Below are 42,370 nucleotides of genomic sequence, written 5' to 3' on the forward strand. Positions count from 1 at the left end.
ACTTCCGCGGCATCGTCCAGCAGTGGGACGCGGCCACGCACCGACCGCACGGCCGGCCCATGGGCCGCGCCGACGACCGCCCCGGACGCCCGGCCCTCATCCACGCGGTGGCCTTCAGCCGGGACGGCACGACCCTGGCCACCGCCGGCAACGACAGAACGGCACGGTTGTGGGACACCGCCACCTCCCGCCCGCTCGGCGCCGCGTTCACCGGGCACGCCGAGGCCGTCATCGACGTCGCCATCAGCCCGGACGGCGCCACCCTGGCGACCGTGAGCTGGGACAACACCGCCCGGCTGTGGAATGTGGCCACCCGCAGGCAGACGGGCGTGCTGCGGCAGGGTCCCGCCGGATTCAACGCGATCGCCTTCAGCCCGGACGGCACCCGGGTGGCCACCGCCGGAAGCGCCGGCCGGACCATCCTGTGGGACACGGCCGGCCTGCAGCAGGTGCTCGTCCTGGCCGACAACGTCAGCGGCGTCGAGCGCGTCGCCTTCAGCCCGGACGGCGGGCTGCTGGCCGCCGCCGGCGGCGACGGCGTGGTACGGCTGGCCGACCCGCGGATCCACCTGCAGGTCGGGACCCCGATGCCCGCACGGGCCGCCGCCGCGCTGAGCCCCGACGGGCGCACCCTGGCCGCCGGCGCGCCCGGCAAGGACGACCCCGCGATCCAGTTGTGGGACGTGGCCACCCAGCGGCCCATCGGCCCCCCGCTGACACCCCGGGCCGTGACCTCCCGCAGCGCCCGGCGCTCCGTGGCCACGATCGCCTTCACCCCCGACGGGCGGACCCTGCTGACGGCCGGCTCGGGCGGCCTGCGGTTGTGGGACGTCGCGGGCCGCCGCGAGATCGCCCACGACGCGACGCTGCACGGCGTGACCGGGCTCAGCCCCGACGGCGCCTTCGCCGCCGTCCAGCAGGATGAGGCCATCGCGTTCTGGGACGTCGCGCGCCGCAGGGAGAGCGGGCCGCGCATCCACGTCCCCGGCCACACCGACGTCATCACGGCGATCGCGATCAGCCCCGACGGCGCGACCCTGGCGAGCGCGGGGTTCGACAACCGGGTGCGCCTGTTCGACGTGGCCGCCCGCCGCGAGATCACCGGCTCGCCGCCCGCCGCCGACGGCGGGCTCGTCAACGCCCTGGCCTTCAGCCCCGACGGCCGGACCCTGGCCTTCACCGCCGCCGACCACGCCGTGCGGTTGTGGGACGTGGCGCGCCGCCGCACGGCCGGCATCGCCCTGATCGTCGAGGACAGCGCGACCAACGCCCTGGCCTTCAGCCCGGACGGCCTGCTCCTCGCCACCGGCGACACCGCCGGCGACCTGCGGCTGTGGGACCTGCGGGTGCACCGGCAGCTCGGCGCCCCGATGAGCGGCCACACCGGCGGCGTCACCGCCGTCGCCTACGGCAAGGACGGGACGGCCGTCGCCACGGTGGGCGGCGACGGGACCGCGCGGTTGTGGAACGCCGGCACGCCCGCCGACGTGGTGGCCGCCGCGTGCGCCAACGCGGGCCGCTCCCTGACCCGCGAGGAATGGCAGAACCATGTGCCGCCGCAAGAAGAGTACCGCCGGACGTGTCCGTGACCCCGGCTCCGGACGCGAGCCCAGCCCCGACCACGAAGAGAGAAGCATGTTCCTGCGAGGGTTACGGCGGCGGACGGGCAGGCCCGTTCCCGAGCTGGTCGTGTTGTTCCGTTCGATCGTCGACGGTGGCCGCGAGTTCCACCCGATCGCCTCCGATTTCCTGGAGCACTTCATGGACGGCACGGGAGTGCCCCGGACGATGTCGCCGCGGTGGCTGCGCTCGTTCCACGTGATCAGGAAAGCCGAGCGCAGGAACCAGCGCCGTTTCGAACGGCAGCTCACCCGGGAGGCGGGGCTGCTGCGCGACGGCGCGTCGAGCTGGGTGCACGACCACTGGGACGCGCGGATCAGCGCCTTCATCGGCACGGAGCTGTTCTACGTCAGCAGGATGAGCCTGCTGCGCTCACAGGGCTCGTTCGTCCTGACCAGGGACGGGCCGCAGGTGCGCGTGTCCGGCACGGTCCGTCACCGCTGGTTCGACCCCTATGACTGGGACCGCGGCCGATGGGTGTACATCCCCCGGCACGGGTTCGTGCCCATCGCGGTCGGCCGTGAGCTGGTCGAGGCCGACGAGGCGCGCAACTTCCTGATGGAGGCGCGTCACGTGCACACCCTGGAGGGCCGCTGGCGGCAGGGCCGGTGGCCGCGGCGGGGCAGCGCCACCTTCGCGTGGTCGCCGGTGGGGGCGGGGCAGCGATGAACGCCGGCCGTACCCCTCCGCCCGATCCCACCGAGGCCGGCGGCGCGCCGGACTTCGTCGGGGCGCTGATCCGGCTCAGGCAGTGGGCCGGCCAGCCGTCCTTGAGCAGGCTGCGCTCCCTCGGCGGCCAGACGGTGGCCTCCGACGGCGCCACGGTCGACGCGCTGCCGAAGAGCACGACCTCGCACGTCCTGCGGCAGGCCGACCGGCTGCCACGCTGGGACTTCGTCCGGGCCTTCGTCACCGCCTGCTTCCACTACTGCGACTATCCGGGCGAACTGCTGCCCGCGGAGCTCGAACGCTGGCGGGCGGCCAGAACGGCCCTCGCCGCGTCCGCCGCCCCCGCACCGGAGCCGCCGGCAGCGGCCCCAGGGGTCCCGGCAGTCGCGGCGGCGGTTCCCGTGGAGGGCATCGAGGGGCCGGATCACGCGGCCGAGCTGCTGGCGCGGCGCGTGCTCCGGGAGGAGGACCGGGCACGCAAAGGGCTGCTCGGCGGCTACACCATCGCGCCGGTCTCCTTCAGCCCGCAGACCGGCTCCACCGGCTCCGGCGAGGTCACGGAGGACCTGCACACGATCGGCCGCTTCTTCGGCGGCCTGCGCACGCGGCGCCTGCTGGTCGTGGGGGAGTCGGGGGCGGGCAAGACGGTGCTCGCCATCGAGCTGGTGCTGCGCCTGCTGGAGCCCCTGCTGGCCGCCGGTGGACGGCCCGATCACACCCGGCCGGTGCCGGTACGCCTGAACGCGGCCCGCTGGACGCTGGGCAGGCCGTTCGAAGGCTGGCTGGCCGAGCAACTGGCGCAAAACTTCGGCCTCGCGGCCCAGGACGCGCTGCGCCTGGTGCGCGACCGCCGGGTGCTGCCGGTGGTGGACGGACTGGACGAGCTGGACCCCGAGCCGTCGACGGCCCCGCCGCGCCGGGCGATCGCCCTGCTGGCCGAGCTCAACCGCTACAGCGACCTGTCCGGACGACGGCCGGGCGCGGTCGTCGTGACCTGCCGCGCCGATCGGCACGCCGAGCTGCGTGCGGCCGGGGCCGTGCTCGACGACGCCGCCCGGATCCACCTGCACAACCTGACCGCCGAGCAGATCGGCACCTACCTGCTGGCCCGCTGGCCGGACGGCCATCCCTGCCGCAGGCACCGCGACGTCATCCACGAGATCCTGTCCGGACCGGCGGGCAAGGCCGTGCACGCCGCCCTCGCCACACCATGGCGGTTGCTGCTGAGCGTGACCGCCGTGGAGTCCGGCGCCGACCCGGCCGGGCTGCTGCACGCCGACCCGGACGCCGACCCCGGTGAGGGAGCGGCGCTCATCGCCGGGAGGCTGCTGCAGGCGTACGTCCCGGCGGCGACCGAGCTCACGCCCCGCACCGCCGGCGGCACGCCGTACCAGCCCCGCCAGGTGCGATCGTGGCTCGTGCACCTGGCGGCGCACCTGCGCTGGCAGGCCGCCCGCGGCGCCGAGACCGATCGGCCGCCGCCCGGCCTGACGGCGATCGACATCGTCCCCCACCTGCTGTGGCCGATCGGCGGCCGGCGGCGCGTCCGGGCGCTGCACTGCCTGTGCTGTGTGATCCTCGCGGTCATCGCCATGCTGGCGTTCTGGACGGGGTCGGCGGCCGACGGGGCCGGCGCCCCGCGCGGAGGGCCCGACCCTGAGCAACTGCTCACCGTGGCGCTCATGGCGGGCTGGGTGGCCATCGCCACCCGCCTGTCGTTGTCGCCCTGGCCGGCCGCCGCCGGCGGGCGGATCGACGTCCCGCACCGGCGGCGGGTGACCGGGGGGCTGCTGGGCGCCGTGGCGGGCGTGCCCGTCGGCGTGCTCGGCGGCCTGGCCGGGCTCGTCCTGACCGCGGGAACGGTCTTCGGTCCCGTCTTCGCCGTCACCGCGGGCGGAACCGGGGGCCTGGTGCTGGGCGCGGTCATCGGGCTGACCGCGGCCGGCCGGCGGGGAGCCGAGCGCATGACGGTGTCCGAGGCGATCCGCGCCGAACCCCTCACCCTGCTGGGGTTCGGGTTATGCGGCGCGCTCACCGGGCTGGCGCCGCTGCGGCTGGCCCACGCGGGCCCGTTGCCGCTGGCCGCAGGGGCCGGCGGCGCCTTCGTGCTGGCCTTCGCGCTCGGAGTCGTCTTCAAGATCGCCACGGGCGGCTGGAGCAGGGACGCGGAGCTGGCCCACCCGCGCGAGGCCCTGCACCGCAACCCGGCCATCGGACTGGCTTTCGGCCTCACCGGCGCCCTCGCCGCCTTCCTGGTGTTCGTCATGAACGGGGACGTGGTGCGGTCGCTGGTGTGCGCGCTCATCGGCGGCGTGACCTTCGGGCTGGCCTTCGGCGCGATCGCCTGGGCCCGGACCATGATCGGCCTCCTGGTCGCGGCCACGCGCGGGCTGCTCCCGCTGCGGTTGTGGACCTTTCTCGACTGGGCCTGTGAGGCGCGGCTGCTGCGGGTCAGCGGCGCCACCTACCAGTTCCGGCACCGCGAGCTGCAGGACTTCCTGACTCCGCCGGAGAACGCCGGCGAGCGGTGATGCCGCCGCCGTCGGTGAGGATCTGCAGGTGCAGCGCCTGCAGCTCGTGGCCCGGGGCGATGCCGAGCTCCTCGGCCAGCGTCCGATGAGCCGAGCGATAGCTCTCCAGCGCCTCCGCCCGGCGGCCGGCGGCGTGCAGCGCGGTCATCAGGTAGCCCCGGAACCTCTCATCGAAGGGGTGCCGGGCGGTCAGCGCCCGCAGTTCGGCGATCAGCTCGGCGTGCCGGCGCTGGCGCAGGTCTCCCTGGATACGCCGGTTCAGCGCCTTCAGGCGCTGTTCGCGCAGCCGGGGGACGTCCCTGTGGTGCAGGGCGTCCGAGGGCACGTCCGCCAGCGGCTCCCCCCGCCACTGAGCCAGGGCCAGTCTCAGCAGGGCCGTCTCCGCGTCGAGGTCTCCCCGCAGCGCCGCCTGCCTGGCCCGCTCCTGCCAGTACTCGAACCGGCCGAGGTCGACGTGATCGCCCGTCGTCTCCATCGCGTAGCCGCCGCGCCGGGTGGCGATCACCTGGCCGGGCTCGTCCTCGGCCAGCGCCGCCCGGATCCGGGTCACGTAGAGCTGGACCGCGCGGCGCGGATGGCGGGGAGGCGCGCCACCCCAGATCGTGTACACCAGCTCCTCCACGGCCACCTCCCGCCCCGCGTTGAGCAGCAGGGCCGCCACGACGATCCGCTGCTTCGGCGAGCCGAACTCCACCGCCCGCCCGCCGACCCGGGCCACCAGCGGGCCGAGCAGCCCGAACTCGGCGGATGATCCGTGCCTGCGCACGGGAGGCCGAAGACCTGTGAGTCCCATGTCCTCCACTGTCGATCGGCCGCGGGTTCGCGGCCAGGGCATCCACCGGACACCGGGCGGACATCGGCCGGACATCGGTGCGGGTCCGTCCTGATGGCCCGGCTGCCGCGGCTCCTCAACGCCTACCGAGACGGCTCGGCGACGGGCGCGATCCCGCCGGCCTGCCGCCCTCCTTCGACCTGCCCTATGTCACCAGGGTCTACCGAGCCCACCGCCGCTGAGCGGCCCGCCGTGAGACGATCCCCTGGTTGCCATGTCCTGATTTATGGTCAAGGAGGATGATGTTCGCGATATCCCTGGGCGACGACGGCGCCGAGCTGCGCCCGCTCGAACCGTGGCGGGCCGAGGAGTTCCTGGCTCACATCGAGCGCGGGCGTGCGTTCATCGGGCAGTACATCGGGCTGCCCGACCTCGTCACCGACCTCGCCTCCAGCCGCGCGCACCTGCAGCGCTACGCCGACAAGGCGGCGGCCGACACCGGGCGGATGTACGGCATCTGGGCCGGCGGCGGCCTGGTCGGCGGCGTCCTGTTCCGCACGATGGACGTCGAGGCCGGCACCGCCGAGGTGGGTTGCTGGCTGGAGCCGTCCGCCGCCGGCAAGGGCCTGGTGACCAGGGCGATCCGCGTGCTCATCGACTGGGCGGTCGAGGAGCGGGGCATCCACCGCGTGGAGTGGCTGGCCGCGGCGGAGAACACGCCCAGCATCGCCGCGGCCAAGCGCCTCGGGCTGACGAAGGACGGCGTGTTGCGGGAGAGCTTCCCCTACCGCGGCAAGCGCCACGACGTCGAGGTCTGGTCGGTGCTCGCGCCCGAGTGGCGGGCGGGCAGGCGGGCGAGCGCGGACGGCGCCCGGCCCGCCGGCCGCTGACGCCGGCCTGCCCGGGTCGGCCGGGGGTCACGGTGCGGCGTACTGGTCGTGCTTGGCGTACAGCTCGGTCCACTCCTCGTCGCTGAGCAGGCGGCCGGCGGCGACGATCGCGGCGAGTTCCTCGAAGTAGGCCTCCCGGGGCGCCCCCGGCGTGAACAGCACCAGCATGGACGCGGGCGCGCCGGAGTCGTTGCTGAAGGCGTGGACCCCGCCGGGTGGCACGTACAGGAAGTCGCCCGGCGTCGCCTTCAGCCATTGCTCGCCGTCGTACAGCGAGACGGTGCCCTCCAGGACGAAGAACGACTCGGAGAAGGTCCGGTGGAAGTGGGCGCCGGGGCCGTTCGGGATCGCGGCCATGTCCCAGCGGTAGAGGCCGAACTGGCCGTCGGTGCTCGCACCGGTCGCCAGATAGCCGACCCGGGACTTGACTCCGATCGTCAGGTCCGGCGGTGCGCCGGCCGGGCGGTAGGCGGCACTGGCGATCCCGTCGTCCTGCACGTAACGCGGCGGCGGATAGGACATCGCTACTCCAAGCGGTGGGGGACATGACTTGTGCGGCTATTGTGCCGTTGCCGGGAGGGCCGCGGCGATGCAGCCGAGGACGCGCTGGAGCCCGTGCCGGAACTGGTCGTCGCGGCTCAGGTGCGGCTGGCGCGCCTCCATCACGATCTTGGTGAAGATCGGGTACTCCCCGCTCTTCACCAGCCGGTCGACGTAGGGGTAGCTGCGCGCCATCCACTCCGTCTCGCTGAGCCCGCTGCGGCGGACTTCCTCGGCCGAGCTGATCTCCTCGCGGACGGTGCCTTCGACGTAGCCGGTCAGGATGGCCATGAGGCCGAGGTTCTCGTCGATGGAGACGAAGGCGTCGAGCACGGCCATCAGCCGTTCGATCAGGAGCAGCTGGCTGGGGCCCAGGCCGGGCAGTGAGCGCTGCACGGTGGCGATCCACGGGTGCCTGCGCCACATGGCCCGCAACTCGTCGGCGTAGCGGGTCAGGTCGGCGCGCCAGTCGCCCGAGGGCATGCCCGTGAGGTCGATCTCGCCCATCAGCCGGTCGGCCATGAGCTCGACCAGGTTGTCGCGGCTCGGGACGTACCGGTAGAGGGACATCGCGCCGGCGCCGATCTCGGCGGCGATCCGCCGCATGGTGGCGGCCTCCAGCCCTTCGGCGTCGGCGATCCGGATCGCCGCCTCGGTGATCTGCGCGCGGCTGTAGACCGGTTTCGGCCCGCGGGCGGGGCGCTCGGGGCGCATCCAGATGTTGACGTACTCGGCGTCGGCCACCGTCTCCTCCTCTCCAGTTGCGTACATCGTACCCAGTAATCTAGCCTGACCCGAAACCGCGTACACCGTACCCAGTGGAGGGGTCATGCTGGATCCGATCGTGGTCGCCGAGGGGCTGCACAAGTCCTTCGGCGACACCCAGGCGCTGCGGGGGCTGGACCTGAGCGTTCCGAGAGGAACGGTCTGCGGCGTGCTGGGGCCCAACGGCGCGGGGAAGACGACCGCGGTGCGCATCCTGTCGACCTTGTCCGATCCCGACGCCGGGCACGCCCGCATCGCCGGATACGACGTCGTCCGCGAGGCCGGCAAGGTGCGCGAGCGGATCGGGCTGGCCGGCCAGCACGCCGCGGTGGACGACAAGCTCACCGGCCGCGGCAACCTGCGCATGTTCGGGCGTCTCTCCCACCTGCCCCGCCGCCAGGCGCACCGGCGGGCCGACGAGCTGCTGGAGCGCTTCGGCCTGATGGACGCGGCCGACCGCCCGGTCGCCGGCTACTCCGGCGGCATGCGCCGCCGGCTCGACCTGATCACCTGCCTCATCCTGCGCCCCGACGTGCTCTTCCTGGACGAGCCGACCACCGGCCTGGACCCGCGCGGCCGCGGCGAGATCTGGGACGGCATCCGCGCGCTGGTGGCCGACGGCACCACGGTGCTGCTCACCACGCAGTACCTGGACGAGGCCGACCAGCTGGCCGACGACATCGCCGTCGTCGACCACGGGCGGGTGATCGCCACGGGCACGCCCGACGAGCTGAAGGCCACGATCGGGGACCGCCTCGACGTCACCCTCGAAGACCCCGCCGCGCTGCCTGAGGCGGCGGCCGTCCTGAACGCCCTGGCCGGCGCCGCACCCACGACGGCCGGCGCCGACCGGCTCAGCGTCGCCCTGCCGGGCGGCGGCCTCCGGCTCGCCGGCATCGTGCGCGAGCTCGACCGCGCCGGAGTCGCCGCCGCCGACGTGAGCCTGCGCCGCCCCACCCTCGACGAGGTGTTCCTGCGCCTCACCGACCGTCAGGAGCCCGTCCGATGACCGCCCTCACCTCGCCGCTGGGCCGCCTGCGCTGGACGCTCACCGACGGACTGACCCTGGTCGGCCGCGAGCTGGGACGGCTGCGGCAAGAACCCGGGCAGCTCATCGCCGCGCTGGTCTTCCCGGCCGTCATGGTGGTGCTGTTCGGGTACGTCTTCGGCAGCGCGATCCAGGTGCCGGGCGGCGGCGACTACCGCGAGTACCTCATGCCCGGCCTGTTCGCGATGGTGACCTTCTCCGCGTGGCTGGGGGTCATGACGCGGATGGCCGGCGACGCCTCCCAGGGGGTGATGGACCGGTTCCGCTCCATGCCGATGGCGCGCCTGGCGGTGCCGTTCGGGCAGACCGGCGCCGACCTGCTGACCGGCCTGCTGATGCTGGCCATCATGGTGGGCACGGGCCTGCTGGTGGGCTGGCAGCCGCACCGCGGCCTGATCCCCACGGCCCAGGCGTTCCTGCTGATGATCGTGCTGCGGTACGCGCTGAGCTGGGTGGGCGTCTATGTGGGCCTGGCGGTGAAGAACGACCGGGTCGCCGACGCGTTGGTGCCGCTGGGCCTGCCGGTCACGATGTTGTCGAACGCGTTCGTGCCGACCGCCGGCATGCCGGGCTGGCTGCGCTTCCTGGCCGACTGGAACCCGGTCAGCGCGCTCACCGCCGCCTCACGGGAGCTGTTCGGCAACCCCGGCGCCCTGTCCGGAAACGTGGCCTGGCCACTCGCGCATCCGGTGACCGCCGTCCTGCTCTGGTCGGCCGCGCTACTGGTGATCTTCATCCCGCTGTCGCTCCGCGCCTACATGCGCAGAGGACGCTGAACCCCTCCCGGCATCTGCCGACCAACTCGTTCTCCTCCAGAAAGGCATCACCATGGCACGAAACATCCACCAAGAGGTGCAGCAGATCCTGGACTGGGCTGCCGCGGACGGCATTCCCGGCATCGTCGCCGAAGTTCACGACACCGACGGAACATGGTTCGGCACCGCGGGAGTGGCCGACCTCGCCACCGGGCGTCGTCGTCAGCCCGGGGAGTACCTCCACATCGGCAGCTCCGGCAAGGCCTTCACCGCCGCCACCGTGCTGGCCCTGGCGGCCGAAGGCAGGCTGAGCCTCGAGGACCCGGTGAACACCTGGCTGCCCGGCGTCCTGGAGGCGGGCGGCTACGACGGCGACAAGATCACCATCCGGCATCTGCTCAACCACACCGGCGGCCTGTTCCTCACCGGCCTCGCACCAGAACTGCAGCAGAGCATCCTCACGCAACCGGCCCGCGTCTGGACCACCTCCGAGCTGGTGAGGCTCGCGGTGTCCCAGCCGCCGGCCGGCGAGCCGGGCGAGGGGTTCATCTACGCCAACGGCGGCTACTACCTGGCCGGTGCGATCATCGAGAAGGTCACCGGCGACACCTACGCCGCCGAAGTCGAACGCACGGTCATCCGGCCGCTCGGCCTGACCCGCACCTACGTACGGCCCGCCGGCGACACGAGCTATCTCCACCCGCATCCCACGGCCTACGTCACCGGCGCCTTCAAGGACGGCGTCGACCCGGCGACGCTCACCGCGGAGAACTGGGCGTCGATGATCGACCCTGACAAGCCGCCCGTCGACGTCACCGCGCTCAACACCTCATGGGGCTGGGCGGCCGGCGGCATCGTCTCCACCACCGAAGACCTGACCCGCTTTCTCCAGGCGATCGCGACCGGCGGCCTGCTGCCACCGGCTCAGCACCACGAGATGTGGACCATGGTCGCCGGCGACGGCGCCGTCTGGTTGCCGCACGCCCGCTACGGCCTCGGCGTGATCGAGTTCGACAGCGCGGGGATGGGCGGCCTGACCGTCCGTGGCGTCAGCGGCACCCTCCCCGGATCCTTCACCCTCGCGCTGTGCGCCGACGACGGCCGGCGGAGCGTCGTCGTCCACGCCACCCTCGAGCCGACGACCCTGGACATCCCCATCAAGATCATCAAGGCGATGTACGGCGTCGCCCTCGGCTGACCGGCCGCCCCGCTCCCGCCGGGCGGTCGTCCGGCCGGGCCCAGGGCGCCGGACGGATGCCGGGAGCCGGCAGGATCGGGGCGAGGACGAAGCGGGTGGTGGCCCAGACGGCGTACAGCAGCGGCGAGCACACCACCAGCAGCCCGGCCACCGGCTTGACCAGGATGACGCCGGCGGCCAGGCCCAGCACGACCAGGTTGGCCGCGGCGAGGTACCAGCGCCGCGCCACCAGGTACAGACACGGCCGCAGCAGCGCGCGCACCCGGCCGGCCGCCGGTTCGGCGATGAGCACCACCAGCGCGAGCATCACGGCCACCACCAGCGCCGCCGCCGTGCAGAAGAACGGGACCAGCACCGGCCCCCACGCCGTGCCCGCGACCGCCACCGCGTCCACGGCCAGCACGCTCACCACCGCCGTCCCGGCCGCCCACACGGCGAGCGCACGCGGCGCCGCCCGCCGGTAGGCGGCCCAGAACGTGCGCGTCACCCCGGCCGAGCCCTGCCCGAGCGCGGCGAAACATCCGAAGGCGCCCGCCAGCGCCGGCCCGCACACCAGGGACAACACCGCGAAGAACGGCCACGACGCCGGCGGGTCCCGCACGATCGCCAGCGCCGCCAGCAGCGGCGCGCACGAGACGGCGAGCAGCACGTTCGTCATCAGGGCGGTGTGCACGGCGGCGAAGAGGCGCTCGTAGACCTCCTGGCGCGCGGGCCGCAGGATCTTCATCCTTTGAGCCCGCTGGTCGCGATGCCCTGGATGAAGTAGCGCTGCCCGAACAGGAAGACCACCAGGATCGGCAGCACCGACAACACCGCGCCCGTCATGATCATCGCGTACTCGGCGTCGTACTGGCCGACGAACGAGCGCAGGCCGAGCTGCACGGTCCACAACTCGTTGCTCGTCAGGTAGATGAAGGGCCCCATGTAGTCGTTCCAGGTGTTGACGAACGTCAGCAGGGCCAGGCTCGCCAGCGCGGGCTTCGACAGCGGCAGGATGATGCGCCGGTAGATGCCGTACTCGCTGAGCCCGTCGATGCGCGCCGCCTCGCACAGGTCGTCCGGGATCGACAGGTAGTACTGCCGCATCAGGAACACCCCGAACGCGCCGAACGCCTGGAGCAGGATGATCGACCAGTAGGTGTCCGTCAGCTCCGCCCGCTGCATCATGATGTACTGCGGCACCATGTACGCCTGCCACGGCACCGCGATCGTCGCGACGTAGGCCATGAACAGCGCGTCCCGCCCGGGAAAGCGCACCTTGGCGAACCCGTAGGCGGCGAAGCTGCCGGTCAGCACCTGCAGGCAGGTGATCGTGACCGACAGCAGCGCCGAGTTGCCCAGATAGGTGAGCAGCGGGATCCGGTCCCAGATGTCGATGAAGTTCGACCAGCGCAGCTCGTCCGGGATCCACTGGATCGGCACGGCGAAGACCTCGTTGTCCCGCTTCAGCGAGGACGACAACATCCACGCGAAGGGCACCAGCACCAGCGCCGTCACCACGCTCAGCGAGAGGTAGGCCAGCACCAGCCGGACCCGCCCGCGCGCCCGGCCCGCGCCGGCGGGCGGGCGCGCGGGAGCGGCCGAGGCGGCGACCGGAGCAGCGGCCGGGGCGGCCGGGGGAGCGTCGTGCGGCGCGGTCATGAGGCGCTCCTGCGCTCGTTGAGCCGGAATTGGACGACGGTCACCGTGAGCACGATGACGAAGAGCACCAGGGCGATCGCCGAGGAGTAACCGAACCGGCCCTGGGTGATGCCCTCCCGGTAGACGAGCTGGGCCAGCACGAGCGTGCTGCGCCCCGGTCCGCCGTCGGTCATGACGACGATCAGGTCGAGCACCTTGAAGCTCTGGATCGTCAGCATCACCAGCACGAAGAACGTCGTCGGCCGCAGGCACGGCAGCGTGATGTTCCAGAAGCGCTGCCAGGCGCCGGCCCCGTCCACGGTCGCGGCCTCGTGGTACTCCTGCGGGATCGTCTGCAGGCCCGCCAGGAAGAGCACCATGTAGTAGCCCATGTCCCGCCACACGCTCGTGACGATCACGGCGGGCATCGCCCAGTCGGTGCTCGCCACCCACCGGGGCGGGTCGGCCACGCCCAGCGCCTCCAGCACCTGGTTGATCGGCCCGGACGTCGGGTTGAACAGCATGTTCCACACCACGGCGACGGCGACCAGCGAGGTGATGTACGGGAAGAACGCCGCCGTGCGGAAGAACCGCACGCCGCCGATCCGCCGGTTCAGCACCATCGCCAGCCCGAGCGCGGCCATCAGCGTCAGCGGGATGTGACCGGCCGCGTAGGTGAGGGTGTTGAGCAGCGCGACATGGAAGTTCTCGTCGCCGAGCAGCCGCTGGAAGTTCGCCAGGCCCACCCACTCCGGCGTGCCGAAGGAGTCCCAGTCCAGGAACGCCAGCGTGAACGCCGCCAGCATCGGCGCCAGCGTGAACAGCGCGAAGCCGGCGAAGTTCGGCAGGATGAAGCTCCAGCCGATCAGGATGCCGCGCCAGGCGGGCCGCCGCCCGGCGCGGGGTCGCGTCGATGCCTGAGTCATGGCCTAGTCGAGCACTTCGTTCTTCACCCGGTCGCCCATGGAGCGGATGCCGTCGGCGACCGGCTTGTCACCGACCATGATCAGCTCGTGCTCCTCTTTGAGTATGGTGTCGATGTCCGCGCTGTGCTCGCTGACCGGCATCTCCAGCGCCACCTTGCCCGGCTCGAACGCCTTCTTCGACAGCGCGTCCGCCGGCATGCCCGGCAGCCCGAAGTAGGCCTCGGTGATCTCCGGGCTCTGCAGCGCGGGCACCACGCCCACCTTGGTGATCGCGTCCGCGCCCGCCTTGCTCGCCGCGAACTCCACGAACTTCTTGGCCGCGTCGGCGTGCCCGGCCCGCTTGTTGACGGCGAACGCGGTCGGCGAGCCGAACGTCGTCACCTCCGTCGCGCCCGGCCGCTGCGGCATCGGCGCCAGCGCCCACTCCACGTCCGAGGAGCCCTTCGTCTTGGCCTCCAGGATGCCGGAGATGTACCAGGTGCCCATCGGCATCATGGCCGTCGTGCCGGACTCGAACAGGGTGCGGTAGTCGGCCTGCTGCGCCTTGGCCGTGCCGAAGTCCAGCACGGCGCCCGCGTCCTGCAGGCCCTTGGCCAGGGTGTACTGGTCGGTGAAGAAGGTGTAGTCGCCGCTGAGCTGGTCGCCGCCGGTCTGCGCCGCCGCGACGGCCTGCACCACCGAGCGCCAGGTGTGGTGGTAGGCGCCGAAGACCTTCTTGCCGCCCTCGCCCTGGGTGAGCTGCTTGGCCAGCTTGGCGTAGTCGTCCCAGGTGAGCGTCTCGGGGAGCTGGACGCCCGCCTTGTCGAAGATCGTCTTGTTGTAGTACAGCAGCCAGAAGTCCTGCCGGTACGGCAGCGCGAAGAAGGAGCCGCCGACGTTGAAGGCGTCCAGACCGGCCAGCTTGGTCGTGTCGGTCGCCTTGACCAGGGCGGTGAGGTCGAGGAGCTGGCTGCGGGTGGAGTAGCGCGCGTAGTCGGTGACGTTCTTCATGGTGATCACGTCGGTCTTGTCACCGCCCGCGAGCATCGTGGTGACCTTGTCGGAGTAGTCGTCGGCGAGGATGTCGACCGGCTTGATGGTGATGTCCGGGTTGGCCTTCTCGAACGCGTCGAACAGGGCCTTGAACTCGGGTGTCTTGGCCATGTTCCAGACGGTGACGCCGAGGGTGATCTTCCCGCCGGCCTCGGCGGACTCCTCCGGGCCCGAGCCGCAGGCCGCGATGGTGAGCGAGAGTGCGGCCACGAGGGCCAGGGCTCTCGCCGCCCGCCGCCGTCCGCCGGTCCTCCTGAAGGTGGTCATTGCTCCGGTCTCCTCTCCTCACAAGGGGGGTTCTCACGCGCTGACGCTGAACGCGCCCGGGGTGACGGCCGCGTGCGGCGGCCGGCCCGACAGGTGGCGTTCGAGCTCGTCGAGCGCGCACTCGCTCATCCGCCGGGTCTCGTTTCCGAGGGATCCGGCGACGTGGGGAGTGATCATGACGTTGGGCAGGTCGTACAGCACCGAATCGGCCGGCAGCGGCTCGGGGTCGGTGACGTCGAGGATCGCGTCGAGCCGGCCCGAGGCGCACTCGCGCTCCAGCGCGGCGGTGTCCAGCACGGCGCCGCGCGCGGTGTTGATCACCGTCGCGCCGTCGCGCAGCAGGGCCAGCTCGGCGGCGCCGATCAGGTGGCGGGTGGAGGCCAGCGACGGCACGTGCAGGGTCAGCACGTCGCAGCTCGCCAGCAGCTCGGCCGGGGCGACCAGGCGGCCGCCCGCCTGCGCCACCTCGCCGGCGTCGGCGTACGGGTCGGCGACCAGGACGTCCATCTCCAGGCTGCGCAGCCGCTCCACGACCCGGCGGCCCACCCGGGAGAAGCCGATGACGCCGACCGTGCGACCGCGGTTGGACAGCTCGCCGCGGCGGGCCGCGTACGACCAGTCGTCGCGGTGCTCGCGCGCGTCCTGAGCCAGGAACGGGGCCTTCTTGCCGGCGAAGATGATCGCGGCCAGGGTGAACTCGGCGACCGGGATGGCGTTGGCGTCGGCGGCGTTGGTGACCAGCAGGCCGCGCCGCCAGACCTCGTCGGTGACGAACGAGCGCACCGTGCCCGCGCAGTGGAAGATCGCCCGCAGCCGGGGCGCGTCGGCCAGCCGGTCGGCGGTCAGCGGCGGGCAGCCCCACGACGTCACCAGCACCTCGGCCTCGCGCAGCCGGCGCCGCACCTCGGGCGCGTCCAGGTCGTCGGTCCAGACGGGGTCGCCGAGCTCGGCCAGGGCGCGCAGACGGCGCAGTTGCGGCTCCTGGAACTGCAGGCCGTACGTCGCCGGATCCATGACCAGCAGGGCCTGCGGTCGCTGTCGCGTCGTCAACGTCACCGATCCTCGGGGGGTAAGCGCTTACCGGTGCGTCAGATCATGTCCGGTCATTTCAATCAGGTCAATACCTTGTTAATCATTGTGATCGGCACATTTGATCACAATTGATCACGCAAGGAAAGGGGTGGGCGGCGGTCGCCGAACCGGATCGAAAGTGATCGAAGATGAGCGGCCCCGGCGCTGGTCGGGGACGCCACGATGCCGGGGATCGGCCTCAGTCGGATCCGGACTCGGCGGGTGGCTGTTCGACCGGGAAGAGGATCGGGCTGAGCAGGTAGCGGGCGCGGTCCTCCGACGGCTGGTTGGCCAGCCGCGGCAGGATGACGCGGCGCAGCTCGCCGATCATCTCCTCCAGCTCCTCGCGATCGAGCCAGACGGCGTGCTGCCGGTAGCCGACGAGATCGGCCAGCGGGTCGGCGTCCTCGCGGCCGAGGTAGGCGTTGTACTCGGCGACGAGGACGGCCATCGCGGTGGCGAAGACGCGTTTGTGGTCCTCGGGCGACAACGTCCCGAGCGCCTCGGTGCCGACGGCGGCCCGGTCGTGGCGGAGCCGGTAGCGGCGCTCCACCGCGCCGCGCACGCGTCTCTCGCCGGCCACTTCGAGGATCCCGCTGCCGGCGAGCAGCTCGACGTGCCGGTAGAGCATGGCCTTCGAGGCGTCGGGGATCCGGGCGCACAGCTGGGCGGTGGTGAGCTCGCGCCCGCCGCGCATCGCGTGCACGATCCGCAACCGCACGGGATGCGCCAGCAGTTCCAAGGGGTCCACTCCTGAACGATCTCATACTGTGCTACCGTTCGCAAAAATAGAGAAAGGTGGGGTGCCGGATGGCGAGGGCAACGGACCCGGCGGCGGTCGCCACGGCGGTCGTCGAGATGGCGCGTGACGGGCGCTTCGCGGAGGTCGAGGAGACGTTCGCGCCGGCACTGCGCGCGGCGGTCTCCGCTGAGACGCTGCGCGTCGGCTGGGACAGTCAGATCACCAAGATCGGGGCGATCTCCGTGATCGGGACACCCAGCGCCGAACCGGGCGAGGCGGGGCCGGTCCGGGTGAGCGTCCCGGTGACGTGCGAGCGGGGCGCGATGACGCTGATCGTGTCGGTCGACGACAGCGGCCTGCTGCACGGCCTGCGGCTCGCGCCCGCGGCCGCCGAGCCGTGGACGCCGCCGCCGTACGCCCGCCGCGAGACGTTCGGCGAGCAGGAGGTCACCGTCGGCGCCGGCGAGCTGGCCGTGCCCGGGACGCTCAGCCTGCCGCGCGGGCACGGACCGTGGCCCGGCGTGGTGCTGCTCGGCGGCGGCGGGCCGTTCGACCGCGACGGCACCGCCGGGCCGAACAAGCCGCTCAAGGACCTGGCCTGGGGGCTGGCCGCCCGGGGCGTGGCGGTGCTGCGCTTCGACAAGGTGACCTACGCCCACGCCGACCGGCTCCCGGCCGGCCTCACGATGACCGACGAGTACGTCCCGCACGCCGTCGCCGCCCTCCACCTGCTGCGAGGTCACCCGTCCGTCGACCCCGCGCGCGTCTACGTCGCGGGCCACAGCATGGGGGGCAAGGTGGCCCCGCGGGTGGCCGCCGCCGAGCCGTCGGTGGCCGGGCTGGTGCTCCTGGCCGGTGACGCCCAGCCGATGCAGCAGGCCGCCGTGCGCGTCGTCCGTCACCTCGCCTCGCTGGACCCCGGCATGCGGGCCGCGGTCGAGGTGATCACCCGGCAGGCCGCGCTCGTCGACAGCCCCGATCTGTCGCCCGCCACGCCGGCCGCGGAGTTGCCGTTCGGCTATTCGGCGGCGTACTGGCTGGACCTGCGCGGCTACGACCCGGTGGCGGCCGCGGCCGCGCTGGGCAAGCCGATGCTCATCCTGCAGGGCGGCCGCGACTACCAGGTGACCGTCGCCGACGATCTCGCCCGCTGGCAGGCGGGGCTCGCCCACCGGCCGGACGTCACCTTCCGCGTCCACGACGCCGGCGACCACCTGTTCTTCCCCGGCTCGGGCCCCTCCACGCCCGCGGACTACGAGGCGCCCCAGCACGTCGACGCGGCCGTGGTCGCCGACATCGCCGGCTGGCTGGCCCCCACCGGCATCGAACGCTGAGCCGGAAGGCGGGTCAGGCCAGGCCGGCGTCGTGGGCCAGCAGCGCGATCTGGGTGCGGTTGTCCAGGCCGAGCTTGGTGAGGATGCTGCTGACGTGCGCCTTCACCGTCGTGACGCCCATGGCGAGCTCCGCGGCGATGTCGGCGTTCGTCCGGCCGCGCGCGATCGCCAGCGCCACCTCGTGCTCGCGCGGGGTGAGGGCGGCCAGCGCGGCGCGGGCCCGCTCGTAGGCCCCGGCCTGGGCGACGGTGCGCTCCATCAGCCGCCGGGTGACGCGCGGGGACAGGATCGCCTCCCCCGCCGCGACCCGGGTGACCGCCTCGACGATCTGCGGCGGCGGGGTGTCCTTGAGCAGGAAGCCGCCGGCGCCGGCGCGCAGCGCGTGCAGGATGTCCTCGTCGGTGTCGAACGTGGTCAGCACGATCACCTCCGGCGGGCGGGCCCGGGCGCGCAGCCGGCGGGTGGCGGTGATGCCGTCCACGCGCGGCATCCGCAGGTCCATGAGGACGACGTCGGGGGCGTGGGCGTCGGCGGCGGCGATGGCCTCCTGGCCGTCGGCCGCCTCGGCGACGACGGTGATGCCGGCGGCGCCGTCCAGCATCATGGACAGCCCGGCGCGGACCAGGGCGTCGTCGTCTACCAGCAGCACGCGGATCACGCGGGCCATGGTAGCCATGCCTGGAGCCTGAACTGCCCGCCGGTGCTCTGGTGATCCAGCTGCCCACCGGCCAGGCGGACCCGCTCGGTCAGCCCGACCAGGCCGACGCCGCTGCCGGGCGCGGCCGGCACCGAGCCGGGCGCGGGCAGCGGGTTGCGGATGTCGATCAGCAGGCGTGCGCCGGGAGCGCCGCGCAGCAGCACCTCCACCGGCTGGCCGGGGGAGTGCTTGCGGGCGTTGGTCAGCCCTTCCTGCACGACGCGGTAGCCGGCCCGGCCCGCGACGGGAGGCAGGACGACGCCGGTGGCCTCGTCGCTGATCCGCACGCTCTGCCCCGCCTGGCGCGCCTCGGCCACCAGGCGCGGCAGGTCGGCCAGCGTGGGCTGAGGCTCGCGCTCGTCCAGGAGGTCGCCGTCCTCACGCAGCAGGCCGATCACCTGGCGCAACTCCTCCAGCGCCTGGTGCACCCCCGAGCGGACCACCCCGGCGGCCCGGGCGAGCTGCTCGGGGGAGGAGTCCGGGCGGTACTCCAGCGCCCCGGCGTGCGTGGCCACCAGCGACAGCCGGTGGGCCAGCACGTCGTGCATCTCCCGGGCGAGCGTGCGGCGCTCGGCCATCCGCGCCTCGGCGACCCGCCTGCCCTGCTCGGCCTCGGCGCGGCGGGCCCGCTCGTGCAGCGAGGACAGCAGGGCGCGGCGGGAGCGGGCCAGCGCGCCCCAGCCGAGCAGCGCGCCGTACGCGAGACAGATCAGCAGCAACCACCAGTCGAGGGAGATGCCGGAGTTGGGCCGCCACGACCCCTGGACCAGGTGACCCGTGACGCCCGCCGCCGCCACCGCCGCCGCGACGGGAAAGCGCCTGCGCTGAGCCACCTGCAGCGCCCCCAGCGACGCCGCGGGCGTGGCCACCGGGGACAGCGCCGCGAGAACGGCGGCGGCCAGCGCCCCGGAGACCGGCCACCACAACTGGGCCACCCCCGCGACCACGCTCGCCACCGCGACCGCCACATCCAGCCACCACACCGGCCGGCCGGCCGGTCCCCACAGCGACACGGCGGTCAGCGCGCTCACCGCGAGGATCACGATGGCCACGGCCACGGGTCGCGGGGGTCGCATCTCGCTCATCGGCCCAGGCTAGCCACCGGCACGGCGTGCCATCACCTACCAAAGGAGGACCCGGACCCTACCGGGGCAGGACGAAGCCCGGCCACGGGCCCGATGCGGCGCCCCACCCCGCTGGGCGAGGCTGACCGGCATGAACTCCTCCATCAAAAGACGTCTCCTCACCGTGTTCGGCGCACCCGTGGCCGCCCTGGCCGGATGGGCCGCGGCGGTGCCGCTGGCCGGCATCACGCTGACCGCCGAGATGAGCGGCGCCCCGCAGACGGTCGGCCCGGTCATGGTCGTGGTGGCGAGCCTGCTGGCCGGGCTCGCGGGCTGGGCGCTGCTGGCGGTCCTGGAGCGGGTGGCGTCCCGGCCCGGCCGCCTCTGGACGATCATCGCCCTGATCGTGCTCACCCTGTCCCTGTTCGGCCCGCTCGGCGCCGGCGCCGGAGCCGCCGCCACGCTGGTGCTGATCGGGCTGCACCTCATCGTCGGCGCCGTGCTGGTCCCGGGCCTGGGACGCCGATGAGCGCACCCTACGGCTATCTGATCACCTTGGTCCCCATCGCGATCTGCACCCTGTTCGCCCTGGCGGCGCCGCGCCGGCCCGCGTCACTGGCCCGGCTCGGCTTCGGCCTGGGCCTGGCCGTCAACGAGCTGCCCTTCGCCGCCCGCGTCCTGCCGCCCGGCGCGGGCTTCAGGACAGGGCGCCGCTCCGGCGCAGAGCGGCGATGAGCTCCAACTGGCCGAGCTGGTCGTCCAGGGACGGCGCCGCGATACGGAGGACGACGTGTTCGGCGCCCGCCGCCGCATAGCGGGCCAGCGTGGCGGCCACCTGCTCGGCCGGGCCGGCGACCATCGCCTGGATCGTCCGCATCGTCGTATACGGGTGGCCGTAGGTGGCCCGGCAGTAGGCGTCGAGCCGCCGTTCACCGTCTTCCGCGTCGTCGGAGACCAGCACCGTGAGGAACATCGCCGGGGTGAGCGCGGAGCGCCCCGCCGCGGCGCTTCGCACCGCCGCCAGGCCCGTCCGGTAGTCGGCGGGATCGGGCGGGTAGGGCAGCCACCCGTCGTAGAGCCGCCCGGCGCGCTCCAGCGCCGACGGGCTCGCCCCGCCCAGCCAGATCGGCGGCCCGCCGGCCCGGAAGGAGGGCGTGGACTCGGGCAGTTCGTCGAAGCGCAGCACCTTGCCGTGGAAGGCCCGCTCGCCCGCCCACAGCGCCCGCCACAGGGCCACCGTGTCGTCCAGCCGCCCGAAGCGGCGCTCCCACGGCACCTCCGACAGCGTGTACTCGATCTCCGAGCGGCCGGGGAAGCCCGCGCCCACGGTGACGACCAGCCGCCCGGCGGACAGATGGTCGATGGAGGCGAGCTCCTGCGCGGCCATGATCGGGCGGCGGAAGGCGGGCAGCAGCGTCGCCGTGCCGAGCGTGACGCGCGTCGTCGCCGGCGCGAGGGCGGCGAGCAGGGCCAGCGGCTCGATGCGCGGGCCCAGCAGGGTGTCGTTGGCCCAGACCGAGTCGTAGCCGAGCCGTTCGGCCTGGACGCCGAAGCCGACCAGCCGCCGGGCGTCGTCCCACTGGTGGCGATTGGCGGGGAGCAGGACCCCCAGTCGTGTGTTCATGGGACGGATCGTGCTCGGTCCCGGGAATGACAGCAATTCCCTCGAAGGTATGAAAAAGTCGGGCACACTGGGCGGGTGGACTTCTCCCATGCCCTCCGCTCGGTCCGGCAGGGCCGCCACCTCAGCCAGCTCGACCTCGCGCTGCGCGCGGGCACGACGCAACGCCACCTCAGCTTCATGGAGAGCGGCCGCTCCCGGCCCGGCCGCTCCATGGTGATACGGCTCAGCGAGTCGATGGAGCTGCCGCTGAGAGAGCGCAACGAGCTGCTGCGCTCGGCCGGCTACGCCCCCGTCTACCCGCAGACCCCGCTGGAGGACCCCGCTCTGGAGCACGTGCGCACCGCGCTGCGGCACATCCTGACCGGGCACCTGCCCTACCCCGCGATGGTCGTGAACGCCCGGCACGAGCTGGTGCTCGCCAACGACGCGATCGACCTGCTCACCGAAGGGGTCGCGGAGCACCTGCTGCGCCCGCCGGTCAACGTGCTGCGCCTGTCCCTGCACCCGCAGGGCCTGGCGGCGCGCATCGTCAACCTGGAGCAGTGGGCGCAGCACATCCTCGACCGCATCCCTCGCGACGAGCTGTACGAGGAGTTGTCCGGCTACGTGCCGCACGTCGCGCCGGGGCCCGACCACGTGGGGTTCGCCGTCCCGATCCGGCTGCGCTCGGCGCGCGGCGAGTTGCGGCTGACGACCACGATCACGACGTTCGCGACCGCGCTCGACGTGACCGTGGCGGAGCTGAAACTGGAGGCGTTCCTGCCCGCCGACGCGGCCACGGCGGCGCTGCTCGCCAGGTGAGCTCCGGCGGCCGGTCAGGTCAGAGCCCCGGGAACATGTAGTCGGCGGTGATCCGGCCGTCCTCGCCGAGCATGAGCACCTCCAGGCCGCCGCCCACCGCCTCCGCACCTCCGGCGGGCACCATCTCCCAGGTGAACTTGACGACGTCGTGCAGCCGGAGGGCGTCGCCGCGGGACCGGAAGAAGAACTCCCCGGAGGCGACGAACTTCTCGTAGGAGCGCAGCACCCGGACCTCGATCTCGTCATGCCCGCTGGCCCGCAGGGTGGTGGAGCCGAAGCCCAGCCCCGCGGCGAGCTCCCGGATCTGCTGCGGCGGCTGCAGGACGTGGATCCCGTCCCCGGCCCACACCTCCTCGATCGCCTTGCGGCGCAGCCCGGGGTCCGGCTCGTTCCAGAGCGCGATGTAGCGCCCGGCCAGTTCCTGTGCGTGGGTATCGGCCACCGTTCCTCCTCGGTCGACGGGTTCGTGTGCCCGCTCACCCTGCGCGAAAGGGCCGCCACCAGGCAATTCCCTGGAGGGAATGGCCGCTCACGCCGGCGCGGCGCCCGATCCGCCTGCCGGCCTGGCGGTGAGGTAGGCGTCCAGCGCGGCGGCGCCGGCGAGCATGGCGCGGCCCCTGGCCGAGAGCCGGGCGTGCCAGTCGCGCAGCGTCGACTCCAGCGGAGCGACGCCGCCCGCGGAGCGGACCTGGGCGATCAGCGGGGCGATGTGCTCCAGCAGGTAGCCGCCCCTCCGGAGCTGATGGACCAGCAGGGCGTCACGTACGTCGGCCGCGCTGTAGACCCGGTAGTCCGTCTTCGGGTCGCGGCGTGGCTGCACCAGGCCGGCGCGCTGCCATTTGCGCAGAGTGGCCGGGCGCAGGCCGAGCCGGCGCGCCAGGGGGCCGATGAAGGTGTCGCCGCGCTCCTGCGGCAGGGGCGCGAGGTCGCGGAGCGCGGCTTCGACGGCCCGCAGGGTGTGGCGGTCGTCGAGGAGCTGGGCGTGGCTCTCGTCGATGAGCCGCAGCGCCTCCTCGATCGCGTCCCGGTTGGCCGCCCGCATGATCGAGGTGGCCCGCTGGTGGCCGTGTCCGGGCACCAGGGCGAGGAACGCGCGCAGGGCCTGCGCGTGCAGCGGCGTGTAGAGGCGGTAGCCATGGGGGCTGCGGTCGGCCGCGGGCAGGATGCCGGCGTCCTCGTAGTTTCTGATCGCCTGGGTGGACAGGTTGTGCGCGCGCGCCAGGTCCACGGGCCTCATGTTGAAGGTGTCACCTGGTCACAGCGGAGGTTCATCGGCCAAAGTTTATACGGGCGGTTCAACGATACCGTTGATGGAATGGACTCCATGGACACAGCGTGGCCGCTGGACGGCGCGGTCGTCTCGGCGTTCCTCCGGTCGCTGCCCGCCGAGCCCCTGCTGCTCGGGCTGGGCGAGGCCAGGCACGGCGTGGCGGCGCTGCTCGACCTGCGCAACGAGATCTTCCGGCATCTGGTCGAGCACGAGGGCTACCGGTCCTTCGCCATCGAGAGCGACTGCCTCATGGGCCTGGCGGTGGACGCGTACGTCACGACGGGCGCGGGCACGCTCGACGACGTCATGGCAACCGGCTTCAGCCCCGGTTTCGGCGCGATGGCGGGCAACCGCGAGCTCGTACGCTGGATGCGCGCGTACAACGAGGAGCACGCGGACCGGCTGCGGTTCTTCGGCTTCGACGGCCCGCTGGAGATGAGCGGCCCCGCGAGCCCGCGCGAGGCGGTCACCGCGCTGCACGGCCACCTCGCCGCGCGGGTGGACCCCGGCCTGCTCCCCTGCACCGCCGGCACCCTGGACACGCTGCTCGGCCCCGACGAGCGGTGGACGAACCCCGCCGCCATCATGGACCCGTCCCAATCGATCGGCCAGTCCGCCGACGCCACCCGGCTGCGGCTGATCGCCGACGACCTGGTGGCGCTCCACGACGCGCAGTCGCCGCAGCTGATCGGGCCGGACATGGAGCGGGCGGCACTGTACGGGCGCACCGCCACCGGCCTGCTCCGCTACCACCACTGGATGGCCGACACGTCCCCGTCCCGGCTCAACCGGCTCATGGTCCTGCGCGACGGGATGATGGCCGCCAACCTGCGGGCCGTCGCCGAGCACGGCCCGGCCCTGGTCTTCGCCCACAACCGCCACCTGCAGCGCGACAAGAGCACCTGGCAACTGGGCGGCGCGCCGCTGGAGTGGTGGAGCGCGGGGGCGATCGTGGAGGCGAGCATGGGCGATCGGTACGCCTTCCTGGCCACGGCCCTCGGCACGGTCGGCGCCGACGTCCCGCCCCCGGACACCGTCGAGGGCCTGCTGTCGCGGCTCCCGTGGGATCGTGCCCTCGTCGACGCCCACCGCCTGGCCGAAACCGTCGAGACGCCGAGCCCGCGCGTCTCCCAGGATCACGCCTATTTCCCGCTGGACCCGGCCCGGCTCGACACGATCGACGGCATCGTCTTCCTGAAGGAGGCAGCCGGCCTGGCCTGACCCGCGCCCCTGGGCCTGGCCGACCCGCTCCCCGGCCTCAGGCGCTCGCGAGCATCGCCTCGCTGCGCTCCCACAGCAGCCGGGCGACGCCGGGGTCGCCGGCGAGCCGGTGGGTGGCCGCCGGGCGGCGTTTCTCGTAGTGCTCGCCGGGCACCCAGTCGGCGCCGGGCGCCGAGGTGGCCAGCCACACCAGGGTGTCGGCGCCCTGCTCGGGCGTGAGCATCAGCCGCTTCAGCGGTGTGTGGTAAAGCAGGCGCGCCAGGCTGCCGCCCCCGCTGGCGAAGTTGGTGGCGACGGCGCCGGGATGGAAGGAGACCGCGTTCACCCCCGCGTCGCCGTGGCGGCGCCGCAACTCCCGGGTGAACAAGATGTTGGCCAGCTTGGCGTTGGCGTAGGCCCGCATGCCCGAGTAGCGCCGCTCCAGGTCGAGATCGTCGAGGTCGAGGCGGGCCCGCAGGTTGAGCACGCTCGACGTCATGACGACCGAGGCGCCGCCGGCCACCAGCCGGTCCATCAGCAGCGTGGTGAGCAGGAACGGCGCGAGATGGCCGACCTGGAACGTCGTCTCGTGCCCGTCGGCGGTGGTGGTCCGCGACCCCATGATGACGCCGGCGTTGTTGACCAGGACGTCGATGACCGGATGGCGGTCGAGCAGCGTCGCGGCGAGCGCCCGCACCTCGTCCAGGCGCGCGAAGTCGGTCACGTGGTGCTCGGCGCCGATCTCGCGGGCCAGCGTCTCGGTCTTGCCGGGGGAGCGGCCCACCACGACGACGTGGTCGCCGCGTTGCCGCAGAGCGCGCGCGGCCGCCCGGCCGATGCCATCGCTGGCGCCCGTGATGACCATGGTCTTCGCCGCCATCGGCCGGCCCCTTCCCGCAGTCGTTCTCCACTGTAGAGGATCACGGCTTCCGCCCACCGGCGGCCGCGTGCGGCCGCTCAGGGGGTGAGCACCTCCAGGTCGCCGGAGTCGCTGGACAGCGTGATCGAGCGCTGCGCCGAGGGGTCGTCGGCCACCTTGACGTTCCTGCCGCCGGAGTCCGTCTTGGTGACGACGTGGTACGGCCCTTCGGGCACGTGGATCGCCGTACTGCCGGAATCGGTGGTGGTCGAGACCTTGTCGGGCTGCCCGGTGAACGTCAGCGTCATGTCGCCGGAATCGGTGTGCGTGACGACCTGCTTGCCCGTCAGCCCGCTCGCCTCGATCGTCCCGGAGTCGGTGGTGGCGTCCAGCGCGCCCGACAGATTCTTCAGCGTCAGGGTCCCCGAGTCGGAGCGTACGTTGACGCGCAGCCCCTTGGGCACCTCGACCTGGTAGCTCACGTCGCAGGACATCCCGATCGCGCCCGGACCCCACGTGGCCGGGCACTCGAACGCCAGGGCCAGCGTGCCGCCCTGCACCGCATGACGGGTCTTCGGCTTGTCCTTGCTCCAGGTCAGGCGCTCGCTCACGTGAACGCCCCGGCGGTCCGACTCCACCACCTCGATGGTGCCGGAGTCCGCTTCGACCCGCAGCGCCGTCACCTCGTCGGTGACGTCGTAGGAGACGGTGTCCGTCTGCGTAGGACCGATACCGCATCCCGCGGAGACGGCCGCGAGGCCCAGAAGTCCCGCGATCACGGCCGTTCGCTTCATTCTCATGACGCCCAAGTCTGGTGCAACGCACCCGGACCGGGCCTCGGGGAGCTCCCTGAGAACACCCCTGAGAACCGTCTCAAGGACAACCAGGGTGCTGCCGGCCGGCCTTCGTGGAGGAGCGTTCCACCAGTTGCGGCTGGAAGATCACGTGGCGGTGCTCGTGCCCGCCCGGCTGCTCGGCCTCCTCGAACAACATCCGCGCGGCGGTGCGGCCGAGTTGCTCGCGCGGCTGCCGGATCGACGACAGCGGCACGGCCGCGGCGGCCGCGAAGTCGATGTCGTCGTAGCCGAGGATCGCCACGTCATCGGGGACGCGCAGGCCACGCAGCGTCAGCTCCTGCAGCACGCCGAGGGCGACCAGGTCGTTCGCGCAGAAGACCGCGGTGGGCCGGTCGGCGGGCGGAAGGGCGGCGATCTGCCTGGCGGCCGTGCGGCCGGTGTCGACGGTGAGGTTGGGCAGGGGGATGACGGTCAGGGTGTCGTCCGGGGTGAGCACACCGGCCAGGCCGGCGTGCCGGTCCTCCACCTGGCGCACGCTGAACGGCCCGCCGGCGAAGGCGATGTGGCGATGCCCGCGCTCGCGCAGGTGCCGCCCGGCCAGCCGCCCGCCCAGAACGTCGTCGACCGCGACCGCGCACCCCCGGTTGTTGCGGCTGGAGCTGTCGAACAGCACCACGGGAATGCCCCGGGACAGGAGCCGGCCCAGCCGTTCCTCCTGGCCTTCGGCGTTCACCGGGGTGATCAGCACGCCCAGCGGGCGCTGCTCCTCGAACGTCTCCATCAGCCTGGCCTCGCGGGCGGCGTCCTTGTCGCTGTTGAACACCATCACGATGAGTCCCGCGTCCTGGGCGGCCGCCTCGACGCCGCGCAGGACGTCGATGAAGAACGGGTTGCCGAGGTCGAGCGCGACGACGCCGATGGTCCTGCTGCGGCCGGCGCGCAACTGGCGGGCCGAGCCGTTGCGTACGTACCCGAGCTGCGTGATCGCCGCCTGCACCCGCGTCCGGGTGTCCGGCGCCACCATGTCGGGCCGGTTGAGCACGTTGCTCACGGTGCCGACGGAGACCCCGGCCAGGCGGGCGACCTCTTTGATGCTCGACATCCGTTCCTCTGGTGAGCTGCGGAGCGCGCGCCGAAGATCGGCATGACCGGTGCTGTTGAATCGTGTCAAGGTCTCATGTCGTGCATCGTCAGAGGTCGACACGGTGTTCCCATCATGATCGTAACGTATCGAGCGCTAGGTGTTGTGAAACGATTTACCAACTGTGGCCGCTATGTGCAGCGGACACAAATGAACCCGTGAACCACAGGGGCGATCATTCCGCTTGCCGAAGTCTCGGATATGTCGGAAAGATGGCCCGGATGACGAGGGAACGGCCGCGCTTCACCCGTTTGCGGACCGCCGTTCTGCTGGCAGTCACCGCCTGCGGCACGCCTCCGCCGTCATCATCATCACCGGCGCGGCCCGCCGCGGGCGACTGCGGCCGGGCGAGCGCGCGCGACTTCGACGGCGACGGGCGTGACGACATCGCCATCGGCTACGTGGGTGCCGTCGGCCGGGTCCATGTTCTGTCGGCGGACCAGGTCATCACCATCCCCACCCCGCCCGGCAACAGGACCAAGGGCTTCGGCTGGTCGGTGACCATGGCCAAGGCCAACGACGACGCCTGCATCGACGTGATCGTCGGCGCCCCGGGCCACACGGTCGCGGGGAAGACCGGAGCCGGTGCGGTCTACATCCTGTACGGCGGCGGCGTCGCCCCGCCGTACAGGAAACTCGTCTCCCTCAGACCGCAGAAGGACGCGGGCTTCGGCGAGTCCATCACCGCCTACGGCGACCTGATCGCGATCGGCGCACCGAACGAGCGGCCCGGCGGAGCCGTCTACCTGGCCACGAAGGGCTCGGTCACCCGTGCCGGATCACGCAGGAGACCAGCGGCGTGCCCGGCACGTCGGAACGCGACGACGCCTTCGGCGCACATCTGGCCCTCGGCCCCCTCGCACGCGGCGGCGTGGGCCTCATGGTCGGCGCCACCAACGACCACCAGGACGGACCCGGCGGTCAACACCGTGACGACAAGCCGTTCGGCGCGGTCACCGTCCTGCGCGGCGTGACCACCGCGAATCTCACCGGTGTACGACTGCCGCAGCCCAAGGCCAGGGACGGCAAGCGCTGCCGCGGCTTCGGCGAAAGCCTGGCCTACGTCCCTCATACCGGACTGGCCGCCCTCGCGGCGGGTTGTGGCCTGGTCCGGTTCTACGACCTCGGCGCCTCACCCCCACCCGCACCGTCGTGACCCCGGCCATGTCGGGGGAGAGTACTCTGGCGGCCGCGGCCGACGGGTAGGTCGCCGCACTGGGGCCCGACGACGATGACCCGGCCCTGCTCCTCCTGTCTGCCAAGAACCCGGCGGATCACGTTCAGCGGAACCCGGCTCGTGGTCGGCCTCGACTGGACCGCGGACGTGGCCATCATCGACCCGGCCACGGAAAGAGCCGAGCTCGTCAAGGCCGCCACCGGCCGGCTCCTCGTCAAGTCCATCGCCGGCTGAGCTTGTCGTTTAACCTCTGAGCTGCATATTTGCCGCGATCGGCGATGTGGGTGACTAATCCCGCATAGCGGACTGTGTCCCTAGAGACACGGCGTGTCGCCGTGAGTTGGGCCAGCCACCGTCTCCATCTTCGAGTTGTCAGTCAGAAGGAAGAGGAGGCGGTGGCTGTGTCCTTCATGCTGGCACGCGCAGCGCGGGGCGTCCCGGATTCGGGTGAGGACGGCCAGAAACGGGGCGCGTGGACGGAACTGGCCGATTTCCGGCAGGAGGTCTTCACCTGCCTGACCGCCCGGCGAGATGAGCTGTTCGACCTGGTCGAGGCGGTGTTATGCGCCGAGGGTCCGGTCCGCACGATGGTCGGGCTGACGTTGGCGCCCGAGCACCGCCGTGGCCACGGCGCCCTGTACGACGCGATCAACCACGGCCGCATCGAGATCGCCCGGCTGCGGCGAGCTCTGGCCACGGTACCGCTGCCGCGCGCGGCGGGCGGCGGGCGGCGGGCGGCCGGATCGTGCTGGCCGCCGATGTGACGCCCTGGCTGCGCCCGGACGCGCCGACCAGCCCCGAGCGGCTGTTCTGCCACGTCTATGGCCGCCGCAAGGGTGACCATCAGATGATCCCCGGCTGGCCGTACTCGATCATCGCCGCGCTGGAGACCGGCCGCACCTCCTGGACCACGGTGCTGGATGCCCAGCGGCTACGCCCCGACGACGACGAAGCCGCCGTCACCGCCACGCAGGTCCGTGACCTGGTCGCCCGCCTGATCGAAGCGGACCAGTGGCGGCAGGGTGACCCGGACATCCTCATCGTGCTCGACGCCGGCTACGACACCGCCCGCCTGGCCTTCCTGCTGGACGGCCTGCCGGTGCAGGTGCTGGGCCGCCTGCGCTCCGATCGGGTGCTGGGCCGCCCGGCTCCCTCCCGCCGCGAGCACGCGCTGGCTCACCCCGGCGGTGGCCGCCCGCCCCTGCACGGGGCCGGGTTCCGGATGAAGGACGAGACCACCTGGGGTGAACCGGCCCACACCACGGCCACCGCCACGAGCCGGTACGGCAAGGCCGTCGCGTCCTGCTGGGACCGATTGCACCATCGGCTCACCCGCCGCGCCGCCTGGCTGGACCACGACGGCGCGCTGCCCATCATCGACGGCACCCTGATCCGGCTGCAGGTCGAGCAGTTGCCCGGCGAACGCGACCCCAAGCCGGTGTGGCTGTGGACCTCGGCGGTTGCCATCACCCCGGCCCACCTGGACCGGCTCTGGCAGGCATTCCTCCGCAGATTCGATCTTGAGCACACGTTCCGGATGTGGAAACAGACCCTGGGCTGGACCGCCCCGAAGATCCGCGACCCGCAGTCCGCCGACCGCTGGACCTGGCTGATCATCATCGCCTACGCCCAGCTCCAACTCGCCCGGACGCTCGCACCTGACCTGCGCCGCCCGTGGGAACGCCCCGCTCCACTCGAACGGCTGACCCCCGCTCGCGTCCGGCGAGGGTTTCGGCACCTCCGCCCGCGCCTGCCTCTACCTGCCGGCGCACCGAAACCCAGCCGGCCCGGTCCCGGCAGACCTCCGGGCTCGAAGAACCGGGCTCCCGCCCGTCACCACGACGTGGGCAAGACCACCAAACGCGCCGAAACGCTCACCGAGCACCAGAACGGGAAGGGTTAAACGTCAAGCTGAGGCGGTTCGCTCGATCCGCTCGTCTCCAGCGGAGGGGGACTGTCCGGACTCGGGCGGCGGCCTCGACGTCTCCGGCGAATGGAGGAGACATGATGATGGCATCACGAACCGGGCGGCTGCTGGCGTGCGGGCTGCTCGCCGGCCCGGTGTTCCTGACCGTCTGGCTGGTCCAGGCGCTCACGCGGGCGGGCTTCGATCCCGCCTACCACCCGCTCAGCCTGCTGAGCCTCGGCGAGGCGGGGTGGATCCAGATCGGCAACTTCGTGGTGACGGGACTGCTGGTGATCGGGTTCGCGGCGGGGTTGCGGCGCACGCCGGCCGGAGGCGTGGCCGCGGCCTTGATGGCACTGAGCGGCGCGGGACTGATGATGGCCGGGGTCTTCACGACGGACCCGGGCGCCGGATTCCCGCCAGGTGCGCCTGCGGGGGCGCCGCCGCAGGTGAGCTGGCACGGCCTGCTGCACGAGGTGGGCTTCGCCGTGGCGACGCTGACCTGGATCGCGGCCTGCGTGGTGCTGGCGCGCCGCTTCACCGGGCGGGCGCGGTGGTGGTGCGTCGCGGCCCCGGTCCTGGCGGTGGCCGTGAGCGCCTGGCCCGATCTGAGCAGTCTCAGCCTGCGCCTGGTGGCGGGCAGCGCGGTCCAGTTCGCGCTGACCGCTTACTTGGCGGCTTACCTGGCGGCGCGGGCCGACACCCCGGCCAGGGCGTCACTCAAGGTCGTATCCCATGAATGAGTGAATCATGATGAGCGGCGGCTCCGGTTGACCGAGGCGCCGCCGCTCATCGCCGGCATGCGTCGGTCACGGCAGGATCTCGACGTACCCGTCGCTTCCGTGCACGCGGATCCGCTGCCCATCGGCGATCAGCCGGGTGGCGTCCACCACACCGACGACAGCCGGCAGGCCGTACTCCCGTGCGATCACCGCGCCGTGTGTCATCAATCCTCCGACCTCCGTCACCAGGCCGGTGATGGCGACGAAGAGAGGCGTCCAGCTCGGGTCCGTGTGGGCCGTGACGAGGATGTCACCCGGTTCGAGATCGGCCTGGGCCATGTCCAGGATGACACGGGCGCGCCCTTCGATGGTCCCGGCGGAGACCGGCAGGCCGATCAGGGTGCCGGCCGGCACGTCGTCGCGCCGGTACGCCCCGGCGACGGCCTCGCCGTCCGATGTCAGCACCCGGGGCGGTGTGAGCGCGTGGTACGACCGGAACGCGTCCTTGCGCTGCCGGACCAGGCCGTCATCCACCTGGTTCGAGCGCACGACGTCGTGGAACTCCTGGAACGTGAGGTAGAAGACGTCCTCCTTCTCAGGGAGCACGTGGGCCCGCACGAGGCGCTCGGCCTCTTCCAGCAGGGCCTGCTTGTAGACGAAGTAGCGGCTGACAATGCCGTACTTCGGGTACTCCCGGTAGCCGATGAAGGTCCGTACCCGGTCGATCATCTGCTCGGTCTCGTCGGCCTTGTGCTCCCCGTCCGGCAGGGCCCGCAGGCGTTCGAGCACCTCCTGCGCCTTCTGCTGCGCCCTCTGCCGTCCTTGCTCGAAGCGCCGCCCGGCGGCGCCCGGCTCGAAGTTCCTGACGTTGTCGAGGATGACGGGCACGAGCGTGGTGGGGCGTTCGCGCCAGCGCGGCCTGGTGATGTCGATCTCGCCGACGCAGCGCATGCCGTACCGGTCGAGGTACGCCTCGATGGCCTGGCGCGCTTCGCTCCCGCCCGCGAACTTCGGCAGCTCGTCCAGGAAACCGTCGTCCTCGACACCCTGCAGGAACGCCACCACCTCCGGATGCGGGCGGATCACGTCGGCGACATCGAGCAGCGCCAGTCCCATCTCCGACGTGACGTTGCCGGGGGCGGACAGCGTGAGGGTGTCGGCCGCGTTCTTCTCACCCAGCCATTCCCGCAGCCGGTCGTTGAGCCACCAGGTGGCCTCCATCCCCGCCATGATCGCCTGCACGCTCAACGGATCACTGAGGACCCGCTTGTGCTCCTGGAAGGTCTCCAGCAGGAAGTCGAACAGCGCCGGTCCGGTCTTCGCCTGAATGTCGCGGCGCAGGGCGGCGATGGACGCCTGGCTGCGCTCGATCAGCTCGGCGACGATGGCCGGATCGGTCTCGATCGCGGCGGGCGGGCCGCCGGCGGGCGGCCCGCCGGGACCGCCGTCCGGGAGCGCCGGGACGAAGCCGTGGCGGTCGAGGACGGTCTCCAGCGCGTCCCTGATCAGCGGATCGGACCGTCCCGCCATCTCCAGGAGGCCGGCGCGGCTCGCGGGCGAGGCCAGGTGCCGGGTGACGTCGACGAACAGCCTCCCGCCGGCCTCGTGCATCGGCGCCATGGCCGTCAACTGCCACATGGAGAGCCCCAGCGGCCTCATGGGGTCGGTCATCATCTGCTGATGACCGACGGAGAGGTAGACGTGGTTCTCCCGGTCGTCGGCCGCGGGGATGGGGAACAGCGTGGTGATCGGCCGGCTCTGCACGATCTGGAAGTCGTCGTCGGCCAGGCACCATTCGATGTCCTGCGGGCGGCCGAAATGCGCCTCGATTCGCCGTCCGAGCCGCACGAGCCGTACGACCTGCGCATCCGTCAGCGCCGGCTGCTCCTGCCGCTGCGGGTCGATCGCCACTTCCCGCGTCCCGCCGGCCGGCGAGGCGTGCACGGCACGCTGTTGGGCGGCGACCGTCCTGGCGACGACCTCGCCGTCGCGCACCTTGAAGACGTCCGGGTTCACCAGGCCGGAGACCAGGGCCTCGCCGAGGCCGAAGCCGGCGTCCACGGTGGCGACCTTCCGGTCGCCCGTGACGGGGTCGGCCGTGAACAAGATGCCGGCCGCATCCGGGAAGACCATCCGCTGCACGACCACGGCCATGTGGACCGTACGGTGGCCGATGCCGTTCCGCAGGCGGTAGGTCACGGCCCGCTCGGTGAACAGCGACGCCCAGCACCGGCTGACGTGCTGGAGGATCGCCGCCGGCCCCACGACGTTCAGGTAGGTGTCCTGCTGGCCGGCGAAGGATGCCGTCGGCAGGTCCTCTGCCGTCGCGCTGGATCGTACGGCGCAGGCGGCGTGCTCGCCGAGCGCGCGGGTGATCGCCGCCGCCAGATCGCCCGGGATGGCGATGCCTTCGATGGTCCGGCGGATCTCCGCGCTGAGCGTGCGGATCGCCTCCCGGTCATCCGGGTTCAGGCGCGACAGCTGGTCGAGGCGATCGTCGATCGACGGGGCTTCCGCCATGATCCGCCGGAAGGCGGCCGTCGTCACGCAGAACCCGGCCGGCACGCGGATGCCTTCGATCCGCGACAGCCCGCCCAGGTGCGCGGCCTTGCCGCCGACGACCGCGATCTGCGTCTCGTCCACCTCTTGAAGATCCAACACGTACTGCTCGATCACGGCGACACCTCCCCGTCGAACGCCCGCAACCGCACCGCCGGTCTCATCGGCGGCTGGCGGTCGCCGCGTCCCCCGTACATCGACAACACACCCACGTCATGCCCCCACTTCCTGTGTCCGGCCGCCGATTCTGCGGCATGACCCGGGCCTTGCCGCAAGCCCCCCTGTGCGCTATACGTTGGAAGTGGCAAGGAGTGACATCTTCTTGCCTTTGCTTTCGCCGTCCGCTGCGGGCTGGATCCTTCGACCGCCTGGAGCGTGCCGGGTGCAGCGCCCTGGCGCATATCGGCTTATAGCGGCCCGCAGGAAGGCCTCACCCCACTGATCCAGGTCGGCCAGGTCGCCCGAGCGCGACCGTTCGATTTGAGTCTCACGTAGCGTGAGGCTCTAGCGTCGCCGGCATGGAGTTCATCATTCACGACACCCTGACGGCGATGGCGGACCTGCTTGAGCGGCCCCTGGAGCAGCGGCCCGCCGCGCTGCGCGAGATGCTCGCGCCGCTGCGCGAGGCCATCCCGGGGCCCGGCGACATCGTCGACCTGCACCACCAGGGCGGTGGGTTCCGGGTCGACGCCGAGGACCCGCGCTACCTGCCCGCCGTCCACCGCATGATCGAGCAGGACGTGCTGGGCCAGGTGCGCCACGAACTGGAGCGCGCCTCGAAGCGGCTGGCGGGCGCCAAGCAGGCCGACTCGTTGCCGGTCATGTTCGTGATGGGCAACCCGGACCACGCGCACCTGATGGATGTCTCGGACGGGTACTACGGGATGGGCGGCGGGCCGGGCGGGCTGTATCTGCTGGCCTGGCCCTCAGACGAGGTGATCGGCAGGATCGCGCACCTCGCGGTGCACGAGTTCCACCACAATGTGCGCTTCACCAACGTGGAGTGGAACCCGATGACCGTGACCGTGGGCGAGCACGTGGTCGCCGAAGGGCTGGCGGAGGCGTTCGTACGCGAGCAGTCGGGCCCCGAGGCCATGGGTCCGTGGTCGGCGAAGGTGACAGGGACGGCTCGTGACCGGGCTCACGAGCGGATCATGGCGGACTTCGACCTGGCCGGGATGCAGCACACCCCGGCGTACGTACTGGGGGACAGCGCCGTGCGCTTCTTCGGGGGCGAGCCTCGCGGCATCCCCGACATGGCCGGGTACGCCGTGGGGCTGGGCCTGGTCGATCAGGCGCTGGCCGCCACCGGGCTGAGCGCGGCCGAGGCCACGGTGCTGCCCGCCGCCGAGCTGCTGCGGCGGGGCGGCGTACGTCCCTGACCCGCCGCCTCGCTGATGCCAGCGTCCGCTCGTGCACGGCCGGTCATTGCCCGCGTCCGCCCTGCTTGGCCTGCTTGCCACCCCAACCGGCCAGCAGCGCTCCGGCGACGGCGGCCACCGCATGACACGCGAGCCACATCGCGAACCCGCCGGGCAGCCAGCCGAGCAGCCCGCCGTTGGAGTGGTCGGCCAGCAGCCGGATGGCGCCCTGTACTCCCAGGACCAGCAGCAGCATGCCGACGATCAGCACGATGACGTGTTTCATGCGCGCTCTGTCTCCCATCGCTTTCGGAGGGCGTGACGCCCCACCGCTTTGTGGTGCGATCGAACCATAACATTTGTCTTGGTACGATCGCACCACAAACAAGGGATGAGGGACGGATGGCATGCCGCGACAGGTGGACCACGACCAGCGCCGCCGTCAGATCGCGGAAGCCGTCTGGCGCCTGGCCACCCGGGGCGGCCTGGAAGACGTCACCTTGAGGCAGGTCGCCGCCGAGGCCGAGGTCTCCGCCCGGCTGCTGCAGTACTACTTCGGCACCCGCGACCAGTTGCTGCTCGGCGCGCTGGAGATCCTCAACGACGATGCCGAGCGGCGGGCCGGCGAACGCCTCGCGATGCTCGGCGAAGCACCCGGCATGCACGCGATCGTGCGGGGAGTGCTGCTCGAGCTGCTCCCGCTGGACGCGGAACGGCGTACCTGGCACCTGGTGTACGCCGCCTACTTCGTCCGCTTCCTGACCGACCCCGCCCTGGCCGAGGTCGCCCGCGACGCGCCGCGGGCGCTGGAGAACCTGGTCGCCGGCCTGATCGCGCAAGGCCAGGAAACCGGCCAGGTGCCCCGGAACATCGACGCCGCGGCCGAGGCCGCGTTCCTGGTGGCAGGAGCCGAGGGGATGCAGGCCGGCGTCCTGCTGCGGCAGCAGTCCGCTGTAGACGCCGTAGCCATGATCGACCACCAGCTTGCCCGCGTCTTCGCCACGACGAACAGCGAGTGACCGCGCCCCCCTCGAACCCGTCCGGGTCCCTCACCCGCCAGGCCGCAGCACCCGGGTGAGGAAGCGACGGTGCGCGAATAATCCGGGTGACCTCAAGCCGAGCGCATCTCCGCGGCAACCGCGCGTTCCCGCAACTGCGCCGCCTCCGCCCGGACCGCCTCCAGTTCGGCCCGCATGTCCGCCAGCCGTACCCGCTCCAGCCGCAGCTCACCTTGCGACCGATCCCGCTCCAGCCGCAGCTCGGCCTGCAAGCGATCACGTTCCAGCCGCAGCTCGCCCTGGAGCCGATCACGCTCTTTGACCGCCGCGTCGGCCCGTGACCGCTCCCGCGACACCAGCTTCCGCTCCCCGGACAGCGCCGCCGCGGCCTCCTGCTCGACCGCCGCCACCTTCTCCGTCATCCGCGCCACCTCGGCCGCCGCCTGCGCGGTGTCCTTGAGCGCCACAGCCCGATCGCGCTCGGCATCGGCGGCGGCCCGATCCGCCTTGACGGCCCGCTCCACGGCCCGCTCCCGCTCCTGCGCCGCCGCCTCCTCCCGGGCCTTCGCGCCGGCCACGTCCCGCTCGGCCCCCTCCCGCGCCCGAACCGCCGCCGCGGTCTCCTCCCGGGCGCGATCCCTCTCCTCCCGTGCCCGCTCGGCACCCTGCTCAGCCTGTACGGCCTGCGCCCGCGCCTCCTCGGCACGCCTGTCCGACGACTCCGCCCGCTCGGTCAGCTCCTGAACCGCCTGATCCTTGGCCCGCTCCGTCACCTCGACCTGCCGGGCCGCCTCCTTGGCCCGCCGTTCGGCCACGCCCGCCCGCCGCTGGGCCTCCTCCGCCGTCTGCAACGCCTGCCGCTCGGTGCTCGCCGCCTCCCGCAACGCCGCCAGCGCCTGCTCCCGCGCCTGTTCGGCGTCGCCCAGCGCGGTTTCCCTCTCGTGCTCCGCCTCCTCAAGCCGGGCCCGCATCTCAGCCGTCTGCCTGCGGGCATGCTCGGTGGCCTCGCGCGCCAGCCGTACCTGCTCGAACGCCTGCTCCCGCTCGGTACGCGCGATCGCCACCCGCGTGTGCGCCTCAGCCTGCACGGCGCTCAGCTTCGCCTCGACCCCCGCCGGACTCAGCTCCTCGGTCAGCGCCTGCGCCAGCGGCTCGATGACCGCGGCGAGCCCGCTCTCCATCCGGTCGTACAACTGCTCGGCCCTGGCCAGCGCACCCTCCAGCCCCGGGGTGGCCCGCCGCATCTCCCGCTCCCGCTTGGCCGCCGCCTGACAGTCCTTATCAGGGCAGTACGCCTTCGGCCGCCCCCTGCCCGCCCGCTGCTCGATCGGCGCTCCACAGTGCTTACAAGGTGCCACCGGCGTGTCTTCTCTCTTGATCTGTCGAGTCCTGTCCTCGTTGGCAGTCACTGATCTTGCTCTTCCAAGTGAAGGGGCGATGTCGGGGGACCGGAACGCCGTGCGCGGCCGTAGCCGTGCCGGTTGCGTACGAAGGCGAACCGCGAGCGGAGCCCGGCTGCTCCTCTCCGCGGACACCCACTCGGCTGAGACGCCGGGCAACGCCGCCGTCTCCCGGACCGTCTCCTGGATCATGACGCACCACCGGAACGCCTCAGTCCATCTGGCGCAAGCGCTCGCACCAGGGATGTGCGGCGTGCTCGGTCCGCAGCGCCTCGTCGAGCCAGCGCCGCTGCCCGCCGCTCAGCAGGGGGAGGACCGCCTCGAAGTCGGTCTTGTCCTTCGGCCGCGGACCTTTGGCCTTGTAGAGCAGTTGCACCTCTGGGACAAGCCGGTGGAAACCACCCTGCTCAACGGTCAGCTCGGCCAGCGGGCGGCGGATCCGGGGGTCGCGCCGGTAGATCCACTCCTCTTCGTCGGCTTCGTCCAGCATGAGCTGGAACCGCCAGGGCCCGTCCGGATGCTCACGTACCCAGATGTCGTGGGCCCGCTCGGGCAGCACTTCGTCCAGCGCCCACGGCCGCAGCACCGAGGGCGCGCCCGGCACTGAGACATGAACATCCCAGCCGTCCAGCAACCGCCGCACCACAAGCTGATCACGACGTAGCAGCCCGATGTCCACATCGCCATGCTCACGGTACGCACGCCCCACAGCCAGCTCGATCGCGTACCCGCCGGCCACCCACCAGGGCACCGGCAGCCCGCGCAACAGCTCGACGACCTCGCCGAGCGGCGCAGCTTCCCAGGGCCCCCAAGGCGTCTCCACCCTCACCACGTCGGTACTCGCCTTCAGCTTCGTTGTCGCGCCCGGCGGCCACCTGGGCGCACTCGAATCGCCTGTGCTTCTCGCGCCCGGCGAACAGGTAGCCCACAGTCACGATCCCACTCTGTTCGGTCACTCAACAGCCTACCATTTTTGATTTTCTAGAAAATCAAAATCAAAAAACAAGATCTGTTGCGTGACCCATGATCGCTCGTAACTTGCGGGAAGGGAGAATTCCCGCAAGTTATGTGACGCCAAAGAGCACGGGTCCCTGAACCGTTTCTTGGACGGTGCGACAACACACCGCTGGAGTGGCCAGGGCAGGGCTGTCCTGCGGATTGCCACGAAGCTGTCCTGGCGTTATGCCACTTGGTGTCAGTGGGAATGCCACGAGGTGTCAGCAAGATCCTTTGCGTAGGGCACTTTTGAGAGGTGCTCTCGCGGTGCCCAGAGGCTATTTTTTGCAGGTGAGTGCCATGTTCGGGGCGGAAGCCACGTCGTAGCTTGCCTCCGTGTCATCCGTCGGCCGCTGCGCCTGTAAGTGACGACCTCGCAGTCCTGCGGCGTTTCGACAGCGAGATCTGTGCGGAAGAAACTCGTGCTCCACTGACGCGTGTGGCAATAATGCCATCTGCTGACATCACCGATCGAGCCGATGACCTGGCGTTTGCCAGGAGATGTCAGTAAGAAGTGCCGGCCAAGCACGCTCCACCGCCCTGTTCCAGCTCGCCACCGAACTGCCCGCCGCCCTGCTCGCCCGCATGCTCGGCATCCACATCAACGTCGCAGTGCAATGGCAACGCGCCTCCTCCGGCGACTGGATGACCTACGCCGCCGACATCAGCCGTCGTTCCCGCACTGAAACGCAGACGAAGACGGGGCCAGCCCCCGGTTTCCCGGACGAAGGAGAGATCACCAATGCCTGATCAACCAAGGCTTGTGCCGGGTCCAGCCGAGATGCGGGCAAAACCGGCCATGAGTCGATCTTGAGAACGTAGGGCATGCCCGCTGCGGGTCCGGGTTGATGGGGTATCCGATGCCGAATCAGGCTCGCTGCGGGGTTGGCGCGTAATCTCGGAAGTCGTCCGCCCGTAGACCGCGAGGGAGTCGGCCCTGGTTTCTGCGTTTCCGTCTCACGGACTGTATTCGGTCGGCTACAGTATCTCCCGTTCTGTGGTGATCGGGGCCGCTGGGAAGGCAATGCCTGATGGCCTCGATCGACAAGACCGCTTACCCGCGGTTCAAGCGGACGATCTCCGAGCGTGAACTGCGCGAGGCGTACTCGCCGAGCCTGGCGGAGATGGACTGGGCGCGGGAGATGACCGACAGCGATGAGAACCGGCTGTCGCTGATGGTGTGGTTGTAGTGCTGTCAGCGGGTGGGCCGGTTTCCGCGGCTGGCCGAAATCCCGGCCCAGGTGATCGAGCACGTACGGAACGAGCTGGGCCTGCCGGAGCGGATCGGCATGACGGACGTGGCCGAGCGGACCGGACGCAACCACAAGGCGCTGGTGCGGGCCCGGCTGGGGCTGGACGGCGATCAGGCCGCCGCGCGCAAGCTGGCCGAGCAGGCGATCCGGCAGGCAGCCAAGACCAAAGACCACCCGGCCGATCTGATCAACGTGGCGCTGGAGGAGCTGGCCAAGAACAGCTGCGAATTCCCGGCGTTCTCCACCCTGGATGACCTGGCCGCTCAGGTGCGCACGGAGGTCAACGGCGCCATCTTCACCCTGGCCTACGGCCGGATGGGCTTCGACGACCACGCGCGCATGCTGGCGATGCTGGAGGTGGATCCGGCCACCGGCCGCAGCGGTCATGACCGGGCCAAGAAGAGCGCACCGCGGGCCACGGTGACCAAGCTGCGCCAGCAGTTGGACCATCTGGCCTGGCTGGACGGCATGGCCGGGGGCAGCGACGCCTGGCTCAAAGGAGTGCCCGCTTCCAAGATCGCTCATTTCGCGGCCGAGGCGCGGGCGCTGGACGCCGCTGAGATACGCGACTACGGCGAGGTCAAGCGGATCGTGATGGAAGCATGCCTGCTACACCAGGCCCGGATACGCGCCCGCGATGACCTGGTGACCATGCTGTGCAAGCGGATGAACACCATGCACAACAAGGCCCGCGAGCTGCTGGAGACCATTCGCGCCGAGCAGCGTCAGCGCAACGAGCGGATGCTGGCGGTGCTGGGGGATCTGCTGAGCGCGGCCAAGGAGGTCGACCTGGCGGCTCGGAACGCGCCGAACCCGTGGACGGCGGTGCGGCGTCGGCACGAGACCGGACGGGCGGTCTGGAGACGATCGAGAGCAATGGCGGCCTGGCCGACCTGGTGGCCGAGCACGAAGCGCTGGCCGCCTTCCACGGCGACAACTATCTGCCGCTGCTGGACCGCTTCTATCTCTCCCATCGTGGGCTGCTGCTGCGCCTGGCCGGCGTGCTGGTGCTGGAGCCGGCCAGCGCGGACCGCAGGCTTCTGGAGGCGCTGGAGTTCGTGCGCGCCAATGCCACCCGCACCAGCGAGCTCATCGGCGATGAGTACACGGTCGAGGAAGACGTCGTCGATGAGACGACCGGCGAGGTGTCCACGTTGATGGTGCGCAAGCACGTGGATGTGTCTTTTCGCGTCGGAGGCCTGGCAGAAGGTGATCGCCGATAAGCGCCGCCCCGGCAAGGTGGTGCGCCGGCATTTTGAGATCTGCGTGTTCTCCTGCCTGGCGGACGAGCTGGTGCGCGGCGATGTGGCGGCGGTCGGCTCGGAGGCCTACGCCAACTGGCAGTCCCAGTTGCTCAGCTGGGAGGACTGCCAGCCGCACCTGGCCACCTACTGCGCCGAGGTGGGCCTGCCCACGACGGCCTCGGAGTTCGTGGCGCAGTTGAAGATGCGGATGAAGGACGTGGCCGCGGCCGTGGACGCGGGCTACCCGGACAACGCCGACCTGGTCATCGACGAGCAGGGCAGGCCCTCGCTCAAGGCGCGCAAGTCCGCCGGGCACAGCGCCGAGGCGCTCAAGCTGGCCACGGCCGTCAAGGGCCGACTGCCGGAACGCTCCCTGCTGGAGATTCTGACCCGGACCACGCGGCATCTGCGCTGGTTCCGGCATTTCGGGCCGCTGTCGGGGTCGCAGGCCAAGCTGGCCGACCCGCTGGAGCGCTACCTGCTGGTGGCCTTCGCCTACGGCTGCAACCTGGGCGCCGCCCAGGCCGCCCGGCATCTGGGCGGCCGCATCAGCGCCCACGAGTTGTCCTACACGGTGCGCAAGCACGTCACGCTGGCCAGTTTGAAACAAGGCGATCGCCGACGTGGTCAACGCCTACCTGCGCCTGGATCTGCTCCGGTTGTGGGGGGAGGGCAACGCGGTGGCCGCCGACGGCACCAAGTACGACATCTACGTGGACAATTTGATCGCCGAGTTCCACATCCGGTACGGGGGTTACGGCGGCGTCGCCTACCACCACATCGCCGACAATTACATCGCGCTGTTTTCCAGATTCGTGCCGTGCGGGGTGTGGGAGGCGGTCTACATCATCGAGGGGCTACTGGAGCAGGAGAGCGAGGCGGCGCCCAAGGAGATTCACGCTGATACGCAAGGCCAGTCGTTCCCTGTCTTTGGTTTGGCGCATCTGTTCGGATTCGAGTTGCTGCCACGCATCCGCAACTTCCGGGACCTGACCTTCCACCGGCCCGAGCCGGGCCTGCGCTATCGGCATATCGACGCGCTGTTCGGCGAGCCGATCAACTGGCAGCTGATCGAGGCTCACTGGCAAGACCTGATGAAGGTGGCCATCTCCATCCGTGAAGGTGAGCTGTCGTCGATCACCTTGCTGCGGCGGCTACGGCACGACTCCAAGCGCAATAAGATCTACCGCTCCTTCCGCGAGCTGGTCGCCGACCTGGTCATGTACCAGACCACGCTGGACATGTCGCTGGTGCTCAACCGGCTGCGCAGCGAGGGCGAGACGGTGCATCGCGCCGACGTGGCCATCATGTCCCCCTATCAGGAGGACAACGTGCGCCGCTTCGGCGACTACGTCTACGACCTGAACGCACCGCTGGAGGACATGGATGTCAACCTCGAGCTTGGGGAGGAGACCGATGCTGCCTGAGAGGGCGTTCTGTGGGCTTCCGTCCGGTCTGACTTTGGGCAACAGCTTCTATGCGCCGTGACCCGGTTGGGGCAGCGTGAACAGTCCGGGTTCG

General features: G+C 71.6%; 45 protein-coding genes and 1 pseudogene (1 of these 46 running past the window's edge). 25 read left to right on the forward strand and 21 right to left on the reverse strand.

Annotated features, from left to right (window positions below; translation table 11 throughout):
* The 3 genes in view from ACWD0F_RS33165 to ACWD0F_RS33175 are tightly spaced (at most 46 nt apart) and all read left to right on the forward strand, a layout consistent with a single transcriptional unit that may run on beyond the window.
* Positions 1–1,589, forward strand: the final stretch of a protein-coding gene (locus ACWD0F_RS33165; RefSeq protein ID WP_449882602.1) for an nSTAND1 domain-containing NTPase. It extends 1,984 nt beyond the left edge of the window; only the last 1,589 of its 3,573 coding nucleotides appear in the window; its start codon lies beyond the left edge, outside the window; its stop codon occupies positions 1,587–1,589.
* A 46-nt stretch (positions 1,590–1,635) separates the two neighbouring features.
* Positions 1,636–2,289: a hypothetical protein gene (locus ACWD0F_RS33170; protein WP_449882604.1), complete on the forward strand. Its 654-nt coding sequence runs from the start codon at positions 1,636–1,638 to the stop codon at positions 2,287–2,289.
* On the forward strand, positions 2,286–4,820 hold the full coding sequence (locus ACWD0F_RS33175; RefSeq protein ID WP_449882607.1) for an NACHT domain-containing protein: 2,535 nt from the start codon (positions 2,286–2,288) through the stop codon (positions 4,818–4,820). Before ACWD0F_RS33170 ends, ACWD0F_RS33175 begins: the two co-directional genes overlap by 4 nt.
* Here ACWD0F_RS33175 and ACWD0F_RS33180 read toward each other — a convergent pair.
* On the reverse strand, positions 4,741–5,613 hold the full coding sequence (locus ACWD0F_RS33180; RefSeq protein WP_449882610.1) for an AfsR/SARP family transcriptional regulator: 873 nt from the start codon (positions 5,611–5,613) through the stop codon (positions 4,741–4,743). The genes ACWD0F_RS33175 and ACWD0F_RS33180 overlap by 80 nt on opposite strands.
* A gap of 281 nt (positions 5,614–5,894) precedes the next feature.
* Between ACWD0F_RS33180 and ACWD0F_RS33185 the strand changes: the two genes are divergently transcribed.
* Positions 5,895–6,482 carry a GNAT family N-acetyltransferase gene (locus ACWD0F_RS33185; RefSeq protein ID WP_449882719.1) on the forward strand — a complete coding sequence of 196 codons (588 nt, stop codon included), beginning with the start codon at positions 5,895–5,897 and terminating at the stop codon, positions 6,480–6,482.
* 27 nt (positions 6,483–6,509) lie between these two features.
* On the opposite strand, the gene ACWD0F_RS33190 is transcribed toward ACWD0F_RS33185, so the two are convergent.
* Together ACWD0F_RS33190 and ACWD0F_RS33195 are read right to left on the reverse strand one after the other, a co-directional pair.
* Complete coding sequence (locus ACWD0F_RS33190) at positions 6,510–7,004, reverse strand: cupin domain-containing protein (RefSeq protein WP_449882613.1); 495 nt, start codon at positions 7,002–7,004, stop codon at positions 6,510–6,512.
* 36 nt (positions 7,005–7,040) lie between these two features.
* The gene (locus ACWD0F_RS33195; RefSeq protein WP_449882616.1) at positions 7,041–7,793 is read right to left on the reverse strand and encodes a TetR/AcrR family transcriptional regulator; all 753 of its coding nucleotides are present in this window, start codon (positions 7,791–7,793) and stop codon (positions 7,041–7,043) included.
* Positions 7,794–7,851: 58 nt separating this feature from the next.
* On the opposite strand from ACWD0F_RS33195, the gene ACWD0F_RS33200 reads away from it, so the two are divergent.
* The 3 genes from ACWD0F_RS33200 to ACWD0F_RS33210 are packed head-to-tail and all read left to right on the forward strand — an operon-like array spanning position 7,852 to position 10,788.
* Complete coding sequence (locus tag ACWD0F_RS33200; protein WP_449882619.1) at positions 7,852–8,796, forward strand: ATP-binding cassette domain-containing protein; 945 nt, start codon at positions 7,852–7,854, stop codon at positions 8,794–8,796.
* Positions 8,793–9,611, forward strand: a complete 819-nt coding sequence (locus ACWD0F_RS33205; protein WP_449882621.1) for an ABC transporter permease — start codon at positions 8,793–8,795, stop codon at positions 9,609–9,611. Before ACWD0F_RS33200 ends, ACWD0F_RS33205 begins: the two co-directional genes overlap by 4 nt.
* A 52-nt stretch (positions 9,612–9,663) precedes the next feature.
* Positions 9,664–10,788 (forward strand): serine hydrolase domain-containing protein, encoded by a 1,125-nt coding sequence (locus ACWD0F_RS33210; protein ID WP_449882624.1) that lies wholly within the window; start codon positions 9,664–9,666, stop codon positions 10,786–10,788.
* On the opposite strand, the gene ACWD0F_RS33215 is transcribed toward ACWD0F_RS33210, so the two are convergent.
* The 6 genes from ACWD0F_RS33215 to ACWD0F_RS33240 form a co-directional block, all read right to left on the reverse strand.
* Complete coding sequence (locus ACWD0F_RS33215) at positions 10,757–11,515, reverse strand: hypothetical protein (protein WP_449882627.1); 759 nt, start codon at positions 11,513–11,515, stop codon at positions 10,757–10,759. The two genes, ACWD0F_RS33210 and ACWD0F_RS33215, sit on opposite strands and share 32 nt — an antisense overlap.
* On the reverse strand, positions 11,512–12,429 hold the full coding sequence (locus ACWD0F_RS33220) for a carbohydrate ABC transporter permease (protein ID WP_449882629.1): 918 nt from the start codon (positions 12,427–12,429) through the stop codon (positions 11,512–11,514). Before ACWD0F_RS33220 ends, ACWD0F_RS33215 begins: the two co-directional genes overlap by 4 nt.
* Positions 12,426–13,334 carry a carbohydrate ABC transporter permease gene (locus tag ACWD0F_RS33225; protein WP_449882631.1) on the reverse strand — a complete coding sequence of 303 codons (909 nt, stop codon included), beginning with the start codon at positions 13,332–13,334 and terminating at the stop codon, positions 12,426–12,428. Before ACWD0F_RS33225 ends, ACWD0F_RS33220 begins: the two co-directional genes overlap by 4 nt.
* 3 nt (positions 13,335–13,337) lie before the next feature.
* Positions 13,338–14,633: an ABC transporter substrate-binding protein gene (locus ACWD0F_RS33230; protein ID WP_449882634.1), complete on the reverse strand. Its 1,296-nt coding sequence runs from the start codon at positions 14,631–14,633 to the stop codon at positions 13,338–13,340.
* A 33-nt stretch (positions 14,634–14,666) separates the two neighbouring features.
* A complete protein-coding gene (locus tag ACWD0F_RS33235; RefSeq protein WP_449882636.1) occupies positions 14,667–15,683 on the reverse strand; it encodes a hydroxyacid dehydrogenase in 1,017 nt (338 codons plus the stop codon).
* A gap of 220 nt (positions 15,684–15,903) precedes the next feature.
* Positions 15,904–16,455 (reverse strand): helix-turn-helix domain-containing protein, encoded by a 552-nt coding sequence (locus ACWD0F_RS33240; RefSeq protein ID WP_449882638.1) that lies wholly within the window; start codon positions 16,453–16,455, stop codon positions 15,904–15,906.
* A gap of 59 nt (positions 16,456–16,514) precedes the next feature.
* Here ACWD0F_RS33240 and ACWD0F_RS33245 point away from each other — a divergent pair, with 59 nt between their 5' ends.
* Positions 16,515–17,780: a serine aminopeptidase domain-containing protein gene (locus tag ACWD0F_RS33245; RefSeq protein WP_449882640.1), complete on the forward strand. Its 1,266-nt coding sequence runs from the start codon at positions 16,515–16,517 to the stop codon at positions 17,778–17,780.
* A gap of 13 nt (positions 17,781–17,793) precedes the next feature.
* Here ACWD0F_RS33245 and ACWD0F_RS33250 read toward each other — a convergent pair whose 3' ends face one another.
* Positions 17,794–18,456 (reverse strand): response regulator, encoded by a 663-nt coding sequence (locus ACWD0F_RS33250; protein ID WP_449882643.1) that lies wholly within the window; start codon positions 18,454–18,456, stop codon positions 17,794–17,796.
* Positions 18,435–19,562: a sensor histidine kinase gene (locus tag ACWD0F_RS33255; RefSeq protein ID WP_449882646.1), complete on the reverse strand. Its 1,128-nt coding sequence runs from the start codon at positions 19,560–19,562 to the stop codon at positions 18,435–18,437. Before ACWD0F_RS33255 ends, ACWD0F_RS33250 begins: the two co-directional genes overlap by 22 nt.
* A 130-nt stretch (positions 19,563–19,692) precedes the next feature.
* On the opposite strand from ACWD0F_RS33255, the gene ACWD0F_RS33260 reads away from it, so the two are divergent.
* The gene (locus tag ACWD0F_RS33260) at positions 19,693–20,070 is read left to right on the forward strand and encodes a DUF6069 family protein (protein ID WP_449882648.1); all 378 of its coding nucleotides are present in this window, start codon (positions 19,693–19,695) and stop codon (positions 20,068–20,070) included.
* The gene (locus ACWD0F_RS33265) at positions 20,067–20,276 is read left to right on the forward strand and encodes a hypothetical protein (protein WP_449882649.1); all 210 of its coding nucleotides are present in this window, start codon (positions 20,067–20,069) and stop codon (positions 20,274–20,276) included. The genes ACWD0F_RS33260 and ACWD0F_RS33265 overlap by 4 nt, the downstream gene beginning before the upstream one ends.
* On the opposite strand, the gene ACWD0F_RS33270 is transcribed toward ACWD0F_RS33265, so the two are convergent.
* Positions 20,239–21,165, reverse strand: a complete 927-nt coding sequence (locus ACWD0F_RS33270; RefSeq protein ID WP_449882651.1) for an LLM class flavin-dependent oxidoreductase — start codon at positions 21,163–21,165, stop codon at positions 20,239–20,241. The genes ACWD0F_RS33265 and ACWD0F_RS33270 overlap by 38 nt on opposite strands.
* 75 nt (positions 21,166–21,240) lie before the next feature.
* Between ACWD0F_RS33270 and ACWD0F_RS33275 the strand changes: the two genes are divergently transcribed.
* Positions 21,241–21,966 (forward strand): helix-turn-helix domain-containing protein, encoded by a 726-nt coding sequence (locus tag ACWD0F_RS33275; RefSeq protein WP_449882652.1) that lies wholly within the window; start codon positions 21,241–21,243, stop codon positions 21,964–21,966.
* A 19-nt stretch (positions 21,967–21,985) separates the two neighbouring features.
* Here the strand turns inward: ACWD0F_RS33275 and ACWD0F_RS33280 are convergent, their stop codons facing one another.
* Together ACWD0F_RS33280 and ACWD0F_RS33285 are read right to left on the reverse strand one after the other, a co-directional pair.
* Positions 21,986–22,408, reverse strand: coding sequence for a hypothetical protein (locus ACWD0F_RS33280; RefSeq protein ID WP_449882654.1), 423 nt, complete (start codon positions 22,406–22,408; stop codon positions 21,986–21,988).
* A gap of 87 nt (positions 22,409–22,495) precedes the next feature.
* Positions 22,496–23,203: a TioE family transcriptional regulator gene (locus ACWD0F_RS33285; protein WP_449882657.1), complete on the reverse strand. Its 708-nt coding sequence runs from the start codon at positions 23,201–23,203 to the stop codon at positions 22,496–22,498.
* An 87-nt stretch (positions 23,204–23,290) separates the two neighbouring features.
* Between ACWD0F_RS33285 and ACWD0F_RS33290 the strand changes: the two genes are divergently transcribed.
* A complete protein-coding gene (locus ACWD0F_RS33290) occupies positions 23,291–24,457 on the forward strand; it encodes an erythromycin esterase family protein (protein ID WP_449882660.1) in 1,167 nt (388 codons plus the stop codon).
* A 37-nt stretch (positions 24,458–24,494) separates the two neighbouring features.
* On the opposite strand, the gene ACWD0F_RS33295 is transcribed toward ACWD0F_RS33290, so the two are convergent.
* From ACWD0F_RS33295 to ACWD0F_RS33305, 3 genes are all read right to left on the reverse strand, one after another.
* Complete coding sequence (locus ACWD0F_RS33295) at positions 24,495–25,316, reverse strand: SDR family NAD(P)-dependent oxidoreductase (protein WP_449882663.1); 822 nt, start codon at positions 25,314–25,316, stop codon at positions 24,495–24,497.
* A gap of 77 nt (positions 25,317–25,393) precedes the next feature.
* A complete protein-coding gene (locus tag ACWD0F_RS33300; RefSeq protein ID WP_449882665.1) occupies positions 25,394–26,095 on the reverse strand; it encodes a DUF4097 family beta strand repeat-containing protein in 702 nt (233 codons plus the stop codon).
* Between the two features lie 73 nt (positions 26,096–26,168).
* On the reverse strand, positions 26,169–27,194 hold the full coding sequence (locus ACWD0F_RS33305) for a LacI family DNA-binding transcriptional regulator (protein WP_449882667.1): 1,026 nt from the start codon (positions 27,192–27,194) through the stop codon (positions 26,169–26,171).
* A gap of 260 nt (positions 27,195–27,454) precedes the next feature.
* On the opposite strand from ACWD0F_RS33305, the gene ACWD0F_RS33310 reads away from it, so the two are divergent.
* From ACWD0F_RS33310 to ACWD0F_RS33335, 6 genes are all read left to right on the forward strand, one after another.
* Positions 27,455–28,207 (forward strand): integrin alpha, encoded by a 753-nt coding sequence (locus tag ACWD0F_RS33310; protein ID WP_449882670.1) that lies wholly within the window; start codon positions 27,455–27,457, stop codon positions 28,205–28,207.
* Positions 28,204–28,389: a hypothetical protein gene (locus ACWD0F_RS33315; RefSeq protein WP_449882673.1), complete on the forward strand. Its 186-nt coding sequence runs from the start codon at positions 28,204–28,206 to the stop codon at positions 28,387–28,389. Before ACWD0F_RS33310 ends, ACWD0F_RS33315 begins: the two co-directional genes overlap by 4 nt.
* 75 nt (positions 28,390–28,464) lie before the next feature.
* Positions 28,465–28,644: a hypothetical protein gene (locus ACWD0F_RS33320; protein ID WP_449882676.1), complete on the forward strand. Its 180-nt coding sequence runs from the start codon at positions 28,465–28,467 to the stop codon at positions 28,642–28,644.
* 161 nt (positions 28,645–28,805) lie between these two features.
* Positions 28,806–29,174: a transposase gene (locus tag ACWD0F_RS33325; protein WP_449882679.1), complete on the forward strand. Its 369-nt coding sequence runs from the start codon at positions 28,806–28,808 to the stop codon at positions 29,172–29,174.
* Positions 29,156–30,313 (forward strand): NF041680 family putative transposase, encoded by a 1,158-nt coding sequence (locus tag ACWD0F_RS33330; RefSeq protein ID WP_449882682.1) that lies wholly within the window; start codon positions 29,156–29,158, stop codon positions 30,311–30,313. Before ACWD0F_RS33325 ends, ACWD0F_RS33330 begins: the two co-directional genes overlap by 19 nt.
* Before the next feature lie 107 nt (positions 30,314–30,420).
* On the forward strand, positions 30,421–31,059 hold the full coding sequence (locus tag ACWD0F_RS33335) for a DUF998 domain-containing protein (protein ID WP_449882685.1): 639 nt from the start codon (positions 30,421–30,423) through the stop codon (positions 31,057–31,059).
* 66 nt (positions 31,060–31,125) lie between these two features.
* On the opposite strand, the gene rph is transcribed toward ACWD0F_RS33335, so the two are convergent.
* Complete coding sequence (gene rph, locus ACWD0F_RS33340; protein ID WP_449882688.1) at positions 31,126–33,714, reverse strand: rifamycin-inactivating phosphotransferase; 2,589 nt, start codon at positions 33,712–33,714, stop codon at positions 31,126–31,128.
* Positions 33,715–34,115: 401 nt separating this feature from the next.
* Here rph and ACWD0F_RS33345 point away from each other — a divergent pair, with 401 nt between their 5' ends.
* Entirely contained in the window at positions 34,116–34,979 is an 864-nt protein-coding gene (locus ACWD0F_RS33345) for a DUF2268 domain-containing protein (RefSeq protein ID WP_449882691.1), read from the forward strand.
* A gap of 43 nt (positions 34,980–35,022) precedes the next feature.
* Here ACWD0F_RS33345 and ACWD0F_RS33350 read toward each other — a convergent pair whose 3' ends face one another.
* Positions 35,023–35,244, reverse strand: a complete 222-nt coding sequence (locus ACWD0F_RS33350; protein WP_449882694.1) for a hypothetical protein — start codon at positions 35,242–35,244, stop codon at positions 35,023–35,025.
* Between the two features lie 121 nt (positions 35,245–35,365).
* Here ACWD0F_RS33350 and ACWD0F_RS33355 point away from each other — a divergent pair, with 121 nt between their 5' ends.
* Positions 35,366–35,977, forward strand: coding sequence for a TetR/AcrR family transcriptional regulator (locus tag ACWD0F_RS33355; RefSeq protein ID WP_449882697.1), 612 nt, complete (start codon positions 35,366–35,368; stop codon positions 35,975–35,977).
* A 92-nt stretch (positions 35,978–36,069) separates the two neighbouring features.
* On the opposite strand, the gene ACWD0F_RS33360 is transcribed toward ACWD0F_RS33355, so the two are convergent.
* Both ACWD0F_RS33360 and ACWD0F_RS33365 read right to left on the reverse strand, forming a co-directional pair.
* Positions 36,070–37,314, reverse strand: a complete 1,245-nt coding sequence (locus ACWD0F_RS33360) for a hypothetical protein (protein WP_449882699.1) — start codon at positions 37,312–37,314, stop codon at positions 36,070–36,072.
* A gap of 253 nt (positions 37,315–37,567) precedes the next feature.
* Positions 37,568–38,188 (reverse strand): nucleotidyltransferase domain-containing protein, encoded by a 621-nt coding sequence (locus ACWD0F_RS33365; RefSeq protein WP_449882702.1) that lies wholly within the window; start codon positions 38,186–38,188, stop codon positions 37,568–37,570.
* A gap of 665 nt (positions 38,189–38,853) precedes the next feature.
* Here ACWD0F_RS33365 and ACWD0F_RS33370 point away from each other — a divergent pair.
* From ACWD0F_RS33370 to ACWD0F_RS33390, 5 genes and pseudogenes are all read left to right on the forward strand, one after another.
* Positions 38,854–39,102: a hypothetical protein gene (locus ACWD0F_RS33370; RefSeq protein ID WP_449882705.1), complete on the forward strand. Its 249-nt coding sequence runs from the start codon at positions 38,854–38,856 to the stop codon at positions 39,100–39,102.
* 281 nt (positions 39,103–39,383) lie between these two features.
* Entirely contained in the window at positions 39,384–39,542 is a 159-nt protein-coding gene (locus ACWD0F_RS33375; protein WP_449882707.1) for a hypothetical protein, read from the forward strand.
* 12 nt (positions 39,543–39,554) lie between these two features.
* On the forward strand, positions 39,555–40,763 hold the full coding sequence (locus ACWD0F_RS33380; protein ID WP_449882710.1) for a DUF4158 domain-containing protein: 1,209 nt from the start codon (positions 39,555–39,557) through the stop codon (positions 40,761–40,763).
* Positions 40,764–41,057: 294 nt separating this feature from the next.
* A pseudogene (locus tag ACWD0F_RS33385) lies at positions 41,058–41,444 on the forward strand (Tn3 family transposase); the annotation flags it as partial.
* 28 nt (positions 41,445–41,472) lie between these two features.
* Positions 41,473–42,276 (forward strand): Tn3 family transposase, encoded by an 804-nt coding sequence (locus ACWD0F_RS33390; protein WP_449882713.1) that lies wholly within the window; start codon positions 41,473–41,475, stop codon positions 42,274–42,276.
* Positions 42,277–42,370: the final 94 nt, after the last annotated feature.

Source organism: Nonomuraea sp. NPDC002799, from assembly GCF_053592075.1.

Excerpts from the sequence above, each read along its gene's own strand:
- ACWD0F_RS33215 (WP_449882627.1), bottom strand. The coding sequence starts at position 11,515 with ATGAAGATCCTGCGGCCCGCGCGCCAGGAGGTCTACGAGCGCCTCTTC.
- ACWD0F_RS33300 (WP_449882665.1), bottom strand. The coding sequence starts at position 26,095 with ATGAGAATGAAGCGAACGGCCGTGATCGCGGGACTTCTGGGCCTCGCG.
- ACWD0F_RS33290 (WP_449882660.1), top strand. The coding sequence starts at position 23,291 with ATGGACACAGCGTGGCCGCTGGACGGCGCGGTCGTCTCGGCGTTCCTC.
- ACWD0F_RS33200 (WP_449882619.1), top strand. The coding sequence starts at position 7,852 with ATGCTGGATCCGATCGTGGTCGCCGAGGGGCTGCACAAGTCCTTCGGC.
- ACWD0F_RS33230 (WP_449882634.1), bottom strand. The coding sequence starts at position 14,633 with ATGACCACCTTCAGGAGGACCGGCGGACGGCGGCGGGCGGCGAGAGCC.
- ACWD0F_RS33320 (WP_449882676.1), top strand. The coding sequence starts at position 28,465 with ATGACCCGGCCCTGCTCCTCCTGTCTGCCAAGAACCCGGCGGATCACG.
- ACWD0F_RS33190 (WP_449882613.1), bottom strand. The coding sequence starts at position 7,004 with ATGTCCTATCCGCCGCCGCGTTACGTGCAGGACGACGGGATCGCCAGT.
- ACWD0F_RS33370 (WP_449882705.1), top strand. The coding sequence starts at position 38,854 with ATGTCAGTAAGAAGTGCCGGCCAAGCACGCTCCACCGCCCTGTTCCAG.
- ACWD0F_RS33185 (WP_449882719.1), top strand. The coding sequence starts at position 5,895 with ATGTTCGCGATATCCCTGGGCGACGACGGCGCCGAGCTGCGCCCGCTC.
- ACWD0F_RS33195 (WP_449882616.1), bottom strand. The coding sequence starts at position 7,793 with ATGTACGCAACTGGAGAGGAGGAGACGGTGGCCGACGCCGAGTACGTC.
- ACWD0F_RS33295 (WP_449882663.1), bottom strand. The coding sequence starts at position 25,316 with ATGGCGGCGAAGACCATGGTCATCACGGGCGCCAGCGATGGCATCGGC.
- ACWD0F_RS33305 (WP_449882667.1), bottom strand. The coding sequence starts at position 27,194 with ATGTCGAGCATCAAAGAGGTCGCCCGCCTGGCCGGGGTCTCCGTCGGC.
- ACWD0F_RS33220 (WP_449882629.1), bottom strand. The coding sequence starts at position 12,429 with ATGACCGCGCCGCACGACGCTCCCCCGGCCGCCCCGGCCGCTGCTCCG.
- ACWD0F_RS33245 (WP_449882640.1), top strand. The coding sequence starts at position 16,515 with ATGGCGAGGGCAACGGACCCGGCGGCGGTCGCCACGGCGGTCGTCGAG.
- ACWD0F_RS33210 (WP_449882624.1), top strand. The coding sequence starts at position 9,664 with ATGGCACGAAACATCCACCAAGAGGTGCAGCAGATCCTGGACTGGGCT.
- ACWD0F_RS33250 (WP_449882643.1), bottom strand. The coding sequence starts at position 18,456 with ATGGCTACCATGGCCCGCGTGATCCGCGTGCTGCTGGTAGACGACGAC.
- ACWD0F_RS33270 (WP_449882651.1), bottom strand. The coding sequence starts at position 21,165 with ATGAACACACGACTGGGGGTCCTGCTCCCCGCCAATCGCCACCAGTGG.
- ACWD0F_RS33310 (WP_449882670.1), top strand. The coding sequence starts at position 27,455 with ATGACGAGGGAACGGCCGCGCTTCACCCGTTTGCGGACCGCCGTTCTG.
- ACWD0F_RS33265 (WP_449882649.1), top strand. The coding sequence starts at position 20,067 with ATGAGCGCACCCTACGGCTATCTGATCACCTTGGTCCCCATCGCGATC.
- ACWD0F_RS33205 (WP_449882621.1), top strand. The coding sequence starts at position 8,793 with ATGACCGCCCTCACCTCGCCGCTGGGCCGCCTGCGCTGGACGCTCACC.
- ACWD0F_RS33350 (WP_449882694.1), bottom strand. The coding sequence starts at position 35,244 with ATGAAACACGTCATCGTGCTGATCGTCGGCATGCTGCTGCTGGTCCTG.
- ACWD0F_RS33345 (WP_449882691.1), top strand. The coding sequence starts at position 34,116 with ATGGAGTTCATCATTCACGACACCCTGACGGCGATGGCGGACCTGCTT.
- ACWD0F_RS33170 (WP_449882604.1), top strand. The coding sequence starts at position 1,636 with ATGTTCCTGCGAGGGTTACGGCGGCGGACGGGCAGGCCCGTTCCCGAG.
- ACWD0F_RS33180 (WP_449882610.1), bottom strand. The coding sequence starts at position 5,613 with ATGGGACTCACAGGTCTTCGGCCTCCCGTGCGCAGGCACGGATCATCC.
- ACWD0F_RS33285 (WP_449882657.1), bottom strand. The coding sequence starts at position 23,203 with ATGAGGCCCGTGGACCTGGCGCGCGCGCACAACCTGTCCACCCAGGCG.
- ACWD0F_RS33175 (WP_449882607.1), top strand. The coding sequence starts at position 2,286 with ATGAACGCCGGCCGTACCCCTCCGCCCGATCCCACCGAGGCCGGCGGC.
- ACWD0F_RS33355 (WP_449882697.1), top strand. The coding sequence starts at position 35,366 with ATGCCGCGACAGGTGGACCACGACCAGCGCCGCCGTCAGATCGCGGAA.
- ACWD0F_RS33260 (WP_449882648.1), top strand. The coding sequence starts at position 19,693 with ATGAACTCCTCCATCAAAAGACGTCTCCTCACCGTGTTCGGCGCACCC.
- ACWD0F_RS33255 (WP_449882646.1), bottom strand. The coding sequence starts at position 19,562 with ATGAGCGAGATGCGACCCCCGCGACCCGTGGCCGTGGCCATCGTGATC.
- ACWD0F_RS33335 (WP_449882685.1), top strand. The coding sequence starts at position 30,421 with ATGGCATCACGAACCGGGCGGCTGCTGGCGTGCGGGCTGCTCGCCGGC.
- ACWD0F_RS33375 (WP_449882707.1), top strand. The coding sequence starts at position 39,384 with ATGGCCTCGATCGACAAGACCGCTTACCCGCGGTTCAAGCGGACGATC.
- ACWD0F_RS33225 (WP_449882631.1), bottom strand. The coding sequence starts at position 13,334 with ATGACTCAGGCATCGACGCGACCCCGCGCCGGGCGGCGGCCCGCCTGG.